The sequence below is a fragment of the Yunchengibacter salinarum genome, from assembly GCF_037658235.1.
Classification (GTDB): Bacteria; Pseudomonadota; Alphaproteobacteria; order Sphingomonadales; family Kordiimonadaceae; genus Yunchengibacter; species Yunchengibacter salinarum.
Genome location: NZ_JBBJLN010000004.1, coordinates 229411 through 287081, shown reverse-complemented (window position 1 = coordinate 287081; position 57671 = coordinate 229411). Strand labels below are relative to the sequence as shown.

The 57671-nt window shown below is 64.1% G+C and carries 45 protein-coding genes; 24 read left to right on the top strand and 21 right to left on the bottom strand.

What is annotated here, in order from left to right; translation table 11 throughout:
• Positions 1-41: 41 nt before the first annotated feature.
• On the bottom strand, positions 42-2849 hold the full coding sequence (locus tag WGH93_RS06290) for an Rne/Rng family ribonuclease (RefSeq protein WP_374764012.1): 2808 nt from the start codon (positions 2847-2849) through the stop codon (positions 42-44).
• Between the two features lie 733 nt (positions 2850-3582).
• On the opposite strand from WGH93_RS06290, the gene WGH93_RS06285 reads away from it, so the two are divergent.
• The 3 genes from WGH93_RS06285 (at position 3583) to prfB (ending at position 8696) form a co-directional block, all read left to right on the top strand.
• On the top strand, positions 3583-4821 hold the full coding sequence (locus tag WGH93_RS06285) for an N-acetylmuramoyl-L-alanine amidase (RefSeq protein WP_374764011.1): 1239 nt from the start codon (positions 3583-3585) through the stop codon (positions 4819-4821).
• 181 nt (positions 4822-5002) lie between these two features.
• The gene (locus tag WGH93_RS06280; protein WP_374764010.1) at positions 5003-7516 is read left to right on the top strand and encodes a penicillin-binding protein 1A; all 2514 of its coding nucleotides are present in this window, start codon (positions 5003-5005) and stop codon (positions 7514-7516) included.
• 45 nt (positions 7517-7561) lie between these two features.
• Positions 7562-8696 (top strand): peptide chain release factor 2 gene (gene prfB / locus WGH93_RS06275; RefSeq protein ID WP_374764009.1). Its coding sequence is split into 2 segments (ribosomal slippage): positions 7562-7627 and positions 7629-8696, totalling 1134 coding nucleotides; the frame shifts between segments, so codons are not numbered across the junction.
• A gap of 190 nt (positions 8697-8886) precedes the next feature.
• On the opposite strand, the gene WGH93_RS06270 is transcribed toward prfB, so the two are convergent.
• The 5 genes from WGH93_RS06270 to WGH93_RS06250 all read right to left on the bottom strand — a co-directional run bounded on the left by WGH93_RS06270 (position 8887) and on the right by WGH93_RS06250 (position 15338).
• Positions 8887-9369, bottom strand: coding sequence for a bactofilin family protein (locus WGH93_RS06270; RefSeq protein WP_374764008.1), 483 nt, complete (start codon positions 9367-9369; stop codon positions 8887-8889).
• Positions 9350-10888, bottom strand: a complete 1539-nt coding sequence (locus WGH93_RS06265) for a M23 family metallopeptidase (RefSeq protein WP_374764007.1) — start codon at positions 10886-10888, stop codon at positions 9350-9352. The genes WGH93_RS06270 and WGH93_RS06265 overlap by 20 nt, the downstream gene beginning before the upstream one ends.
• Before the next feature lie 200 nt (positions 10889-11088).
• Positions 11089-11937, bottom strand: coding sequence for a ferritin-like domain-containing protein (locus WGH93_RS06260; RefSeq protein WP_374764006.1), 849 nt, complete (start codon positions 11935-11937; stop codon positions 11089-11091).
• Positions 11934-12428, bottom strand: coding sequence for a peroxiredoxin (locus WGH93_RS06255; protein ID WP_374764005.1), 495 nt, complete (start codon positions 12426-12428; stop codon positions 11934-11936). The genes WGH93_RS06260 and WGH93_RS06255 overlap by 4 nt, the downstream gene beginning before the upstream one ends.
• Positions 12429-12464: 36 nt before the next feature.
• Entirely contained in the window at positions 12465-15338 is a 2874-nt protein-coding gene (locus WGH93_RS06250) for a bifunctional [glutamine synthetase] adenylyltransferase/[glutamine synthetase]-adenylyl-L-tyrosine phosphorylase (protein ID WP_374764004.1), read from the bottom strand.
• Positions 15339-15553: 215 nt separating this feature from the next.
• Between WGH93_RS06250 and WGH93_RS06245 the strand changes: the two genes are divergently transcribed.
• Positions 15554-18937, top strand: a complete 3384-nt coding sequence (locus WGH93_RS06245; protein WP_374764003.1) for a YhdP family protein — start codon at positions 15554-15556, stop codon at positions 18935-18937.
• Between the two features lie 62 nt (positions 18938-18999).
• Here WGH93_RS06245 and tyrS read toward each other — a convergent pair whose 3' ends face one another.
• Positions 19000-20250 (bottom strand): tyrosine--tRNA ligase, encoded by a 1251-nt coding sequence (tyrS, locus tag WGH93_RS06240; RefSeq protein WP_374764002.1) that lies wholly within the window; start codon positions 20248-20250, stop codon positions 19000-19002.
• Positions 20251-20430: 180 nt separating this feature from the next.
• Between tyrS and WGH93_RS06235 the strand changes: the two genes are divergently transcribed.
• The gene (locus tag WGH93_RS06235; protein ID WP_374764001.1) at positions 20431-21612 is read left to right on the top strand and encodes an anhydro-N-acetylmuramic acid kinase; all 1182 of its coding nucleotides are present in this window, start codon (positions 20431-20433) and stop codon (positions 21610-21612) included.
• A 33-nt stretch (positions 21613-21645) separates the two neighbouring features.
• Here WGH93_RS06235 and WGH93_RS06230 read toward each other — a convergent pair whose 3' ends face one another.
• Positions 21646-22290 carry an alpha/beta hydrolase gene (locus WGH93_RS06230; protein ID WP_374764000.1) on the bottom strand — a complete coding sequence of 215 codons (645 nt, stop codon included), beginning with the start codon at positions 22288-22290 and terminating at the stop codon, positions 21646-21648.
• Positions 22291-22434: 144 nt separating this feature from the next.
• Between WGH93_RS06230 and WGH93_RS06225 the strand changes: the two genes are divergently transcribed.
• From WGH93_RS06225 to WGH93_RS06215, 3 genes are read left to right on the top strand one after another with little or no spacing between them, the layout of a single operon-like run.
• On the top strand, positions 22435-23589 hold the full coding sequence (locus tag WGH93_RS06225; RefSeq protein WP_374763999.1) for a cysteine desulfurase family protein: 1155 nt from the start codon (positions 22435-22437) through the stop codon (positions 23587-23589).
• Complete coding sequence (locus WGH93_RS06220) at positions 23586-24740, top strand: cysteine desulfurase family protein (protein WP_374763998.1); 1155 nt, start codon at positions 23586-23588, stop codon at positions 24738-24740. Before WGH93_RS06225 ends, WGH93_RS06220 begins: the two co-directional genes overlap by 4 nt.
• Positions 24737-25078: a 2Fe-2S iron-sulfur cluster-binding protein gene (locus WGH93_RS06215; RefSeq protein WP_374763997.1), complete on the top strand. Its 342-nt coding sequence runs from the start codon at positions 24737-24739 to the stop codon at positions 25076-25078. Before WGH93_RS06220 ends, WGH93_RS06215 begins: the two co-directional genes overlap by 4 nt.
• A gap of 57 nt (positions 25079-25135) precedes the next feature.
• Here WGH93_RS06215 and WGH93_RS06210 read toward each other — a convergent pair whose 3' ends face one another.
• The 4 genes from WGH93_RS06210 to rpsF form a co-directional block, all read right to left on the bottom strand.
• Entirely contained in the window at positions 25136-26662 is a 1527-nt protein-coding gene (locus tag WGH93_RS06210; RefSeq protein ID WP_374763996.1) for a replicative DNA helicase, read from the bottom strand.
• Positions 26663-26883: 221 nt separating this feature from the next.
• Entirely contained in the window at positions 26884-27510 is a 627-nt protein-coding gene (gene rplI / locus WGH93_RS06205) for a 50S ribosomal protein L9 (protein WP_374763995.1), read from the bottom strand.
• 24 nt (positions 27511-27534) lie between these two features.
• A complete protein-coding gene (gene rpsR, locus WGH93_RS06200) occupies positions 27535-27762 on the bottom strand; it encodes a 30S ribosomal protein S18 (RefSeq protein ID WP_374763994.1) in 228 nt (75 codons plus the stop codon).
• Positions 27762-28127 (bottom strand): 30S ribosomal protein S6, encoded by a 366-nt coding sequence (rpsF, locus tag WGH93_RS06195; protein ID WP_374763993.1) that lies wholly within the window; start codon positions 28125-28127, stop codon positions 27762-27764. Before rpsF ends, rpsR begins: the two co-directional genes overlap by 1 nt.
• A gap of 373 nt (positions 28128-28500) precedes the next feature.
• Here rpsF and fabD point away from each other — a divergent pair, with 373 nt between their 5' ends.
• From fabD to gmk, 7 genes are all read left to right on the top strand, one after another.
• Positions 28501-29439 (top strand): ACP S-malonyltransferase, encoded by a 939-nt coding sequence (gene fabD, locus WGH93_RS06190; RefSeq protein WP_374763992.1) that lies wholly within the window; start codon positions 28501-28503, stop codon positions 29437-29439.
• Between the two features lie 48 nt (positions 29440-29487).
• Entirely contained in the window at positions 29488-30225 is a 738-nt protein-coding gene (fabG, locus tag WGH93_RS06185; RefSeq protein ID WP_374763991.1) for a 3-oxoacyl-[acyl-carrier-protein] reductase, read from the top strand.
• Between the two features lie 200 nt (positions 30226-30425).
• A complete protein-coding gene (locus tag WGH93_RS06180; protein WP_374763990.1) occupies positions 30426-30662 on the top strand; it encodes an acyl carrier protein in 237 nt (78 codons plus the stop codon).
• A 213-nt stretch (positions 30663-30875) separates the two neighbouring features.
• On the top strand, positions 30876-32144 hold the full coding sequence (fabF, locus tag WGH93_RS06175; protein ID WP_374763989.1) for a beta-ketoacyl-ACP synthase II: 1269 nt from the start codon (positions 30876-30878) through the stop codon (positions 32142-32144).
• 15 nt (positions 32145-32159) lie between these two features.
• Complete coding sequence (gene mltG / locus WGH93_RS06170) at positions 32160-33188, top strand: endolytic transglycosylase MltG (RefSeq protein WP_374763988.1); 1029 nt, start codon at positions 32160-32162, stop codon at positions 33186-33188.
• Between the two features lie 86 nt (positions 33189-33274).
• Positions 33275-34159: a YicC/YloC family endoribonuclease gene (locus tag WGH93_RS06165; RefSeq protein WP_374763987.1), complete on the top strand. Its 885-nt coding sequence runs from the start codon at positions 33275-33277 to the stop codon at positions 34157-34159.
• A gap of 39 nt (positions 34160-34198) precedes the next feature.
• A complete protein-coding gene (gene gmk / locus WGH93_RS06160) occupies positions 34199-34843 on the top strand; it encodes a guanylate kinase (RefSeq protein WP_374763986.1) in 645 nt (214 codons plus the stop codon).
• A 13-nt stretch (positions 34844-34856) separates the two neighbouring features.
• Here gmk and rsmA read toward each other — a convergent pair whose 3' ends face one another.
• The 4 genes from rsmA to WGH93_RS06140 all read right to left on the bottom strand — a co-directional run bounded on the left by rsmA (position 34857) and on the right by WGH93_RS06140 (position 40463).
• Positions 34857-35756 (bottom strand): 16S rRNA (adenine(1518)-N(6)/adenine(1519)-N(6))-dimethyltransferase RsmA, encoded by a 900-nt coding sequence (rsmA, locus tag WGH93_RS06155; RefSeq protein WP_374763985.1) that lies wholly within the window; start codon positions 35754-35756, stop codon positions 34857-34859.
• Positions 35753-36757, bottom strand: a complete 1005-nt coding sequence (gene pdxA / locus WGH93_RS06150) for a 4-hydroxythreonine-4-phosphate dehydrogenase PdxA (protein ID WP_374763984.1) — start codon at positions 36755-36757, stop codon at positions 35753-35755. The genes rsmA and pdxA overlap by 4 nt, the downstream gene beginning before the upstream one ends.
• 10 nt (positions 36758-36767) lie before the next feature.
• Positions 36768-38135 (bottom strand): peptidylprolyl isomerase, encoded by a 1368-nt coding sequence (locus WGH93_RS06145; RefSeq protein WP_374763983.1) that lies wholly within the window; start codon positions 38133-38135, stop codon positions 36768-36770.
• Positions 38136-38273: 138 nt separating this feature from the next.
• Positions 38274-40463, bottom strand: coding sequence for an LPS-assembly protein LptD (locus WGH93_RS06140; RefSeq protein WP_374763982.1), 2190 nt, complete (start codon positions 40461-40463; stop codon positions 38274-38276).
• Between the two features lie 311 nt (positions 40464-40774).
• Between WGH93_RS06140 and WGH93_RS06135 the strand changes: the two genes are divergently transcribed.
• On the top strand, positions 40775-42253 hold the full coding sequence (locus WGH93_RS06135) for a leucyl aminopeptidase (RefSeq protein WP_374763981.1): 1479 nt from the start codon (positions 40775-40777) through the stop codon (positions 42251-42253).
• A gap of 12 nt (positions 42254-42265) precedes the next feature.
• Positions 42266-42748, top strand: a complete 483-nt coding sequence (locus WGH93_RS06130; protein ID WP_374763980.1) for a DNA polymerase III subunit chi — start codon at positions 42266-42268, stop codon at positions 42746-42748.
• Positions 42749-42849: 101 nt separating this feature from the next.
• Here the strand turns inward: WGH93_RS06130 and WGH93_RS06125 are convergent, their stop codons facing one another.
• Positions 42850-43971: a DUF3179 domain-containing protein gene (locus WGH93_RS06125; RefSeq protein WP_374763979.1), complete on the bottom strand. Its 1122-nt coding sequence runs from the start codon at positions 43969-43971 to the stop codon at positions 42850-42852.
• Positions 43972-44136: 165 nt separating this feature from the next.
• Here WGH93_RS06125 and WGH93_RS06120 point away from each other — a divergent pair, with 165 nt between their 5' ends.
• Complete coding sequence (locus WGH93_RS06120; RefSeq protein ID WP_374763978.1) at positions 44137-44979, top strand: alpha/beta hydrolase; 843 nt, start codon at positions 44137-44139, stop codon at positions 44977-44979.
• 2 nt (positions 44980-44981) lie between these two features.
• Here WGH93_RS06120 and WGH93_RS06115 read toward each other — a convergent pair whose 3' ends face one another.
• Together WGH93_RS06115 and WGH93_RS06110 are read right to left on the bottom strand one after the other, a co-directional pair.
• Entirely contained in the window at positions 44982-45860 is an 879-nt protein-coding gene (locus WGH93_RS06115) for a peroxiredoxin family protein (protein ID WP_374763977.1), read from the bottom strand.
• 68 nt (positions 45861-45928) lie between these two features.
• Entirely contained in the window at positions 45929-47836 is a 1908-nt protein-coding gene (locus WGH93_RS06110; protein ID WP_374763976.1) for an ABC-F family ATP-binding cassette domain-containing protein, read from the bottom strand.
• Positions 47837-48011: 175 nt separating this feature from the next.
• Between WGH93_RS06110 and ndk the strand changes: the two genes are divergently transcribed.
• Positions 48012-48434, top strand: a complete 423-nt coding sequence (gene ndk, locus WGH93_RS06105; RefSeq protein ID WP_374763975.1) for a nucleoside-diphosphate kinase — start codon at positions 48012-48014, stop codon at positions 48432-48434.
• A 95-nt stretch (positions 48435-48529) separates the two neighbouring features.
• On the opposite strand, the gene purN is transcribed toward ndk, so the two are convergent.
• Together purN and purM are read right to left on the bottom strand one after the other, a co-directional pair.
• Positions 48530-49195: a phosphoribosylglycinamide formyltransferase gene (gene purN, locus WGH93_RS06100; protein WP_374763974.1), complete on the bottom strand. Its 666-nt coding sequence runs from the start codon at positions 49193-49195 to the stop codon at positions 48530-48532.
• Positions 49192-50295, bottom strand: coding sequence for a phosphoribosylformylglycinamidine cyclo-ligase (gene purM, locus WGH93_RS06095; RefSeq protein ID WP_374763973.1), 1104 nt, complete (start codon positions 50293-50295; stop codon positions 49192-49194). Before purM ends, purN begins: the two co-directional genes overlap by 4 nt.
• A gap of 145 nt (positions 50296-50440) precedes the next feature.
• Here purM and WGH93_RS06090 point away from each other — a divergent pair, with 145 nt between their 5' ends.
• The 5 genes from WGH93_RS06090 (at position 50441) to WGH93_RS06070 (ending at position 57626) form a co-directional block, all read left to right on the top strand.
• The gene (locus WGH93_RS06090; RefSeq protein WP_374763972.1) at positions 50441-51655 is read left to right on the top strand and encodes a DUF2066 domain-containing protein; all 1215 of its coding nucleotides are present in this window, start codon (positions 50441-50443) and stop codon (positions 51653-51655) included.
• Positions 51648-52808 (top strand): AI-2E family transporter, encoded by a 1161-nt coding sequence (locus WGH93_RS06085; protein ID WP_374763971.1) that lies wholly within the window; start codon positions 51648-51650, stop codon positions 52806-52808. Before WGH93_RS06090 ends, WGH93_RS06085 begins: the two co-directional genes overlap by 8 nt.
• Complete coding sequence (locus WGH93_RS06080; protein ID WP_374763970.1) at positions 52805-53488, top strand: HdaA/DnaA family protein; 684 nt, start codon at positions 52805-52807, stop codon at positions 53486-53488. The genes WGH93_RS06085 and WGH93_RS06080 overlap by 4 nt, the downstream gene beginning before the upstream one ends.
• Positions 53489-53746: 258 nt before the next feature.
• Positions 53747-55987, top strand: a complete 2241-nt coding sequence (locus WGH93_RS06075) for an RNA degradosome polyphosphate kinase (RefSeq protein WP_374764038.1) — start codon at positions 53747-53749, stop codon at positions 55985-55987.
• A 1-nt stretch (position 55988) separates the two neighbouring features.
• On the top strand, positions 55989-57626 hold the full coding sequence (locus WGH93_RS06070; protein WP_374763969.1) for a Ppx/GppA phosphatase family protein: 1638 nt from the start codon (positions 55989-55991) through the stop codon (positions 57624-57626).
• The last annotated feature ends 45 nt before the right edge of the window (positions 57627-57671 follow it).

The window sequence follows — 57671 nt, the reverse complement described above, 5'->3', positions numbered from 1 at the left end:
TTTCTGGTTTTCGTGCGGGGCGCATGGCCCCATTGTCGGGCTTAGCCGAAGGTGCGGCTCCACCAGCCCTTGCGCGGCTTGGGATTGTCACCGTCACTTTCAGGCTGATTGTCGGCTTTCGGGTTCCCGCCGTCGGTTCCTGTGTCGGCATCCTTCCGGGGTGCTGCCTGCTTCGGTGCCTGAGGCGCGGGCGTGTCCTGGGTTGCCACAGTTTTCAGGATATCTTCGGCAGGCACCTTGTTGTCGGGCTCCTCCGATTTTGGTGCGCTATCCGCCTTTGCCGCGTCTTTCGGTGCGGAGTGGGCTTCAGGCGCAGCTTCCGCCTTTTCAGCGGGCTTCTTGCGCGCCGGGCGCTTGCGGGCGGGCTTGGGCTTTTCCGCCGCTTCGGTTCCCTCGCTCTGGTCCTTCTCGGCCACGGCAGGGCTGTCTTCAGCCTTTTTGCGGGACCGGCGGCGCGGCTTGGGGGCCGGCGCATCGTCCCTGGTTTCGGAAGGCGCATCACCAGCCTGTGCATCCGAAGCCTCCGCTTCCGCCTTTTTGCGGGCAGGGCGCCGGCGCGCGGGCTTTTTCCGGGCGGGGCTGTTCGTGGTCTCGGCATCGGAGACGGCGGCAGGTGTGGCATCATCGGCCTGCTCAGGGGCGGGGGCGCTCACCTGGGCTCCTGCCTCCCCAGCCTTTTCAGGCGCAGAGGAGACGGCAGCCGGATTCTCAGCCGCATCGCCACGGGCCGCGGCCTCGGAGGGTTGTGCCCCGTCCGCCGCATGGTCACCGTCCGCCTGCGCGGTGGATGGCTGCTCCTGCACCTGTTGCTCCGGCTGTTGGTTTTCCGGGGACTTGCGCCGACGACGCCCGCCGCGCCGACCGCGCCTGCGTCGGGGCTTGGGTTTGTCTTCCCCGCCATCATCATTGGACCGCGAATCGTTATTTTCCGTCGATTCGGGCTTGTTCTCGCGCGGCTTGCGCGGGCGCCGGCGTTTCTGCTCTTCCGGTTGATCTTCTTTCGGGGCATCGTCTTTGGCGGGCGCCGTATCGTCAGCCGCGTCCTCCGCCGGGTCCGGCAGGGCGGATGGCGCCACGAGCCCATGCGGCGTGATCACATTATCCGCCACCGTGGCATCGCTGCGGTCATCCGGGTTGGTGGCCTGGTGGGCAAGATCGATGTCCGACGGGCCCAATTTGGGGTCGGGAATCAGGTCCACCGCCATGTTATAGGTGCGCTCCAGCTCCATCACGATGGCGCGCTTCTTGTTCAGAAGATAGATCGCCACATCCGGGTGGGCGCGCACCGTCACCAGCGCACTGCGGCCACGCAAGCCTTCTTCCTCCAGCTCGCGCAGTACCTTGAGCGCGGCGAAGTCCACGGAACGGACCACGCCCATGCCGTGGCAGCGCTCACAGGTCACCGTGCTGGCTTCCAGCAGGTTGGGGCGCAGCCGCTGACGGGACATTTCCAGAAGCCCGAAGCTGGAGATGCGGCCTACCTGAACCCGCGCCCTGTCGTTCTTAAGCACGTCCTTCAGGCGCTTTTCCACCGCCCGGTTGTTGCCGCGATCCTCCATGTCGATGAAGTCGATCACGATCAGGCCGGCCATGTCTCTCAGGCGGAGCTGACGTGCCACCTCCTCGGCTGCTTCCAGGTTGGTGTGCAGCGCCGTTTCCTCGATATTGTGTTCCTTGGTGGAGCGGCCGGAGTTCACGTCCACCGAGATCAGGGCCTCGGTGGGGTTGATGACGATATAGCCCCCCGCCTTGAGCTGCACCACGGGCTGATACATGCTCTCAAGCTGGCTTTCCACCTGATAGCGATGGAACAGGGGGATGCGGTTCCGATAATGCTGCACCTTCTTGGCGTGGCTGGGCATCAGCAGCTTCATGAAGTCCTTGGCGGTGCGATAGCCCTTTTCGCCTTCCACAAGGATTTCATCCACTTCGCGGGTATAGACATCGCGTATGGTGCGCTTGATCAGGTCGCCTTCCTCATACACAAGGGTCGGGGCGATGGACTTCAGCGTCAGTTCCCGGATGCCGTTCCACAACCTTACCAGATAATCGAAGTCCCGCTTGATCTCGGCCTTGGTGCGCTTGATCCCCGCCGTACGGATGATCAGCCCCATGTTTTCCGGCACTTCCAGATCGTGGATGATTTTCTTCAGGCGCTTGCGATCAATGGCCTGACTGATCTTCCGGCTGATGCCGCCGGCATGGGTGGAATTGGGCATCAGCACGCAATAGCGCCCGGCCAGCGACAGATAGGTGGTCAGCGCCGCGCCCTTGTTGCCGCGCTCTTCCTTGACCACCTGGATCAACAGCACCTGGCGCTTCTTGATCACTTCCTGAATCTTGTAGCGGCGCTTCAATTCCCGCTGTGCACGGCGCACAGCGGCGGCCTCTGCCACCTCGGCGTCTTTTTCGTCTTCCGCGCTTTCTTTTGCTATGGACCGGTCAACCGGCTCATCCTCATCGGAAGGGGCCTCGCCGTCCTCCGCGCTGAGGTCGGTGTCCGCCTCATCATCCGGGCCGTCGTCATCATCGTCATTGCCGCCCGGCCCTTCGGCACGAACGGCATCACGCTCCGCCTCAAGAAGGGCGTTCCGGTCTTCCACCGGGATCTGATAATAGTCGGGATGGATTTCGCTGAAGGCCAGAAAGCCGTGGCGATTGCCGCCATAATCCACAAAGGCCGCCTGAAGGCTCGGCTCCACCCGCATCACGCGGGCAAGATAGATATTGCCTTTCAACTGGCGGCGGGATTGGGACTCGTAGTCGAATTCCTCTACACGGTTTCCATCAACAATGGTTACGCGCGTTTCCTCGTCGTGACGCGCATCGATCAGCATACGTGTGGACATAGGTCTCTTCTCCGGACCTCGTCCCGCCTGGGTGGTGAGATGAATGGACAGGGTGCCCCGCCGACAGTGGCCGACGCGGCTCTTTGATCATTTCAAACGGGTTCGCGGGCGCGGGCTGCCGGTCAGTGCGTTCAAACCGGCCGCGCGGGCGAACCTGCCCCCCAGGGGACGGGCCCAATTGGTTAATGTGTGTCTGTGCGGTGTGGACAGCGGAACGGGGGCACATACAGGCCGACCCGACCGGGAAGCTGGCGCCTGCCCGAAAGCGTGGCCCGCAGGACGGAACCGATCCGGCCACCATGATCTGGCGGTCCCGTCCATCGCGCGGCGATGGTCTGAATCGGTTGTGGTCATGCGGGTTAGGGGTCACCGCTTCTTGTCCTTTTCGATTGGCCGGAAGGAACCGCGCCGACCCCGATCCGGCTACGCAATGCCGGTCTGTTCATTGCCCCGGCGCTTTGAAGAGCGCTTTGTCGGGGCGGATTGTCGGGGCCAATGGATTGCCAGAACCACCGGGCCGGCCCGGTACCGCCCATCAACGGATGGCGCCGGGCAAGAAACTCGCCCCGGCAGCCTAGGCGTTCGTGTTTCTGATTACAATGGAAAAACAGCCCGCCCGGTTCAACGCGCCGCCCGTGGGTCCGCGGCGCGCCATTTCTCTTGTCTGGCGGGCAAAAATCAATAGAATCAAGGCAAGTGGGAATTATCCATAGCTCGGGGAGTGTGGACGGTCATGGCCTTCAGGCTGGTATGCGTGCGCGATATGGTCACCAGGGCAGGGGGGCTGGCGATCGGGCTTGCCGCGCTGGCCCTTGCATGGCTTGACGGCGCGGCGCTGGCGGACCCGATCGCCGTCTCCGACATGCGTTTTGGCCGCCACGGGGACGTGACCCGCATTGTTCTCGAAACGTCCGAGCGGTTCGAGCCCAAACCCTTCCTGTTGACGGAGCCGCGCCGTGTGGTGGTGGACATGCCCGCCGCTGAATGGCTCGGCCCCCGGCGGATCGATGGCAAGGGCGCCGTGAAAGGGTATCGCCACGGCCTGTTCGCGCAAAATGTTTATCGCATGGTGTTCGACCTGGACCGCCCCGTGGTCGTTGATCGGGTTTTCCATCTGCCGCCGCGGGACGGGTCCGGCAAGCGGGTGGTGATCGATCTGCGGAACAGTTCGGCGGCGGCGTTTGAAAAGGCGGTGGCGGAAACCCGCAGCAATCAGCCCAGCCGCTCGGAGATCAGCCGCGCCAGCGTGCCGCAATCCACCCGCGAGCGTAAGCCCGGCGGGCGGCGCATCGTGGTGGTGGATGCCGGCCATGGCGGCGTGGACCCGGGCACGCTGGGCGCGCTTGGTGTGAATGAAAAGGTGGTGGTGCTGCGCATCGCCCGCGTGATCGAGGACCGGCTGGAGTCCACCGGGCGCTATGACGTGCGGTTGACGCGGGACCGGGATATCTTCCTGCCCTTGCGTAAGCGGATGCAGGTGGCCCGCCGCCATCAGGCGGACCTGTTCATCAGCGTTCATGCCGATGCGCTTGATAACCCCAATGTGCGCGGCGGTACCGTCTATACCCTGTCGGAAAGCGCGTCGGATCGGGAAGCCGCCCGGCTGGCGGCAAAGGAAAACCGCTCTGACCTGTTCGCCGGGCTCAGGCTGGACGTGGCCGATGATGACGTTTCCGGCATTCTGATCGATCTGGCCCAGCGGGAGACGATGAATTATTCCGCCCAGTTCGCCGAGATGCTGTTGCCGGAAATGCGGCAGCAGGTGAAGATGCACAGCCGCGGCCATCGCTTTGCCGGGTTCGTGGTGCTGAAATCGCCGGAAATTCCGTCCGTGCTTCTGGAAACGGGGTATCTGTCCAACCGTCAGGATGCCCGCATGTTGAACAGCGATAGCGGGCGCAAGCGGATCGCGCTGGCCGTGCGCCGGGCGGTGGATCGGTATTTTCAGCACATGACCGCGCTGGGTCGTTGACGAAGCAGGGTTGATTTCCGGTGCCGGGGCGCGCATATCCAGCCTGAAATGCCTTCCGGTCGCCATATTCACGCGCCATGAAATGGCGGTGAAGATGACCGAGGGAACAGGCGTGAATTGGCAGGCGTCACATTGCCGGTTGCCATGAAAATCCCGATAAACGATCAGGTCCCGGAACAGGATGACAGCCAGTAAGCAGAACACCACGCCCCCGCCAAACGGGAAGCAGCGCAAGCGCAGGCCGCTTTGGCGGCGCATGGTCGTGTGGGGCTTCTGGCTTGGCCTTCTGGGTATGCTGGCGGCGGCGGGCGTGGTGCTGTGGGCGATCATCCATTATGGCCGCGACCTGCCGGATTATCGCACGCTGGCCAATTACGAACCGGCTGTGGTGACCCGTATTCACGCCGGGGATGGCAGTCTGCTGAAGGAATATGCCCGGCAGGACCGGCTTTTCGTGCCGATCGAAGTGGTGCCGGAACCGCTGATCAAGGCGTTCCTGTCTGCGGAGGACAAGAATTTCTACGAGCATTCCGGGCTCGATTATATGGGCATATTGCGGGCCGCGGCCACCACGGCGGTCAATCTGGTGCGGGGTGGGCCGCTCAGGGGGGCATCCACCATTACGCAGCAGGTGGCGCGCAATTTCCTGTTGACGCTGGATCAGAAACTTGATCGCAAGATCAAGGAAATGATCCTGACCCTGCGGATCGAACGCGCCTATTCCAAGGACAGGATCCTTGAACTGTATCTGAACGAGATTTATTTCGGGAACCGGTCTTATGGCGTGGCGTCCGCCGCGCTTAATTATTTCGATAAATCCCTGAGCGAATTGACGGTGGCCCAGATGGCGTATCTGGCGGCCATCCCCAAGGGGCCGAACAATTATCATCCCGTGCGCAACCATGACCGTGCCGTGGCCCGGCGCAACTGGGTGCTGGGCCGTATGCTGGTGTTGGGTCATATAGACAGGGCCACCTATGACAAGGCGGTGGCCGAGCCGCTGGAAATGGCCACCACCCAGCGCACTGCCCGCTATGAGGCCAATTATTTCGCCGAGGAGGTGCGCCGGGAAGTGGCTGGCCGGTTCGGCACCAAGGCGCTTTATGAAGGGGGGCTGAGCGTGCGCACGTCGCTGGAGCCGCGCCTTCAGAGTATGGCGGAAAAGGTGCTGCGGGAAGGGCTGGTGGCCTATGATCGCCGCCATGGCTGGCGCGGCCCGCTGACCCGCCTGGATGATTTCAAGGACTGGCCGGACAGGCTGGCGGCGCTGGATATTCCCCTGGGCCTGTCGGACTGGCGCCTGGCGCTGGTGCACCGGGTGGCGAGCGATGGGGCCCTGATCGGGCTCGCGGATGGCCGATACGGGTTCGTGCCGTTCGAGACCATGCGCTGGGCGCGGCGCTATATTGAGGGCCAGCGTGTCGGCGCACGGCCAGAGGCGCCGTCGGACCTGCTCGAAGCCGGGGACGTGGTGCCCGTCGCCCCGCTTGAGGATGGCGGCATGGTGCAGATCGCGCTGCCGGGTGCGGATGATACCACCGGCGTGCCCCGGTTTGCCCTGAAGCAGGTGCCGGATGTGGAAGGGGCGCTGGTGGCGATGGACCCGCACACGGGCCGGGTCCATGCCATGGTTGGCGGTTTCGATTATCAGGAAAGCGAGTTCAACCGCGCCGTTCAGGCACAGCGGCAACCGGGCTCCGCCTTCAAGCCGGTTGTTTATGCCGCGGCGCTGGAAAACGGGTTTACACCAGCCAGCCTGGTGCTGGACGCGCCCTTTGTCATTGATCAGGGCGGCGGCCAGGGGAAATGGAAGCCGCGCAACAGTTCCAACAAATTCTATGGCCCGTCCACCCTTCGGCTGGGCATTGTGCGATCCCGCAACCTGATGACCGTCCGGTTGGCGCAGCATCTGGGCATGAATCGGGTGATGAATTACGCGCGCCGCCTTGGTGTGGCGAACAATATGACACCCACGCTCGCCGCCTCTCTCGGCGCGGGCGAAGTGCGGCTGATCGATCTGACCGCCGCTTATGGCATGATGGTCAATGGCGGCAAGGAAATCCGGCCAACGCTGATCGACCGGGTGCAGGATCGGCGCGGGCGCACCATTTACCGGGCGGATGACCGGCCTTGCCCCGGCTGTTCCGCGCCTTTCGATCCCGAAGTGCCCGAACCCACCATCCCCGACGATCGCAAGCAGGTGCTGGGGCGCCTGACCGCGTATCAACTGGTTTCCATGCTGGAAGGTGTGGTGCAGAACGGGACCGGGCGCAAGATACGGGTGCTCGGCAAGCCCCTTGCCGGCAAGACCGGCACCACCAATGATGCGCAGGATGGCTGGTTTGTGGGCTTTTCCGCCGATCTGGCGGTGGGGGTTTATGTGGGGTTCGATACGCCGCGCTCCCTCGGCCCCGGCGAAGAGGGGTCCAGCACCGCCGTGCCGATCTGGCGCGATTTCATGCGGGGGGCGTTGGAAGGGGACCCCGGCGTGCCGTTCCGTATGCCTGCCGGTATCCGCCTTGTACGGATCAATGCAAAGACCGGTCTGCCGGCCCGACCGGGAGATGAGCGCGTTATCGTGGAGGCTTTCAAGCCGGGTCACGAGCCGCGTTTCGGTGAACTTGCAGTGCTTGACGGCTCCGGCGCGCTGGGCCAAAAAGGCGGCGTTCGTGAAGGGACGGGCGGTATTTATTGACCGGTCTCCCGCGATATCCGTTTTCTCTAGCTGAACGAGGCATTCATGCGCGCTGAAGCACAGGCATTGGTCGATCAACTCCAGCAGTCGCTCGCACTGCTGAGGAGGCATCTTTGACTGGGATCAGGCTGTACTGAGACTGGACGAATTGAACGCCCTGGCGGAAGATCCCACCCTGTGGAACGATCCGACCCAGGCGCAGAAACTGATGAAGGAACGCACCCGGCTGGAGGATTCCGTATCCGCCGTGCGCAGTATCGAAAGCGACCTGGACGACACCCGGGACATTCTGGAACTGGCCGAGGCCGAAGGCGATGAAGACATGATCGCCGAAGCCCAGGACAATCTTCGGGCGCTGGCGGATCAGGCCCGTAAGACGGAACTGAAGGCCCTGCTGTCCGGCGAGGCGGACGGTAACGACACCTATGTGGAAATCCATGCAGGCGCGGGGGGTACCGAATCCCAGGATTGGGCCAACATGCTGCTGCGCATGTACACGCGCTGGGCCGAGTCCCAGAAGTACAAGGTGGAGCTTGTGCAGGTTTCCGACGGGGAGGAAGCGGGCATCAAGTCCGCCACGCTGCTGGTGAAGGGGGAAGACGCTTTCGGCTGGCTGAAGACCGAAAGCGGCGTGCACCGACTGGTGCGCATTTCGCCTTATGATTCCAGCGCTCGTCGCCACACCAGCTTTGCTTCCGTCTGGGTCTATCCGGTGATTGATGAATCCATTGAGGTGGACATCAATGACAGCGACCTGAAGGTGGATACCTACCGCGCCTCCGGGGCAGGCGGTCAGCACGTCAATACCACGGACAGCGCGGTGCGGATCACCCACCAGCCAAGCGGCATCGTGGTTCAGTGCCAGAGCGAGCGGTCTCAGCACAAGAACCGGGCAACGGCCATGAACATGCTGCGTGCCCGCCTGTATGAGGCGGAATTGCGCAAGCGGGAGGAAGAGGCCAACGCCGTCAATGCCACCAAGACCGAAATCGGCTGGGGGCATCAGATACGGTCTTATGTGTTGCAGCCCTATCAGATGGTGAAGGACTTGCGCACGGGGGAGGAATCGAGCCAGCCCCAGGCCGTACTGGATGGCAGGCTGGACAATTTCCTCGCCGCCGCACTGGCGGCTCGTGTCCACGGCGATCAGCCGGGTCAGGATACGGCGGAAGAAGGCTGATCCTCCTCTGTTTCCGCAAGAACCGGCCATGAAAAAAGGGGCGCCGCCGATCCGGTGGGCGCCCCTTTTGTGGGGTCATGTATTCTGGTGCCGCAATACAAGACTGCCGTGGGCCGGGCCGGAAAGGGCCGGATCACGCAGGCCGCCACCAGGCAAATTCGGCCCCTGCACTGTCAGCCGTGGCGGAGTATCAACCCTGGCCGCCGGGCTGGGTGTCATCACCACCATTGCCGGATTCCGGGGGTGGCGTGGGCGCGGACGGCGGCGGTGGTGGTGCAGACGGTGCAGCACCATGGCCGCGGCCCACATCATTGCCCTGCGCCAGCTTGCCGGTCAGGCGTGCGCCTGCCTGCACGGTAAGGGTTTCGTGGTAAATGTCACCGTCCACCACGGCGGATTTTTCCAGACTGACGGAGCCAGCGCGGATTTCCCCGTTCACCTTGCCGCGAACGGTGACACTTTCCGCGGTGATCATGCCTTCGATGGAGGCGGTTTCCCCCATGACAAGGCCACCGCAGTCGATGTCGCCCTTGATGCTGCCGTCCAGTTGAAGCTCGCCCGCAGTGCGAACATTCCCGTCAATCTGAACATCCGAGCCGATGATAGCCGGCGTCGGGGACCCTACGCCGCCGGTTGGGGGCGTGGGCGCTTCCTTAGTCGGTATTTTGGTCATGTCGTCCTGACTTGGTTTTGATTTCGAGAACATCGTTTGCCGCTTTCAAGAATGGTTGGGGATCACGCACATCGCCATCGAACCACACTTCATAATGTAGATGGGTGCCGGTGGCGCGCCCCGATTTGCCCATATCTCCGATGCGGTGACCGAGCTTCACCCGATCCCCCTCTTTTACCCGGATTCGTCGCATGTGACCATAGCGGGTATGAAAGCCATTGCCATGGTCGATTTCCACCATTCGGCCATAAGGGCCATACCAAGCGGCATGAATCACCTTACCGGGTGCCGTGGCGCGAATGGCGGTGCCGGGCCAGCCGGCCATGTCCAGTCCTGAATGTGAAGCCCAGGACCGGCGAACGGGGTCTCGCCGCCGTCCGAAGTCACTTGAAACATAATAACGATCCGCGGGTTTCCCCACGGGAATGCTGTCCAGTGCGATCAGCGCCTTTTCCAGCCGCTCCCAGTCATTGAAAAGGCGGTATAGCGCGGTGCGCGCGCCGTCGTCCCCCCTGAGGGCGGCAAAGTCCGGCACGCCTCGCCCCGGCGCGATCAACGGCCCGCCGCGCCCGCCGGCGCCAGGCACATTGCCGGTCCAGCGGGTCAGCAGATGATTAACGCTGAGTGTGGTGGGCGCAAGCGCCGCATCCACTGCTTCCAGCCGTGACAGAACGGCCTTGCGAAGCGCGCCCGCAAGCGCTTCCTGCCGCCGGTCCAGCTGGCCAAGGCGGGTGGCGATACGGGCATAGGGATCATCCGGCGCGGGTGGGGGCTGCGCCGTGTCGTCACCGGCGGCGGCGGCGAAACTGGTTGTGCCCGCGCCGAACAGCCGGTCCATCAGTCCTGTGGGCGCGGCGGCGTCAGCGCCGGTCGCCGCATCACGCGGGCTGGCCGACTGCTTGCCTTCCCCGTCGCCCGGCAGCGGTGCTTCCGGTGCGCCCTGGGTATCCTCGGCCATATCGCTGGCATTATCCGTATCCACAGCCTGCGCGGCGCCCGATTGTGGCACGGTCATGCGTTCCGGTATGGTCACACCCTCGTCCGGGACGATCTGTCTATCATCGGCGGCGCGCACCAGATCTTCCAGCAGTGCCTGTCGCTTTTCCAGTGTCCGGGCGCGATCCGCCAGAGTCTGCTGCAAGGTGGAAAAATCGCGGGCCAGCGTGTCATACCGGGCGGAAATGCTGGAAATGGTGCGGTCCTTGGCGGCCACGCGCGCGTCCCGCGTCAGATAGGTATAGGTGGTCACGCCCGCCCAGGCGGTGCCCCCAACCAGAGAGGCCACGATCATCATTTGCAAATAACTGCCCAGTGTGAAGAAGCGGACGCGTCCTTCACTGCGCAGGAAAATCTGCCGTTCCGGGAAGTGGGACAGGCGCCATTTCTGCACCGCAGCGCGGCGAACGGCCATGTCGCTTCGGATCATGCGCCATCGCACCTGCCAGCGCTGCACAGCCGGGGGCACCCGGCGCAGGCGCCGTATGCGCTTGCGCAGCCCCAGGCTGATCCGCAGTTTCATTCGACCGAGCAAATGCAAAGTGCCCTCACTGATCCGCTTTCACTTGCGCAAATCCGCGGCATTGTGGCCGTTACAATGCCCGACTATCCGCAAAATTGGCGCCATTCCCAGCCCTTTTTCGGGCCGCTCCGGTCCCGCCTGATCTTATCAGGGGTACCCTTGTGCGCAACTGTTTGTTTCCAAGTGTCTTTTTCAGGGGCTCAAATGCCATGCTCCAGCATAGCAGCCAAGGGTTCATAAAACGTAACCGGAAGTCGCGCCTCATCGCGGGCCGGTCGGTTGAAAGGTGGCTTCAGCGTGCCGTTGAAACAGGCCCGCACCTTGGCCTGAAAGGTGGCTTCCGGGTCAAGGTCGCGCTCGGCGCAGAGATGGTGAAACCAGTCGCTGCCCGCCGCCACATGGCTTTTTTCATCCTCATAGATGATGCCCAGCAGCCGGGCGGTTTCATGGTCCTCGTGGCCATGGAGCCGCTTCACCATGTCCGGGGTCACGTCAAGCCCGCGCGCTTCAAGCACCATGGGCACCACGGCCAGCCGGGCCAGCACGTCCCCCGCCGTGGCTTCGCTGGATTGCCACAATCCGTCATGGGCGGGCAGGGCGCCGTAATGGCTGTCAAAGGCGGCGAGACGGTTATCCAGCATCAGGAAATGCCGCGCTTCGTCGTCTCCGACCCGAACCCAGTCATCGCTGAAGGCGCGGGGAAACAGATGGCCGAACCTGGCCACAATATCAAAGGCCAGATCGATGGCGTTGAGTTCGATATGGGCCACCGCATGAATCAGCGCGACCCGGCTGGCCGGGGTGCCCGCCTTGCGCCGTTTTGGCATTTCGCCCGGCGCCCGCAATTCGGGATGCGCTGGCCGGGCCGGGCGTTGGCCGGGCAGGCAGTCGAATCGCCAGTCCAGCCGCCCGGCGGCCCAATCCGCCGCGACGGCGCGGGCGCGGGCGGCCTTCTGGCGGGCCGGGGCGGTCTTCAGTACGCCGCAGGCCGCGCTTGCCAGGCTGGCCTGTTCCGGTGGTGCACCGTTCTGTGCCGATGGGGTGGTCATGCCTGATTTGCGAGGCCGCGCACGGCTTCCAGCACGGCGGCGGCATGGTCTTTTACCTTCACCTTGCGCCAGACCCCGGCCAGCGACCCATCCGGCGCCACAAGGAAGGTGGATCGCTCAATGCCAAAGGACTTTTTGCCATACATGGTCTTTTCCACCCATACGCCGTAAGCCGCGCACACCGTGCCGCCCTCATCGGCGGCCAGCGGGATGGCAAGGCCCTGTTTTTCGGTGAAATTGTGGTGCTTGCGCAGGCTGTCCCGGCTGATGCCGATGACAGTGGCGCCCAGCGCGTCGAAATCCGCCTTCAGGCGCGTGAAATCCTGCGCCTCGGTGGTGCAGCCGGGCGTGTTGTCGCGGGGGTAGAAATAAACCACCACAGGCCCGGCGGACAGCCGCTCGGCCAGGCTGATTTCGCCGCTGTCCGTGGTGGCGGGCAGGGTGAAGTGGGGGGCGGTGTCGCCTTCCACCGGGCGGGTGCTGTCACTCATGGCGGGTCTCCTCAAACTGTGGGGTCGTAACCGTGTTCAGGGTTGTTCCAACCGTTCGCTGGCGCGCTCGGCGGGCGTTTCGATGAGATTGCGCGCGATCGCATGGACCATTTCCTGCGTGCGTACCAGCCGCTCCTTCAGGGTGGCAAAGTCCTCCATGCCCGTGGCGCGGCACAACACATCCCGCAGAGCCGGGGGAATGCGGTCATCCGTGTTTGGTGCCGTGCCAAGGCTGAGCCGCAGAACGGCCTGTACATTCTGTTGCAGCCAGTGGGCCGAGTTGAGCGTGTCGGCGGCGCCGTCCATCAGAACGTCCAGCCAGCTAAGGCGCCGGATACAGTCGCTGATTTCGGCGGTGAAGATTTCCGGCTCCCGGTGGCCCGTTTTCAGCATCAGATACTGGCAGATGAACTCGATATCCACCAGACCGCCGCGCACATGCTTGACCGACCAGGGATTGTCCGTGCCAAATTCGCTGAACAGACGGGCGCGCATATTGGCCACATCCACCACCAGCCTGTCCGCGTCGCGCGGGGCGGTCAAGACCCGGCGCAGGCTGTCTTTCAGCGGTGCCCGCATGGTATCTGGCACCAGTACGGGTCGGGCGCGGGTCAGCGCCATATGCTCCCAGGTCCAGGCGCTGCTGGTGTAATAGTCCTCGAAGGTTTTGAGCGTGACCACCAGCGGCCCTTGTGCGCCACTGGGACGCAGGCGTGTATCCACCTCGAACAGCGGCCCTTCCGGCGTCAGCGCCGTCAGCGCGGTAAGGATGTTCTGGCCCAGCCGGGAAAAATACTGGCTGGGGCTGAGGGGCCGGTCGCCGTCGGACTGGGCGGCGCCATCGGCCACCTGATAGAGAAAGACGATATCCAGATCAGACGTGTGGGTCAGTTCCCCGCCGCCATATTTGCCCATGGCCAGAACCGCGATCCCGCCGCCGGGAAACCGGCCATGACGGCGCTCGAAATCCCGTTCCGTTTCCGGGATCAGCGCGGTCAGGGCCGCATCCGCCACCCGTGTCATGCTGGCGCAGCATTGCCGCACATCCGCCAGGCTTTCCAGCATGTGAACGCCGATGCGGAACTTGTGCTCGTGAACCCACTGCCGGGTGATATCCAGGCTGTCCTGATAATCCCGCGCGTGGGACAGGGCCTCCACCAGCTCGGCATGAAGGGTTTCGCCGTCCGGTATCGGGCTGAAGAAGTCCGGGTCCAGCACATGGTCCCAAAGCGTGGGCTTGCGCGCCAGACGATCCGCCAGCGCGGGCGCCAGCCCCATGACACGGGCCAGCAGGCGGAACAGGCCGGGATTGGCTTGCAATAATGAAAAAAGCTGAACACCGGCAGGAAGCTGGCTTAGGAACTTGTCAAACCGGCTCAAGGCGTCATCCGGTGATGCCGTCTCTCCCATGGCGGCGAGCAGATCGGGCAGGATTTCATTCAGCAGCCGCCGGGCCCGTTCGGTGCGCACCGCCCGGTACCGCCCCCGCCGCCAGCCTTCGATCAGTTCCGCGGCCTTGTCCGGCGCCGTGAAGCCGTGTTCCGTCAGCAGGCCCGGCAGGTCCGGCCCCGCGGTGGCGCGGTTGCCGTCACTGTCCGGCAGCAGATCCTGATAATGGGCGTGCACGGTGCGCGTATGGTCGCCCAGCGTCTTGCGCAGGCTGTCTTCATCCGGCAGGGCCAGCAGATGCACCAGCCGTCCGCGGGCGTCGGCGCTTTCCGGGATGCTGTGGGTCTGGGCATCGTCGATCATCTGCAAGCGGTGCTCGATTCGCCGAAGCGCCTCATAGGCGGCCACCAACTGATCCCGTACGCGGGCTTCCAGCCGGTCGGCGGCCACCAGCCGGTCCAGCACAAGGCAGGTGGGTTTTTCCTGCAAGCTGGGCTCCCGCCCCCCGAACAGAAGCTGGTTGATCTGGGCGAAGAATTCCACTTCCCGAATGCCGCCACGGCCGAGTTTTACGTCAAAGCCTTCAAAGCTCGTGTCCTTCTGGCCGTAATGGCTCAGAAGCTGGGTCTTGATGCTGGCGATATCGTCCAGCGTGGAGAAATCCATGGAGCGCCGCCAGACCCAGCCGGACAGCATGTCCAGATAGGTTGTGGCGGCGGTGATGTCGCCCGCTATGGGGCGCGCCTTGATCATGGCCGCCCGTTCCCAACTGGCCGCCAGGCTGTGATAATAGCTTTCCGCCGCATCCACGCTCAGGGCCACCGGGGTGGCGCCGGGGTCCGGGCGCAGGCGCAGATCGGTGCGGAACACATAGCCGTCGCCGGTGCGGCGCTCCAGCATGTCCACCATGTCGCGGGTGATGCGGATCATGCAATCGGACAGGGTTTTACGCCCCTGATAATGGCTGCGCTCCGGGTCGAACAGCACGATCAGGTCGATGTCGGAACTGTAATTCAATTCCCCGCCGCCCAGCTTGCCAAGGGCCAGCACGAACAGGCCGCAGTTTCGCCCCAGGGCCGGGCTGACAGCTTCCGGGGTGCCATCGGGCCAGGGCAGGTCGCCCCGCGTCATGCGCTGGGCCAGCAGGTGGCCGAGCACGGACCCCACCGCCGCATCGGCGAACCGGCTGAGCGCCGCTGTCACATGCTCCAGTGGCCATTCATCCGCCACATCCATGGCGGCCACCAGCAGCGCCAGGTGATTGCGCGCCTGGCGCAGGGCGGCCATCAGGCTGTCCTTGCTTTCGCCATCGGGGCGGGCGTTTTCGAACGGCGCGATAATGGCATTCAGCGCCCCGTCGCCGTCGGCCTCGCCGGTGGCGGCGGCGAGTGCACGGGCAGCCGCCGCCGGGCTGCGCGATGCGAGTCGCGCCAGAAAGGGGCTGTTTCCGAACAGGCGATCCGCCAATGGCCTTGCCGCCGCCGGTGGGGGTGGGCCTGCCTCGTCGTTCAGGTCGCTCAACTCGGCCCAAATTTCGCCCGCTTTGGCGGGATCATGGCATGGTGACTGTGGACGCGTCGTGTTCGACATGCTCTAACACCTGTGCTGAAGACGGGCATGGATGCCCGGTTCGGATGCCTTGATCCGGGCCGGGTTGGCCGGGCCGCCAAATCGGGCGGCACCGACTCTTGTCTCCCGCCGCGTCGAAATCAAGCATTGCGTAGCAGGACCATAGCGTGACACGGGCGAGTACAGGGTGGGCAAAAGGCGTTGTCGCCAGGGTCGGTCAGGTCCTGTTGTGGCTGCTGACCGCCATGGTTCTTGTCGTGCTGGCGCTGGCCGCCCGTATCATGGTGGCGCCGCTGGAACTGGGGCCGGTTCGGCAGGCGGCGCTGGATGCGGTGTCGGATCGGCTGCCCGGCTGGACCGTGCAGGTGGACCAGGCCACCCTGGCCTGGGACTGGCGCGCGGTGCGGCCCCGACTGGCGTTGGAGCAGGTGCGCCTGATCGCCCCGGAAGGTCGGGTGGATGCCCGTATTCCCGCCATTGCGCTGGGCATCACGGCGGGCCGCCGCTTTCCCGGATTTGATCTGGCCACGCTGGGCGTGATGGATGCCCGTATCAGCCTGCGCCGTTCCGCCGATCATGTGAATGGGGCCGATGCGGTGCCCGCGCCGGCTCTCGCCACCGATACGGCCTCAATTCAGAAATCCCTGCCGCCGGGCCTGAAGGCGTTGGCGGATACTTTTGCAAAAGGCCAGATGCCCGTGGCGCGGGCGTTTCGACCCGTGGCCACATTCTATCGGGCCATGGATCGCCGACTGGCCGACCTGATGCCGGATCTGGACTCGGTGCGCCTGAACAATCTTATGCTGACCCTTGAAGGGAACTGGCGATCCGCGGGCGTGCCGGACGGGATGCGGCGGCTGACGGTGCCGGAAATCGTGTTTGATCGATCCGGCGGGCGGCTGGACTTTCGCACCCGGCTGGACCTGCCACTGGGCGCTCAGGGGGTCACGCTGAGCGTGTCCGCCACCGGGCGGCCCGATGCGGGGGCATTGGCCATGAATATCACCCTGGACAGGGTGGTGCCCGCTGACCTTGCCGGAATCATGGGCGTTCCGGTGGCCGCCGCCATGGTGCAGGTGCCGGTGACCGCCACGCTGGATATGGCGCTGGACCGATCCAGTGGCCTGACCGAAGCGGCGCTTTATATGGACCTGGGGCAGGGGCATTTGCGCCACCCGCGCACCTTCCCTATGGGGGCGCCGATCCGCTATGGCACGATCAATCTGTCTTTTGATCCCCTTGAGCGGGTGGCGCATCTGCAGGATCTGGACCTGGGGCTGGCGCCCGGATCGATGCGCGGTAGCGGGATCATCTATTTCCACGAAAAGGGCCGTAATCCGGGGATCGATGGCATGTTCAGCCTGTCGCGGGCGTCGGTGCAGGACATTCTGCACTATTGGCCCGCCCGTTATCATCCCGACGGGTCGGAGCGCGGGGGGCGTGCCTGGATGCGGGAAAACATGCATGAAGGCACGGTCAGCGATATTACGCTGGAGGTGGACTGGCGGCCCGATGGCAGCGGCGGGCTGGCGGGCGGCACCCCTTTTCTCGTTACCTTTGACGTTAGCGGCGTGGCCACCCGCTATGTGAAACACATGCCGGACCTGACCGGCGCCAATGGATCAGGCACCCTGACCCATCAGGCGCTGGACATCCGTTTGAACGGCGCCGAAACGGGCGGTGTGCCCTTGTCCGAGGGACGGGTCTATCTGGACAATATCATGGCGGAGACCGGCAAGACCGGCACGTTCGACCTGCGTATGAAGGACGATCTCGGCCCCATTCTGGAGCTGTTGTCCAACAGGCCGGTGGACCTGGACCGGCGCCTGAACATCGCGCTGGACCGGCTCGGCGGTCAGGCGGTGGTGGATGGCCGCATCCGAATTCCGATGGACAGCCCGGATATCCCCCGCGACCAGATCCGTTACGACGCCAGCGCCCGGATCACCGCCGCGCGGGTGGATGATCTGCTGGACGGCGAGGGCCTGCGCGATGGTGCGCTTGATCTGACTGTGACCAACGAGGCCCTGACCGTTGCCGGGTCGGGAAGGGTCAATGGTGTGCCGCTGGACCTGCGCTGGCGGGAAGACCTGACGGGCGGCGACGACCCGGATGCGAAAACCAGCCTTCTGGTGGCGTCCGGCACGGTGGACGAGGATGAATTGCAGGCACTTGGCGTGGATGTCACCCAATGGATTCGGGGTCCGGTGCGGGCGGAGGCGGCCTTTCGCGGTCGGGCGCTCAAGTTCACCGATGGCAATTTTTCCGCGGACCTGAGCCGCGCCGCCGTCTATTTCGAGCAGATGAGCTGGCGCAAGCCCGAAGGCGTGGCCGCCACCGCCACCGGTACCCTGTTGATGCATGACGGGTGGAACCAGTTGGCACCGCTGACACTGAGCGGGGAGCATCTGGATGCCACGCTCAATCTGGACTGGTCGGATGGCGGCGGCGTGGTGGAGATGGCCTATTTCGATGCCGGTATGGATATCCGCGAAATGGGGGAAAACCGCCTGCAATTCGAAGCCCGGCAACGGGGTGACGGCGCCGTGCAGGTGACCGTGGATGCCCGGCGCTTCGATGCCCGCCCCTTTTTGAACCAGCCCGCAGATCGCCAGGGCATGGAGCCCATGGGCGTGGCACTGGAAATGGACGTGACCGCCGATGAACTGCTGCTGCTGGGCGAGGAGGGGTTGCGGGATGTGTCCCTTGAAACGCGGTTCAGTGACAATGCCCCGGAATGGGCCAACCTGACTGGTAAACTGATGGCCGATGATGCGTTTGTGGATCTGTCCATCCGCCATGTGCGGGATGGCCCCAATGCGGTGATCATCCAGTCCGACAATGGCGGTGCGGTGCTGCGCGGCCTGGGGGTGTTCGCCCATCTGGAAGGCGGGGCCATGACGCTGGAAGGCCATACGCGCGGCTGGGATCAGGACTTGTGGATGGAAGGCACGCTCAAGGTCACGGATACCCGTATCCTGACCCAGGCGGACCTGAACCCCGCCGTGGAGGAAGGGGTGGTCAGCGGCTTGTCCGATCTGGTGGATGAAGGCGGGGATCGGCTGGGGCTGGTTTCCGTGCCTTTTGTCTATGACAGGGGGCTGATGGATTTCGAGGGTGTTCAGGCCAATGGCCCGCGTTTCGGCATGACGCTGGAGGGGCAGCTTCATGTGTATGAGAACAAGATCAATGTGAACGGCGTTTATGTGCCTGCTTATGGCCTGAATTCGCTGGTGGGCAATATTCCCCTGATCGGGGGATTGCTGACCGGCGGAGAAGGCAAGGGGCTGATCGGCTTTTCCTATCGGGTCAAGGGGGCCATGAGCGCGCCGGACGTGACCGTCAGCGCGGTTTCGGGGCTGGCCCCCGGCTTTCTGCGCGGCCTGTTCGAGCGCGGCAAGGGCCAGGTGGCGGACGTGGACATTCCCGACGCGGCGGAAAAGGATGAAGACGGCGATACCCCGGATGGCAATGATCCGGGCACAGAGGAGGACGCCGGGGACGGCGATGGCGACGAGGCCCCCCGCGGGGACGATGGCCGCCACCCGTGAGAGCACGCGGCCTGTTGGCGAGCTTATACAGCCTGTTGGCTCCGCCGGGACGGATGACAGGATCAGGCGGGTTTCACCAGCGCATGGCGTTTCTTGCCTGCGGAAAGCTGGGCCGCGCCATCTTTGAAATCATCCTCGCGCAGGCAGGATTCCGGGTCTGAAATGGCGGTGCCATTGAGTTTGGCGCCGCCCTGTTTCATCAGGCGGCGGGCTTCGCCCTTGGATTTGGCCAGCCCCGTCTCCACGAACAGGTCCAGCAGCCCGGCCCCCTGCAACAGGCGCGCCGCGCCCACATGCACGGTGGGCAGGTCTTCCCCCGCGCCTCCTTTTTCAAAGGTTTCAACAGCCGTCTTCCTGGCTTTTTCCGCCGCATCCCGGCCACGACAGAGCGCTGTGGCCGCGTCCGCCAGGCGGATTTTCGCCTCGTTGATTTCCCGGCCTTCCAGGGCTTCCAGCCGCGCGATTTCGTCAAGCGGGAGCTCGGTAAACAGGCGCAGGAAGCGGCCCACATCCGCATCCTGCGTGTTGCGCCAGAACTGCCAGTAATCATAATCGCTGCACATGTCGCTATTGAGCCAGATGGCGCCGCTCGCGGTTTTGCCCATCTTGCCGCCATCGGCGGTGGTGATCAGCGGTGTGGTCAGGCCGAATACTTCCTGCCCGGTCATGCGGCGGGTCAGTTCGATCCCGTTGACAATGTTGCCCCATTGGTCGGAGCCGCCCATCTGTAGGCGCACGCCGTCCCGCTCCGCCAGCTTCATGAAGTCATAGGCCTGAAGGATCATATAGTTGAATTCCAGGAAGGTGAGCGGCTGTTCCCGGTCCAGCCGAAGCTTCACGCTGTCAAAGGTGAGCATCCGGTTGATGGTGAAATGGCGCCCCACCTCCCGCAGGAAGGGGATATATTCCAGACCGTCCAGCCAATCCGCATTGTCCACTTCCAGCGCCGGGGGCGTGCTGTTTTCAAAATTCAGAAAGCGGGCGAAGACCTGGCCGATGCCCGCCTTGTTCCTGGCGATCTGGGCATCGGTCAGCATCTGGCGCTGTGTATCCTTGCCGCTGGGGTCGCCAATGCGGGTGGTGCCGCCGCCCAGCAGAACAACAGGCTGGTGGCCGCATTTCTGCATCCAGCGCAGCACCATGATGGATACCAGGCTGCCCACATGCAGGGATGGCCCGGTACAGTCAAAGCCGATATAGCCCTTTACGGACTGCGTGTTCAGCAGGCTGTCCAGCCCGTCAAGGTCGGTGGCCTGATGAATGAAGCCCCGCTCTAACAGGATATTCAGAAGGTCGGATTTGAACGCGGTCATGATCTTCGTCCCGGCGCTGTCGGATATTGAGGGAAGGTCGGCTTTCAACCGACAGGGGGTTAGCACAGGCGCCCGCCGGGGAAAAGGACTTGATGCAGGGCGCCGGGCGGACCACTTTGCCGGAAAGCCTGTTTTTGATCATTCGCCCTGCCCGGCGATGCCAGAAGGACCCTGTTGTTCATGACCACGCACAGCCCGGCCCCGGATTTCGGCGCCCCTGACACCGCCCGCATCGCCATCGGGCTGATGAGTGGTACATCCATGGACGGCATAGACGCCGCCCTGATGCATACGGACGGCGTGACCGTGACACGGCTGGGGCCTTCCACCACGCTGGCCTACCCTGACAGCCTGCGCGACCGGCTTCGCGCCGCCATGGAAAACGCCGCCAGCCTTGTCGAACCGGATAAGGATAGCGCGGATGTGCGCGTACTGGAACGGGACCTGACCGATGCGCATGAGGCAGCGGTGCGGCAGTTGCTGAAGAACAGCGGATATGCGCCAACCGATATCGATGTGGTGGGGTTTCACGGGCAGACGCTGGTGCACCGTCCCGATCGGGGCTGGACCTGGCAGATCGGCGATGGCGGGCGGCTGGCCGGGCGGCTTTCCATGCCGGTGATCAATGATTTCCGCGCCGCCGATGTGGCTGGTGGCGGGCAGGGCGCGCCGCTGGTGCCCGTCTATCATGCGGCCCTTGCCGCGCGCGGCGGGCGCCACCGTCGCCTGGCAGTGGTCAATATTGGCGGCGTGGCCAATGTGACCTGGATCGATCTGACCGCGGGCGCGGAAGAACCGGCGCTGGTGGCGTTCGATACGGGGCCGGGCAATGCCGTGGTGGATGACTGGGTGCGCCACCACAGCGGCGCGGCCTATGATGCGGATGGGGCCATGGCTTCCAGCGGCATGACCCATTCGGATGTACTTCTGAACCTTATGGACTCGTCATATTTCGCCGATTCACCGCCGAAATCACTGGATCGGGCCGACTTCACCATGCAGGCGGTGCGCGGCCTCGGTGCGGCGGACGGGGCCTCCACACTGACCGATTTCGTGGTGGAGGGTATCGTCGCCGCGCAGGAGCATTTCCCGGCGCCGGTGGATGAATGGTATATCTGCGGTGGCGGGCGCCACAATACCACCTTGATGAAGCGCCTGCGCCGCCGCCTGCCGGTGATGGTGGAACCGGTGGAGGCGCTGGGCTGGCGCGGCGATGCGCTGGAGGCGGAGGCATTCGCCTTTCTTGCGGTACGTCGCCTTCGCGGTCTGCCGCTGACCTATCCGGGGACGACCGGTTGCGCCCGGCCTGTGGTGGGCGGCGTGCTGCATCTGCCGCACGGCGTGCAGCCGGGGCCGGCCTGACGGCGGGAACGGCAATGCGGCGCGGATCGCGTTCTAGATCCCCGCGAGTCGCTGGTTCAGATAGCTGTTCACCGAGCCCATGAGCTCGCTCAGATGGTTTTCGAAAAAGTGGTTGGCGCCCTTGATGCTGTCATGATTGATGGTGATGGATTTCTGCGCCTTCAGCTTTTCCACCAGCTTGACCACCGAAATCGGCGTGATGATTTCGTCGTCTTCCGCCTGAATGATCAGCCCGGAAGACGGGCAGGGGGCAAGAAAGGTGAAATCATGACGGTTGGCGGGCGGGGCCACTGAAATGAAGCCTTGAATTTCAGGCCGCCGCATCAGCAATTGCATGGAAATCCAGGCGCCGAAGGAAAAGCCCGCTACCCAGGTGCCGGTGGAATTGCTGTTCATGCTTTGCAGCCAGTCCAGCGCGCTGGCGGCATCGGACAATTCCCCCGCGCCATTGTCGAATTCCCCCTGGCTGCGCCCCACGCCGCGGAAATTGAACCGCAATGTGGCGAAGCCGCGATGGGAAAAGGCATGAAACAGATAATAGGGGACCTTGTTGTCCATATTGCCACCATATTGCGGGTGGGCATGGAGGATCAGCGCAACAGGGGCGGTGTCTGTCTTGCCCGGTTGGTAGCGGCCTTGAAGGCGCCCGGCGGGGCCGTTGAATATCACTTCTGGCATAATGTGCCTTTGCGGGTTGGCGCCATTTACGGCGCATCTGGACAACGCGATCCCTGCATATATCGGACCTTGGGCCAATCCCGCAAGGTTTGCAGGCATCCGGCTTGCAAAATTCGTCTGTAAAATTCAATTGAACTTGGGCGCATGGCCGCTTATCTCCAGCCCATGAGCAATGCGCGCGGCATTTATCTGGATCACAACGCCACGGCCCCGGTGCGCCCCGCCGTGGTGGACACCATGAGCGAAACCCTTCGCCTGGTGGGCAATCCGTCGTCGGTGCATCAGGCGGGCCGCGAAGCCCGCCGCCGGGTGGAGGAGGCCCGCGCGCAGATCGCCGCGCTCACCGGCGCGCGGGCGCGGGACATTGTCTTCACATCCGGCGGGACGGAGGCGAACAATGCCGCGCTTCGCGCCACCGGTGCGCGGCGGCTGTTCGTGTCGGAGGTGGAGCACGACAGCGTTCTGGCCGCCGCACGGGCAAGCGCGCTTGAGGTGATCCCGGTGCCCGCGCCGAATGGCATGGTCACACCGGATGCGCTGGCGGCCCTTTTGGGCGCGGATGCATCGGATGCGCTCGTTTCCATTCAGATGGCCAATAATGAAACCGGCACGGTGCAGGATATCGCGGCGCTGGTGGCGGTGACCCATGCCGCCGGAGCGCGCTTCCATACGGATGCGGTGCAGGCGGCGGGGAAACTGGCGCTGGATGTGAACGCGCTGGGCGCGGATTATCTTACGTTGTCCGCTCACAAGATCGGCGGCCCGCAAGGGGTGGGGGCGCTGATTGTGGGGCCGACGGCGCCGCTCAGTGCGCTGGTGGCGGGGGGCGGTCAGGAACTGGGCCGGCGCAGCGGCACGGAAAATGTCGCCGGGATCGCCGGTTTCGGTGTGGCGGCGGTGGAGGCCCTGGCGGGTCTGTCGGATTTCGCCGCGCTGGCGGCTGTGCGCGACCATATGGAAGCGGCTATTCTGGCCCATGCGCCGGATGCCCGTATTGTTGGCCGCGATACGCCGCGGCTGGCCAATACAAGCTGCATTGTCATGCCCGGCGTGAAGGGCGAAACTCAGGTGATGCATTTCGATCTGAACGGGCTTTATGTGTCCAGCGGATCGGCCTGTTCCAGCGGCAAGGTGAAGGTGAGCCATGTGCTGTCGGCGCTGGGCCTGAGCGCGGAGGCTGCGGCGTCCAGCGTGCGGATATCCTTGGGGCATGGCAGTGAACAGGCCCATGCGGATACGCTGGTGGCAAGCTGGAAGGCATTGTATGACCGCACGCATGGAAAGGCGCGTGGCGCATGATCACGCCGCCGGTATATCTGGATTATCAGGCCACCACGCCGGTGGATGAGCGCGTCGTGTCCGCCATGGAGCCCTATTGGCGGCAGCGCTTCGGCAACCCGCACAGCAGCACGCACCGTTTCGGCTGGGAAGGCGAGGCGGCGTTGGACATGGCGCGCGAAACCATTGCGGAGGGTCTGGGCGGCGTGCCGGAAGGGGTGGTTTTCACGTCCGGCGCGACGGAAGCGAACAATCTGGCGCTGAAGGGTGTGATGCAGGCGCTGGGCCACGCGCGGCCCCACCTTGTCACCGTGGTCAGCGAGCACAAATGCGTGCTTGAGGCCGCCCGCCATCTGGAGCGGGACGGTCATGAGTTGACCCTGCTGGGCGTGGATGAGAACGGCCTGGTTGACCCGGCGGACCTCAAGGCGGCGGTCAGCGAGCGGACGGCGCTGGTGTCCGTCATGGCGGTGAACAACGAGATTGGCGTGATCCAGCCGCTGAAGGCGCTTGCAGCCATTGCCCATGGGGCGGGCGCGCTGTTCCATACGGATGCGGCGCAGGCGTTCGGCAAGATCCCGCTGGATGTGGCGGATGGGCTGGATCTGGTATCGCTGTCCGCCCACAAGCTGTACGGGCCGAAGGGTGTGGGCGCGCTGTATGTGCGCCAAAGGCCGCCGTTGAAGCTGGTGCCGCAGATGGATGGCGGCGGGCAGGAGGGGGGTATCCGCAGCGGTACCCAGTCTCCCGCGCTGGTGGCGGGCTTTGCCAGGGCGGCGCGGATCAGCCTGGATGAGCGGGCGGCGGAAACGGCCCATATCGCCGCTTTGGCGGAACGGCTGAAGAGTCGCCTGTTCGCCGAACTGCCGGGGCTGATGCTGAACGGCCACGAAACCAGGCGCTGGCCCGGCAATCTGAACCTGTCCTTTCCGGGGCTGGATGGCGACCTGTTGCTGGCGGAATTGCGCGATCTGGCGCTGTCCAGCGGGGCGGCCTGTGCTTCCGCCGTGGCGGGGCCGTCTTATGTGCTGAAGGCCATTGGCCGCACTGAAGCCGAAACCCGCGCCGCACTGCGGATCGGCATTGGCCGCATGACCACCACTGAGGAAATCGATTTTGCCGCCGAAACGCTGATCGGCGCTGTTACCAGTTTGGGGGGCCTGAGGCCATGAGCACCATTAGCGTTACCTTTATCCAGCCCGATGGCACGGTGGTGGAAGGCCGCGCCGAGCCGGGTACCACCGTGCTGCAACTGGCGCAGGAACTGGGGCTGGACATGGAAGGCACCTGCGAGGGGCATATGGCCTGTTCCACCTGTCATGTGATCGTGGATGATGCGGATTTTGACCGCCTGCCCGAGTCCTGCGAGGAGGAAGAGGAAATGCTGGACCTGGCCGCCGGTGTGACCGCCACGTCGCGGCTCGGCTGCCAGATCGTGCTGAGCCCCGCCATGGACGGCCTGCGCCTGACCCTGCCCAGGGTCAGCCGCAACATGATGGGTGCCCTGTAAGGTTTTTGCGGGATTTCCGGTTCGGGGAATGGCTTTGCCGCCCGCCCCAGAAAGCGGTTAAAACTGTTCCGGCAGGTGGTCTTCGTCGGCCAGGTCGGAAAAGCGGGTGGTTTCCTTTTCGAAGCGCAACTTCACCGTACCCACCGGGCCGTGGCGCTGTTTGGAAATGATCACTTCCGCCTTGCCGTACAGGTTTTCCATGTCCTGCTTCCAGGCGGCGTGTTTTTCCGTCTCGCTTTCGGACGGCATTTCCTTTTCCTTGTAATATTCTTCCCGGAAAATGAACATCACCATGTCCGCGTCCTGCTCGATGGAGCCGGACTCGCGCAGGTCCGACAGCATGGGGCGCTTGTTTTCCCGGCTTTCCACAGACCGGCTTAGCTGTGACAGCGCCATGACCGGCACATGCAGTTCCTTGGCCAGCGCCTTCAGCCCGCGCGTGATTTCCGAGATTTCCTGCACCCGGCTTTCGCCCGCCGTGCCGCGACCGGTGCCGCGCAGAAGCTGCAAATAGTCGATTACCACCATGCCAAGCCCGTACTGGCGCTTCAGCCGCCGCGCGCGCGTCCTCAGCGCGGAGATGGACAGGCTGGGCGTGTCATCGATGAAAAGCGGCAGGTCTTCCAGCTCCATGGCGGCGCGGGAAATGGCGTTGAACTGCTCCTGATCCAGCTTGCCCTGGCGCATGGCATGGCTCTGGATCGCGTTCGCGCCGTCATAATGCAGGTTCGCGCGATCCGACAATATCCGCGCGGCCAACTGATCCGCTGACATCTCCAGGCTGAAGAACGCCACCACGGCACCCTTGCTGTCCGCCGGTTCGCCGCCCGCCTGGATGTCTTCCTGATAGCGCCTGGCCGCATTGAAGGCGATATTGGTGGCAAGCGCCGTTTTGCCCATGGCCGGGCGCCCGGCCAGAATGGTCAGGTCCGACTTGTGCATACCGCCGATCATGCCGTTCAGGCTTTCCAGCCCGGTGGTGATCCCGGCCAGACTCGACGGGTCCTTGTAGGCGCTTTCGATATTGGTGAGCGCGGTGCCGAGCGCCCGGCCAAAAGCCTGCGCGCCGCTGTCTATCTGGCCTTGCTCGGCCAGTTCGAACAGGCGGGCTTCCGCTTCCGTGATCTGGTCGGTGGCCTCCTCGGCCACAGCCGCTTCATAGGCATCCAGCACCATGCGCTCGCCAATGGTGATCAGGTCACGGCGGATCGCCATGTCATAGATGGTGCGGCCATAGTCTTCCGCATTGATGATGGTGGCGGCGCTGCCCGCCAGCCGCACCAGATATTGCGCGCCGCCCACGTCTTGCAGTGCGTCGTCCGACTCGAAATAGGGCTTCAGCTTGACCGGATCGGCCACCTGGCCCTTGTCCATCAGTTTCAGGGCGGCCTTGTAAATGCGGCCATGGACGGGTTCGAAGAAATGCTCATCGCGCAGAAAATCCTGCACCTTCTGCGCCGCTTCGTTATTGACCAGAATGGCGCCGAGCAGGGCCTGCTCCGCCTCCAGATTATGGGGTGCCTGGCGGTATTGCGGTGTGTCCGCACCCTCGGTCTCAGGCGGGGTTTCCAGTGGCAGGGTCATGGGGGCGATCCTTCATGTGCGCTTCACCTTTCTGGATAAAGCAGAACGGGCGCGCGGGGAAGGGCTGCGCCCGATCAGTCCACAACCATCTGCCCGGTCTGTGGATAAGCTGGGGATAAATGGTCGGGCAGGTGGAGGGCGGAAGGCCGGGCGCGGGTCACAAAAAACGCCCCCGGCCCGAAGGCCGGAGGCGCGGATCATGTGAGGCCGGACGGTGACGGTCAGGCGTTTGCCGCGTCTTCGTCCTCGTCCGCGGAGTCCGCGGTGGCTTCCTCGATCTCTTCCAGCAGTTCTTCGTCCACCGGCTCGATAACACCGTCTTCGGCGTCCTGCTCGTCATACGGGGTGTCGGGCTCGTCGCCGCGCACCACATTGCCGGTCTTGAACTGGGTTTCGGCCTCGTCTTCGCTGCGCGCCACATTGATGGTGACGGTCACATAGACTTCGGGGTGGAGCTTGATGTCCACCGCGTGCAGGCCGAGAGACTTGATGCCCTTGTCCAGGATCACCTGGCCGCGACGGATGGTGACCCCCTGTTCGCGCACGGCGGCGGCGATATCGCGGCTGGCGACGGAGCCATAAAGCTGGCCGCTGTCGCCAGCGGCGCGCACCAGAACCACTTTCAGGCCGCGAATGCGATCGGCGACCGCTTCGGCTTCCTGGCGGCGTTTCAGGTTTTCCGCTTCCAGGCGCTCCCGCTCCGCTTCGAAATAGGCGCGGTTGGCGTCGGTGGCACGCAGGGCCTTGCCCTGGGGCAGCAGGAAATTGCGGGCATAACCGTCCTTGACCGTGACGGTATCGCCCATCTGGCCGAGATTATCGACCCGTTCCATAAGGATGATGTTCATCAACCTTCTCCTTGGGTTTGGGCGTTACTTCACGATGAACGGCAGCAGCGCGATATTCCGCGACCGCTTGATCGCCTTGGCCAGCTCACGCTGTTTCTTGGCGGAAACGGCGGTGATGCGGCTGGGAACGATCTTGCCACGTTCGGACACATAGCGCTGAAGCAGCTTCACGTCCTTGTAATCGATGGTGGGTGCGTTATCGCCGGAAAACGGGCATGTCTTGCGACGACGGAAAAACGGACGACGTGCCATTACCGGGCCTCCTTCCTGGGGCCGCGACGGTCACCCTTGTCGGATTTGTTGCGCATGAAGGCGCTGGGGCCTTCTTCCAGTTCCTCGACGCGCACGGTCATGAAGCGAATCACATCGTCGTTCAGGCGCGCCTTGCGCTCCATCTCCGCCACGGCGGCATGGGGGGCATCAATGTTCATCAGAACATAGTGGCCCTTGCGGTTCTTCTTGATCTTGTAGGCCAGGTTTTTCAGGCCCCAATATTCGTTCTTGGTGACCTTGCCGCCGAGACCTTCAATGATCCCGGTGAACTCCTGGGTGATGTTTTCAGCCTGGCTGGCGCTCACGTCCTGCCGGGCAATGAAAACATGCTCGTAATAAGCCATGTTTTTCTCCTTTGTGCTGATCGCTCATCCGCCGCGATGACGGATGCCTCCAGCTCTCCGTGAAACCGCCGCAGCGGGATGGCGGCGGGATTGCCCGACCGGGTCCGAAGCGGCAGAAGGCGCCTCTATAACGCCACCGTCTCCCCCGCGCAAGGGGGCAAGGGCGCGAATGCACCACAAAGCTATGAAAACGGCGCCAGCGCGGTGAATTTCTGGACCGGCAAGTTCCCGCAAAAAGGCTTGCCAGGCGGAATGCGCCTGTGCCAAGAGCCGTTGGCAGAGGGATGCGTCGCCCGGAAATGCGGGGCGGGGCGCGCCCGGTTTTACAGCAATCGGTGCAAATAGGCATCAATCGTTTCAGGGGGCGGGGATCTTGGTACGCGCATGTGTTTTTCCGGGCCAGGGCAGCCAGTTCGTTGGCATGGGCAAGGAACTGGCGGAGGCGGACAGCGCCGCCCGCGACGTATTCGCGGAAGTGGACGACGCGCTGTCGCAGAACCTGTTCCGCCTGATGGTGGAAGGCCCCGAAGAAGACCTGAAGCTGACGGAAAACACCCAGCCCGCCTTGATGGCCACATCCATGGCGATCATGCGCGTGCTGGAAAAGAGCGGCGTTCACATGTCCCATATGGCTGCTTTCGTGGCGGGGCATTCGCTTGGCGAATATACTGCGCTTGCCGCGGCGGGCAGTCTTGATCTGGCCACCACGGCGCGGCTTTTGAAGCGGCGCGGGCAGGCCATGCAGAAGGCCGTGCCGGTGGGTGAGGGCGCCATGGCCGCCATTCTGGGGCTCGAACTCGGCATAGTGGAAGAAGTGTGCGAAACCGTTCAGGGCCGGGGCGTGTGCGTTGCCGCCAACGATAATGCGCCGGGGCAGGTGGTGATTTCCGGTCACCGCGATGCGGTGGCCGCCGCCATTGATGCCCTGAAGGAACGGGGTACCAAGCGGGCCATGATGCTGCCGGTTTCCGCGCCTTTTCATTGCCCGCTGATGCAGCCCGCCGCCGAAGAGATGAAAGCCGCCCTTGATGCGGTGGCGCTCAAGGCCCCGGTGGTGCCGGTCATCACCAATGTGACGGCGGCCCCTGAATCAGAGCCGGAGCGGCTGAAGGCCCTTCTGGTGGAGCAGGTTACGGCCCGCGTGCGCTGGCGCGAAAGCGTGGCGGCCATGCCTTCGCACAATGTGGATACGGTGGTGGAAATCGGTGCCGGCAAGGTGCTGTCCGGCATGACCCGCCGGATCGACCGGGCTCTCACGCCCGTCAGCGTACAAACGCCGGACGATATCGATGCCTTCATCGCCGGACTTTGAGGCCCTGGCGGATTTGTTTCGGGGCATATGCCAATCGGAGGAAAATCCATGTTCGAACTGAACGGCAAACGCGCGCTCGTGACCGGGGCCACCGGCGGCATCGGGGATGCCATTGCGCGCATGTTGCACGGCGCCGGTGCCCATGTGGCGATCAGCGGCACCCGCCGGGAAAAGCTGGAGGCGCTGGCCGACGACCTGGGCGAGCGGGTGCAGGTGGCGCCGGTGGACCTGTCCGACCGGGACGGGCTGGACGGCTTCATGAAGGACACCACGGGCGCGCTCGGCGGGCTGGATATTCTGGTGAACAATGCCGGGCTGACGCGGGACACATTGGCCATGCGCATGAAAGACGCGGACTGGGACGCGGTCATGCGGGTCAATCTGGATGCGGCCTTTTCCCTGTCCCGCGCGGCGATCCGGCCCATGATGAAGGGGCGCTTCGGGCGGATCATCAATATCTCGTCCGTGGTGGGGGTCACCGGCAATCCGGGGCAGGCCAATTACTGCGCCGCCAAGGCGGGCATGATCGGCATGTCAAAGGCGCTGGCGCAGGAGGTGGCGAGCCGGGGGATCACGGTGAACTGCGTGGCGCCCGGTTTCATAGAGACCGCCATGACCGATGCGCTGGACGATGAGCAGAAAGCCCGCATTACCGGGAACATTCCCGCCGGGACACTGGGCACCGGGGATGACATCGCCGCCGCGGTTCTGTATCTGGCAAGCCCCGCGGCGGGCTATGTGACCGGCCAGACCTTGCATGTGAACGGCGGGCTGGCCATGATCTAGCGGGATCGCGCGGTGGTGCTAGCGGATTGCCGCGCGAACACGGCGTATCCCGGCTTTGCTTGCCAGGCAAACTGTGATAGAGCCGAGGACGAATTTTGACCGATCGGGTGACTGGCACCTTGGTGCGGCACCCATGATAGCGTTCGGGGGAAGGCAGTGCGCCGAACCACCACCGCACCAACCAATGAGGGATATTGAAAATGAGTGAAACCGCCGAAAAGGTTAAGAAGATCGTTGTTGAGCATCTGGGCGTTGACGCCGAGAAAGTGACCGAAACCGCCAGCTTCATTGACGATCTGGGCGCTGACAGCCTGGATACGGTTGAACTGGTCATGGCGTTCGAGGAAGAGTTCGAGATAGAGATCCCGGACGAGGATGCCGAAACCATTCAGACCGTGAAAGACGCCATCGGCTATATTGAAAAGGCCAAGGGCTGACACTGGCTGGCGATCCTTCCGGCTCCGCACGGGGCAGGCGGGATCGGCGGGCTCTGAATGAGACAAGTGGCAGTCGCCGTTCAAGGGTGGCTGCCCTTTTTGCATAGGGTGCGGCGCACGGGTAAAGTGATGCCCGGTCGTTCGAGGCCCGGCAACCGGTTCTGCGGCGAAATCGCGCCGAACCGACGCCATTGGACCATGAAGGGGGACGGCATGAGACGTGTTGTGGTGACCGGCAAGGGGATGGTGTCCCCGCTTGGAAAAGACAGTGAGACCTCATGGTCGCGCCTGGTGAACGGGGAAAGCGGCGCCGGGCCGATCACCCTGTTCGATGCCACCGGTATGCCCTGCACCATTGCCTGCGAAGTGCCGCGCGGCGACGGCAGCGGCGGTACTTTCAACCCCGATGAGGTGATGACCGCGCGGGAGCGGCGCCGGGTGGATGACTTCATCCTGTATGGCATGGGCGCGGCGGACGAAGCGATCCGGGATGCCGGCTGGGGTGACCCCGGCGAGGAAGAGTGCCTGCGCACGGGCGTTTCCATCGGTGCCGGTATCGGCGGCCTGAGCTGGATCGCCGACAGCGCCGTGACCCTGAAAGAGCGTGGTCACCGCCGGATCAGTCCGCACTTTATCGCCGGGTCCATCATCAATCTGGTCTCCGGCAATGTGTCCATCCGCTATGGCTACAAGGGCCCCAACCATGCCGTGGTCACTGCCTGTGCCACCGGCACCCATGCCATCGGCGATTCCGCACGCATGATCATGCTCGGCGATGCGGACGTGATGATCTGCGGCGGTGCCGAGGCGTCGATCTGCGGCATCGGGCTTGCCGGGTTCGCGCAGGCCAAGGCGCTGTCCACCAAATATAACGACACGCCGGAAAAAGCGTCCCGACCCTGGGATTCGGGGCGTGACGGCTTCGTCATGGGCGAAGGCGCCGGGGTGCTGGTGCTGGAAGAACTGGAGCACGCCAAGGCACGCGGCGCCAACATCCTGGCGGAAGTGGTGGGATATGGCATGTCCGGCGATGCCTATCATGTGACCGCGCCCGCGCCCGATGGCAGCGGCGGCTATCGGGCCATGCAGGCGGCGGTGCGCAATGCCGGGATCGACCCTGCCGAGATTGATTATATCAATGCCCACGGCACATCCACGCCGCTTGGCGACGAACTGGAGCTGTCGGCGGTCACCCAACTGCTGGGCAGTGGCGCGAAGAATGCCGCCATGTCGTCCACCAAGTCCAGCATCGGCCACCTGCTGGGGGCCGCCGGTGCGGTGGAGGCGCTGTTCTCCATCCTCGCCATTCGGGACGGAGTGGTGCCACCCACGCTCAATCTGGATGACCCCGTGGAGGGGGCGAGGAATATCGATCTGGTGCCGCATACCGCACAGGAACGGAAGGTCACGACGGCGCTGTCCAACTCCTTCGGTTTCGGTGGAACCAATGCCAGCATCCTGTTCCGCGCCTTTGATGGCTAGACCCGGACGGGGCAGATGACCGCCGGTCGCGTCTGGCCGGGCAGGCGCCATGTGCCCGCCCTGATTCTGGCGGCCCTGGCTGGCGCCGTCTTGTTGGCGGCACTGGCCTTGGGCGTGATCCGCGCCGCCCTGGATCGTCCGCTGCCGCTGTCCACGCCGCGTCTGGTGGTGGTGGAACAGGGGCAGTCGCTTGGTGCCGTGGCGCGGGCTGGAAGCCGGGCGGGCTGGTTGCCGCCCCACTGGCAGGTGCGCGCGGCGGCGCGGATGACGGGTGTGTCGCGGGATATGCATGTGGGTGAATATCGCCTCGCCCCCGGCCTGACCCTGCGGGCGTTTCTGCAAAAACTGGCGCGCGGTGACGTGTATCTGCGGGCTGTGAGCCTGCCGGAAGGACTGACCAGCCGGGCCGTGAGCGCCCGCCTGAAAGCCGCCGAGGCGCTGATCCATGATCTGGACGCGCCGCCCGCCGAAGGAACCCTGCTGCCGGAGACCTATGCCTATACCCGTGGCGACCGGGCCAGCGCGCTGGTGGCCCGGATGCAGGCGGCCCAGGCAACATTGCTGGACCGGCTATGGCCGGCGCGGCAGGCGGGCCTGCCATTGGACAGCAGGCGGGAGGCCGTGATTCTCGCCTCCATCGTGGAGCGGGAAACGGCGGTGCCGGAAGAACGGGCCAAGGTGGCGGCGGTATTCATCAACCGGCTGAACCGGGGTATGCGGCTGCAAAGCGATCCCACCGTGCGCTATGGCCTGTCCGACGGTGCCGGGCTGGACCGCCCCCTCAGCCGCGCCGACCTGAGGCGCACGACCCCCTATAACACGTACCGGGTGAACGGTCTGCCGCCCACACCCATCGCCAATCCGGGCCGGGCGGCCTTGCACGCGGTGCTGCATCCGGCGGATGTGCCCTATCTGTATTTTGTGGCGGACGGCAGCGGCGGCCATGCCTTTGCCACCACCCTGCGTGATCATAATCGCAATGTGGCCCGCTGGCGCGCCATCGAGAATGCGCGGGATGGCCAGCGTGAAGGCGGGAAACCCTGACACCCTTCCATTTGGCGCCGCCTTGGCTATAGTGCCGCCCCGACACCATCAAATCCGAACGATCAATTCCGGGGAACCGAGCGGCCATGACCGTTACCAGCATGACCGGCTATTTCGAAACCAGCGGCACCGTGGGCGATCGCGGCTGGACTCTGGCGGTGAAGTCCGTCAATGGCCGGGGGCTGGATGTGCGCGTGCGGGTGCCTGCCGCGCTGGACGGGCTGGACCTGGCCATCAAGCGCCGGGTGGCTGAAAAACTGGCCCGTGGCAGTGTATCGGTCACGCTTGGCCTGGAAAGCGGCGCCACCGGCACCTTGCGGATCAATGATGCCATGCTGGAGGCGGTGCGCGCGGCCGCGGATACCATGGTGCGAAAAGGGCAGGCGGCCCCGGCGCGCGCCGATGGCCTGCTGGCGCTGCCCGGCGTGATGACGGACTGCGATCCCGGCCTGGACGGGGATGCCCGTGCGGTGCTGGAAGCGGCGGTGCTGGATGGCCTTGATGATGTGTTGCAGGGTCTTGTTCAGGCGCGGCGGGATGAGGGCGCCCGCCTTACCCCCGTGCTGACCGGGCTGGTGGATGAACTGGCCGCCACGGTGGATGCCGCCGCGCAGCGGGCCGGTGACAGGGAAGCCGCCGCGCGTAGCCGTATGGAGCAGGCGCTGACCCGTCTCACCGGGCTGGATTCGGCGGTGCCGGAAGACAGGCTGGCCCAGGAATTGGCGCTGATAGCGGTCAAGGCCGACGTCTTCGAGGAGATCGACCGCCTGCGGGCGCATCTGGATGAGGCCCGCAGCCTTTTGAATCAGGCGGCCCCCAAGGGGCGCCGGCTGGATTTCCTGTCCCAGGAACTGAACCGGGAAGCCAATACGCTGTGCGCTAAATCCGGGGATGTGGCCTTGACGCGCCTGGGCATGACGTTGAAAAGCCTGATTGATCGACTGCGAGAGCAGGCGCTGAATGTGGAATGATCCGGCGCCCGTGCGCCAAAGCAAGAAACGGAAGGGTTTATGACAACCACCTCTCCCGATGACCGTCGCGGCCTGATGCTGGTGATTTCCTCACCTTCCGGCGCTGGCAAGACCACTCTGACCCGGCGCCTGCTGGCGGACGACAGCGATATGGTGATGAGCGTTTCCGCCACCACCCGCGCCCCCCGGCCCGGCGAAGTGGATGGGAAGGATTATTATTTTGTCAGCCATGACCGCTTTCGGGACATGGTGGAGTCGGATGAACTGCTGGAACATGCCGTGGTGTTCGACAATCGCTATGGCACGCCGCGCGGCCCGGTGCTGGAGGCGCTCAGGTCCGGCAAGGATGTGATTTTCGATATTGACTGGCAGGGCACCCAGCAACTCACCAACAAGCAGCCCAGCGATCTGGTGCGGATCTTCATTCTGCCGCCCAGCCTGAAGGAACTGGAAAACCGTCTGCGCAAGCGCGCCCAGGATAGCGACGAGGTGGTGCGCAAGCGCATGGCCAAGGCGCGGGACGAGATCAGCCGCTGGGACGGCTATGACTATGTGCTGATCAATGACGATCTGGATACCACATTCGAGCGGTTGAAGACCATTGTGGCGGCGGAACGGCTTGCGCTGCGGCGCCGTCCGGGCATTTCCGATTTTGCCAGCAAACTGGTGAGTGAAGAAACCTGAACCGGCGCGCCGATCAGCCTTCCATCAGGCGGTCATAGGCCGCGCCCAGGGCACAGAAATCGGCGATATCCAATGCTTCCGCGCGCAGGGTAGGGTCGATCCCCGCCTTTTCAAGCAGCAGACTGGCGGGCACATCCAGCCCTTTCAGGCTGGCGCGCAGCATCTTTCGCCTTTGCAGAAAGGCGGTGGCCACCACCTTTTCAAGGCTCCGGGGTGATACGTCATCCCGCAGCGGTGCGCCCGGTTCATAGACGATCACGGCGCTGGACACTTTGGGGGGCGGGGTGAAGGCGGCGGGGGGCACACCCAGTCCCAGCCGCACCGTGCCGCGCCACTGCGCCAGCACGCTCAGGCGGCCATACGCCTTGCTGCCGGGCTGCGCCACCAGCCGTTCGGCCACTTCCCGCTGAAACATCAATGTCAGGCTCTTGTAAAATGGCGGCCAGGGGGCGGTGAGCCATTTCACCAGCAACCGCGTGCCCACATTATAGGGCAGGTTGGCGGCGATCCGCACCGGCCTGTCAGGGGGCAGAAGGGCGGCTTCGTCCACCTTGAGGGCGTCGCCTTCCACCACGGTAAGGCGCCCCGGATAACGGGCCGCCACATCACTGAGCGCGGAGACACAGCGCGGGTCCATTTCCACCGCCACCACCCGATCGGCCCCCTGGCTCAGCAGGGCGCGGGTCAGACCACCGGGGCCGGGGCCAATCTCATAGACGGTGTGCCCTTCAAGCGGCCCGGCCAGACGGGCGATCTTGGCGGTCAGGTTCAGGTCCAGCAGGAAGTTCTGACCCAGCGACTTGCGGGCTTTCAGGTCAAAGGTGCGGATCACATCCCGCAGGGGGGGAAGGCCGTCCCCACCAGGTGCGGACGTGCCGGGATCGGCAGGGGCCGACGGGGGGCGGCCGGTCATGACCGGCCCGCGCTTCGCACCGCCATCATATGGGCGGCCCGGATGGCGGCCAGCAGGCTTTCCGGCCTGGCCGCGCTGCTGCCGGCCAGATTCAGGGCCGTGCCATGATCCGGCGAGGTGCGGATGACGGGCAGGCCCAGCGTCACATTCACACCGCCCCAGAAATCGATTGTCTTGACCGGAATCAGCGCCTGATCGTGATACATGCACAGGGCGGCATCGTATTGTGTTCGCGCTTCGGGATGAAACAGGGTGTCGGCACTTTGCGGGTCGGTGATGTCCACGCCTTGGCCACGCAGCCTGGCCACCGCGGGGGCGAGAAGGCGGGATTCCTCCTCGCCGATGCCACCGCCTTCGCCCGCATGGGGGTTCAGCCCGGCCAGCGCCAGCCGCGGCGCGGCAAGCGCGAATCGGTGCTTCAGATCCCGGTGCAGCACGCGACCGGCATGGACGATGCCATCTACGGTCAGCCGGTCGGCCACGTCTTTCAGCGGTATGTGGATGGTGACCGGGACCACTTTCAGGTCAGCGGCCATCAGCATCATGATGCTGGCTTCGTCCGCCATGCCGCACAGGCGGGCCAGATATTCCGTATGCCCCGGTGCATCGAAACCGGTGTCATAGAGTGCCTTCTTGTGAATCGGCGCGGTGACCACGCCGCTGACCCGCCCGGCCCGGCAATCCGCCACGGCGCGATCAATGGCGGCGATCACGCCGGGGCCGTTGAGCGGGTTCAACTGCCCCGGCACCACGGGCGCGCCGAGTGGCAACGGCATGACCGGCAAGGCCCGGTCGAATACGGTTGTCGCTTCTTCAGGGGTCGCGACATGGAGGACGGGCAGGTCCGGGTCCACCGCATGAAGGGCGGCGGAATCACCATAAAAGCAGAATTCCGGCAGGCTGTGATGGCGCCGGTCCCGCCAGAGCCGGGCCGCGAGAGTGGGGCCCACACCCGCCGGTTCCCCCATGGTCAAGGCAAGTGGCGGCACGGGATCGGTCATGGCCGGTATCCTAGCGGTAATCGATGATGGCGTCCCGCCTGAGATCGCGCAGATAGCGGCGGCCCATCATGGAAAGGCGTTGCTGTTCAAGCTGATTGTAAATCTGGTCATATTCCGGTTCGCGGATTTCCGGCTCGGTGGTGCCGCAGACCACCAGTACATGCAGGCCGTCATCCAGCGCGATGATGTCGGTGGCCTGACCGTCTTCAAGGTCCTGCACGGCTTTACGGATGCTGCCCTGAAGATCCCGCAGGCGCAACTGGCCCAGGTCCAGCCGGCCATTGGCGCCCGCCTTTTCGGCCACGCTTTCCAACTGGCCGCACCGCTCCCCTTCCGGCGGCATGTTTTCGATGGTGTTGCGGAAGCGGGTTTCAGCATCTTCCAGATCGGGGGTGTCCGCTTTCAGGTGAAGCTGGCGCAGGTCAAGCTGCTTGTCCAGCGGGTCCGCAGTGAGAATCCGGCGACGGTCCCGAACGGCGATGATCACATAGCCGCCGGGCGTGCGGATGGGGTCCGCCACATCGCCTATATTGATCGTATTGACCGCTTTTTCCTGTGCCGCGCTCAGGTCGTCGCTGGTGACCCAGCCCAGGTCACCGCCCACAGCCGCGGTTGGCGAGGCGGAAAGCTGCTGTGCCAGTTGCGGAAAGGGTGCGCCGTCCCGGATGCGTTCGACGATCTCTTCCGCATTGGCCTTGATCGCTTCATTCTGGGCGCTGCTTTCCGTCAGCAGCACGATTTCCGACAGGCGGTATTCGAACTTGCCCTTATTGTCATAGATGCGCTGAATGAAGGCGTTCACTTCCTCGTCGGAAACACTGACAAAGGCGCCCATGCGGCCCTGCACCAGGCGCGACCAGACCAGCTCTGCCCGCATCTGGTTGACCATGGTTTCACGCCCCGCGCCGATCTGTTCCAGCGCCCGTTCGAACTGTTCCGGGGACTGGCCGGTGCCTTCCGCGCGGCGGGCGAAAAAGCGTTCCAGCTCCTCGTCCTGCACGGTCAGATCATTTTCCGCCGCTTCCTGAATCTGGAGTTTCTCGTCCACCAGGGCTTTGATTACCTGTTCGCGCAATTGCATGAATTCCTCTTCGGAGGATACCCCGCCCGAAACCGCGATCACCAGTCTGAGACGACGGTTGATGTCGAAACTGGTGATCGGTTCGTCATTGACCAGCACTTCGATGCTGTTGATGGGAGTGGCGTCGGAACGATCGCCCGACTGTCCCATGGCGGGTATGGCCAGCAGAATCAGCAGCCCGGCCAGCGCGGAACCGCGCCCGGCGGCGGCGCGCAGGTGCTGTGCGCCGTGGGTCATCAGGGTGCCCGCCATCGTCAGCACTGCACGGATGGGGGTTTTTGTGGCACCTGACGTCATGTTCTCTCCTATGGACGACTGTGTCCTCTGGTCCGGGGCGGTCATTGGAAGGGCCACCCCGGCCTGCGGTATCCAGCCCCGCGTTTTAGACATTTTAACGCCCACAGGCCACCCCAAAATCAGGGTGGCCTTCGGGGATCAGCCCAGATTGGCCAGCTTGATGCGGAACAGGACCGACGTGCCGGGATCGAAGTCCCGGTCGAAGGTGAAGCTTTCGCGCACTTCCAATTGCAGTTGTATGCAGTCATTGTGATAAGCGATGGCGCCGCCATATTCCACACCGTCCGATCCGTTCGTCAGATCCTGAATGCCGAATCCGGTAAGCCGCCATGTGTTGGAAATGTCCCAGCGCGCATCGGCCCGCAGCTCTTCCCGGTCTTCCCGGTCAATCCGGCCCGTTTCGGCCAGGTTCCGGTTCAGCTTGTGATAGCCGAAACTGATTCCCACCGCCTTGCCGGAGAGGCCGAGAATCGCCTCGTTCCGGCGTATGGCCAGAGTGCTTTCATCCAGCCGCAAATCATGATCCAGGGTCAGCCAGTTCCCCCAGTCCATCTGAAGGCTGGTCACGATATCCGAATTGGTGCCGCTCAGCCCGGTGCCCGGCGCAAAGCCCTGATTGCTGCCGGTGAAACGGACGCTGTGGCCCACCAGAAGGCGACTGTTCAGCCGCTGGCCTTCATAGCGCCATTTCAGGCCCAGCGTGGCGCGGCTGCCTTCTTCCCAGATGTCGTAACCGGACGCCCGATCCGCCGAGAACAGGTTGAGCGGCGACAGTTCGAAAGCGCGGCTGTCCTCGTTCACCAGCCTGTCCGGCGCGCCCGTATCCGGCGACAGGGTAAGCTGAAGCAGGGGTTCCAGCGTATGCGTGGCGCCCCCTTCAAGGGTTTTGACCAGGGGCAGGGAAAGTGTGCCGGTAAACCGGGTGAGGGCGCGAAACTCGGTGACCTCCTCCGCCTCGAAGGTGACGCCGAAGGCATCCTGCGCGTCTTCCACATTATAGAAATCCATTCGGGAAAAGGCCGACAGGTCCAGAACCATGCCGCCGCCCGATATCCAGCGGCGCTCCCATTCGGCGGCGGCGCTGGCGCGCTGGGTGTCAGTGCCGCCGGTGCGTGACAGCGCCAAAGCATTGCCGGTCAGAGTCAGCGTGCCGCCCAGCCCGTCCGGCGTGGTAACGAACTGGCCGGTGAGAAGGGGCAGGGCGAAGGGAGTCTCGCCGGCGATGTCCTCCTGCCGCAGGCCCTGAAAGGCCAGCGTGCGCGCCGACAGATAGGACCGGCCATAAAAGCCTTCCAGCGTATAGTCGTTGATCAGCGTGTCCGCTTCGGAAAAGCCGTAGCGGCGCAGAAAGGTGTCGTCCGATGCCCAGTTCACCTGATAGCGGGATTGCCAGTGGCTGCCATGATGAAAGCGCCCGTCGCTGGCGATGTGGCCGCGAAACTGGCGCCCCGGCAGCGGTGTGTTGTCGTCTGTGCGGCGTGTGGGCCGTGTGATGGACCCCGCCACGCGGAACTGGCCAGCCTGTAGCCGTTTCCTGACCTCCGCCGCCAGCACCGGCCCTTCGCGGGTGGTGATGGTGGGGGACAGGGTCAGGTCCGCGCTGCGGGACAGCACCTGATAATAAGGCAGAGTGGCGGTCAGCCCCAGTTCATTGCGGGAATTGAGCTTGAGCGGCAGAAAGCCGCTGGCCCGGTCCACCGTTGGGTCCGGGTGGGAGAAATAGGGCGTCCACAATACGGGCACGGAAAACATTTCAAGCTGCGCGTTCTTGTAAGTGATGCGCTGCTTGTCCCGGTCATGGGTGACCTTTTTCGCCTTGATCGCCCAGGTGGGGGCTGAGTCGGGGTCGCCCTCGCACACCTTGCAGGGGCTATAGACCGCCTGGTCCAGCACCGTGATTCCGGTTTCGTTGTCGTGGTTCGCGGACAGCGCCGCCACCTGGCTGCCGTCTTCCAGCAAAAGCCGCACGCTGTCCACCAGCGCTTTGCGCAGTCTGTCGGTCAATTCGATCCGCGGGGCGATCAGGCGCTGGCCATCGGGCGTGGTCAGTTCCACGGCGCCCTTGGCGGTGGCTTCGCCGGTGCGGTCATTATAGCGCACTTCGCCTGCTTCCAGCGTGTAGCCGTCCCGGCGCAGCATCACCCGGCCACGCGCCAGAACATCGCCGGTGTCCGGGTCGTAGATCAGCCGGTCGGCGGCCAGATCCACGCTGTCCTCCGACACCGAGCCGGGCGCGACCTGACGGCCCTCGTCGATCAGGATGCGGTCACCGTCCAGCCTGACGGGATCGGCGGCCAGCGCCGACGGGTGCGTCGAAGTTGCCGTCAATGCGCACAGCCAGAACGCCGCCAGTGGTATTCTGCGCGAACGGGGCGCAGTCTGCTTGTGGAAAGGGTGGGGCACGAAGGGTATCCCTTTTGAAGGTTCGAGCCTTTTGTTAGCCGGGATGGGCCCCCGCTTGCAATGGTTAGCACATTCACGGAGCCTTTCAGGTCGCCGCACATTGGTGCGTTGCGCCGTGCGGGCGGAAAAATCGGCGGCAGAACCCTTGTGATTGATCCGCACATCGCTAGGGTCTGTGCCATGTTACAGGCACGGCCCGTTTGGCCGGGCCAACCATTATCGAGGGAGCGAGAGCAATGAAACTGGACTTCACGGGCGATCATCTACCCGAAGCGGGCGCTGTTGCCGTTTTCATGGCGCAAGGACAGGCCCTGTCCGGCAAGGCCGCCGAGATGGACAAGGCCACGGGCGGTGCCTTGACCCGCGCGGCGAACCGGGCCGGGTTCACTGGCGAGCGCGCGCAGGTGCTGGATGTGCTCGCCCCTGATGAGAAGCTGGACCGGGTGTTTCTGGTCGGCCTTGGCGGCAGCGCGGACAGTAAGGGCCGGGAGCTGGACAGCCTTCATGCCGGGGCGGCGCTGGTGGCCAGGGCGGAATATGCCGGTTCGGCGCATGTGACGCTGATGGCCGATATTGACTCGCTCGACCCGGCCATGGTGGCGGAAGGCGCGGCGCTGCGTTTCTACCGTTTCGATAAATACCGCACCCGTGAAGGGGCGGACAAGAAGCCCAGCCTGAAGCACCTCAGCCTGGCGGTGGCGGACCCGAAAGCCGCCGAGGCGGCCTATGCCCCGCGCGCCGCGGTGGTGGACGCGGTTCATTATACCCGCGACCTGATTTCCGAGCCCGCCAACCATCTCAACCCCGAAAGCTTCGCCGACCGGGTGGCGGAAATGACATCCCTGGGCCTTGAGATCGATGTGCTGGGGGAAGCCGAAATGAAGGAACTCGGCATGGGTTCCCTGCTGTCGGTGGGCGATGGTTCGGTGCGCGAATCCAAGCTGGTGGTGATGCGCTGGAATGGCGGCAAGGCCGGGGACAAGCCCGCCGCCTTTGTGGGCAAGGGGGTCACCTTTGACACCGGCGGCATTTCGCTCAAGCCCGCCGACAATATGGGCATGATGAAATGGGACATGGGCGGCGCCGGTATCGTGGCGGGCCTGATGCGGGCGCTGGCCGGGCGGAAGGCGCCGGTCAACGCCGTGGGTGTTCTGGGCCTGGTGGAAAACATGCCGGATGGCAGGGCCACCCGGCCAGGGGATGTGGTCACCAGCATGTCCGGCCAGACCATCGAAGTCCTCAATACCGATGCGGAAGGCCGTCTCGTCCTCGCCGATGCCATGTGGTACACGCAGCAGCGCTTCGCGCCGGACGTGATGATCGACCTGGCCACGCTGACCGGCGCCATCATCGTTACGCTGGGTCATGAATATGCCGGCATATTCACCGACCGGGACGATCTGGCCGAGCAGCTTTCCAGCGCCGGCAGCGCCAGCGGTGACCGGGTCTGGCGCCTGCCGCTGGACGATGCCTATGACCGCATGATCAACACCCCCACCGCCGATATGAAGAATGTGGGCGGCAAGGAAGCGGGCTCCATCACGGCGGCCCAGTTCCTCAAGCGGTTCACCAATGATGTGCCCTGGTGCCATATCGATGTGGCGGGCATGGTATGGTCCGACAAGGGCTCGATCCTGGCCGAAAAGGGCGGCACCGGCTTTGGTGTGCGCTTGCTGGACCGCTTCGTCCGGGATCGTTATGAGGGCGGCGAATAAGGGCATTCCGTCATGAGCCGCGAGGTCCGCTTTTATCATCTGGAGCGACAGCCCAGCCATCAGGCCCTTGTGGGCCTGATGAAGCAGGTGCTGAAAGCGGGCCATCGCGCGCTGGTGCGCTGCCCGGACCCGGACAGCATGGCCCGACTGGATGAGGCGCTATGGGTGCAGGAGCCGGACAGCTTCCTGCCCCATGGTCGCGCGGACGGGGCCGAGCCGCACCGGCAACCCATTCTGCTGACTCTGGGCACGGAAAACCCGGCGGGCGCGGATATCCTCACGCTGGTGGACGGTGCCGCCCCCCCGGATGATGTGTCGGACTTTCAGCGCCTGCTGGTGCTGTTCGACGGGCGGAACGATGCGGTGCGGGACAGTGCCCGCGGCCAGTGGCGCCATTTCCGGGATCTGGGATTTCACCTGAGCTATTGGCGCCAGCCCGAATCCGGCGGTTGGGTGCGGGAACGGGAACACCAGCCGGACGGACAGGGCGCCTGATCGCGCCATATAACGGCACCATCAACGGACAAGATCATTCGGTCATGCGGCGCCGGGGCCTTCAGCTTCCCCGGCGTCGCTGCGTCGTGGTGTGAACGGGGTCAGATTTCCCGGTCTGGCACATGAACTTCGCCGTCCGGGTAGAACGCTTTAAACGCAAAGGCAAAATCCACGCTATAGGGCACATCCTGCCAGTTGCCGTCAATTTCCCGCTGCACGGTGACGGTGCCCACGTCCTGGCTTTCGCTGATCACCCGCCGATCCAGCGCGGATGCCTGGCCTTCCTGCCAGGTCAGTCGCAAACCGTTGCCCGTTTCGATGGAGCCCATGCGCCTTATGGAATCCAGCAGCCATGCTTCATCATCAACCCGGACCACGCGGGCCATGGGCGCCACCTTGCCCTCATATTGGCCGCGATAGAGGAAGGGGTCGTTCTTGCTGTCATATCCCACATAGGGGTTGCTGCCATAGGGGCGCTGATTGCCCGGCGGCACCATCACCTGCCCATCCGGGAAGCGGGATTTGAAATCCTCGAAGCTTTCCAGCCGGTTGGGCAGTCGCTCCAGCACGTTTCCGGCATATTTTCCGACGATCCCGTCGCCGGTGAACTGTTGCCACCAGGTCTGGCTCTGGCGATCATACATTACCAGATCCGAGTGGCGCAGATGGCCGCTGACGCCGAATTCCAGCACCCGGTCATCATGGCGGCGATCAAACACCGCGGCGGCATTGCACAGCGGGCAATAGGTGACCGCCACCGGCCTGCCATCAAGGGAATCATTGACGATTTCATGCCAGATCAGGATTTCCAGCGGATATGCCTTGGCGACCCCGTCGGAATGGATGGAAATGACGGGCGCATTGGCGGAAAGGTCGTAATTCGCCGCCGGTTGGAACCGGGGGGATGAGACCGCCGGAATGGCATCTTTCGGTACCACGCCGAAAACGAACCCGTCCGAATCCACGGTGGCGCGGGAAAAATCCGTTTTGCGCCACTGGTTTTTCAACCCTTCCGGTACATCAAGGGGCTGTAGGGAGCCAGCTGATGCCGCCGCCGCCGTGAAAGGTTCATGGGCCTGTGCGCCACCGTCAACCATCGGCAGGCCGGTTGCCAGTGCGGCCAGCATGGCGGCAACCGCCCCGGTGGCGCGCCGCTTTCCGCGCCGCCGTGAAAAGGTGGACGGGCCGGTCGCTGAGGGGCCGGAAAAGGACGGACTGGACATGGAAAAGCCTCCGAAAATGCTGTCGATCGCACAGCGTACTGCGGTACAGGAATGGTGTTTCGTGCAACCGTGCCGGTCAAGGTCCGTTTGCTGCCACTTGTGAGTTTAGAGCCTGGCTCGTAAACAAGGTGTAAAGACACAACACGAAATCAGGAGCAGGGCGGGATGCTGAAAAAGTTGGTCAGGCGGTTGGCATGGTCGGGCGGGGCGGCGCTGGCGGTATATGCAATGTTGCTGATCTATATCTTTTTCGGTCAGGAGCAGATGATCTTTCACAAGGCCCCCGTGGCGCAGGACCATGACTATGGCTTTGGCGCACAGGTCAGCCACCATTTTCTGAACCGGCCTGACGGGGCCCGCCTGCACGGTGTGATCCACCCGGCCAGGGGGGAGCGCCGGGGCGTGGTGGTCTATTACAAGGGCAATGCGGGCAATGTGGGCAATGGTCGCCGCATGGCCGATACCTTCACCGGCATGGGCTTCGATGTGGTGGCCATGGACCATCGCGGTTATGGCAAAAGCCGCGGCGACCTGAGCGAGTCCGCGTTTCTCGGTGACGGGCTGGCCTGGTACGACTGGGCCCGGTCGCGCTATCCGGGGGAAGATGTGCGCGTGGTGGGATATTCGCTGGGCACCACCCTTGCGGCCCATGTGGTGCACAAGAGAGACCCCGGCAATGTGATTTTGTTCGCGCCGATGCGCTCCGTGCTGCATCTGGGCAAGGCGCGGTATCCGTTCGTGCCGGATTTCATCAGTCGCTTTCCGCTGCGCAGCGATCTGCGCCTGTCAGAAAACAACGATAGCATATTGATTTATCACGGCAATCAGGACCGGATCATTCCACCATCATCGGCTTTGGCGCTGAAGCCGGTTCTGGATGATAGCGACCATTTCATGATGGTGGCGGGGGCCACTCATGCGTCTATCCCGTGGGAGAAGGCCGTGCTTCGGGATATTCATCGCCGCTGGGGCCGCACAACGGAAATGGCGATCGCCATAAGTGACTGATTTCAGGTGGTTGAGGCGTTTTCTTTATCAAGAATATCAATCATGACATCCGGTTCCGGCCTGACGGTGTAATCGTCCGTCTGGTCGGCGAAGCGGATCACGCCGCCACGATCCACCAGAACCAGTGTGGGCAGGACGGTGGACGCGCCGTAGCGGCCCCGCATGGGGGCGGGGACGCCTTCCGGGTGGCTCAGGCCAAGGCGTTCAGCGGCCTTCAGGTCCGGGTCGGTGAGGATGGTGAAATCCACACCATATTTGCGGCCCAGCGCGGCGCTTTCATGTTCCGGCTGCGGACTGACCAGCGCCACGCGCGCGCCACGTTCCGCCAGCGCCTGATAGTGCGCCGCCACCGCGCCGATCTGTGCCAGGCAGAGCGGGCACCAGTTGCCCCGGAAAAACAGATAGAAGGTGGGCTTGTCGGTAAGATCGGCGGGCCGAACCGGCTCGCCATCAAGGGTGTGAAAGGTCACATCCGGCATGGGCTCGCCCACCTTGAGCCGGGCGGTTCGGCCCGGCAGTCTGGGAAACCAGACCAGAAAGGCCCCGCTGTTCACGATCAGCAACAGCAAAAAGGCAAGGCCCGCCGCATCAGGCCCGACAATCGGCGCGGATGCCAGCCCCGCAATAGCCGCCAGAAACAAAAATGCCAGTGTGCCCGGCTTGCCGCCCAGCGTTACGATCCTGCCAAAGCCCAGCGCCGCGATCTGCTTGACCGCGATGGGGAGGCTGGCCAGCAGCCAGCCCAGCGGCAGCAGGGCGGCCATGAGCGACGGTGCCGTCGCCAGGTCCACGGCGCCGCGCCCGACCCCGGCAAAGGCCAGTATGATGGCGGGCAGAACCAGTATGGCTTTCAGGCGTGACATGCGGGCGGCTCGGTTCATGGAAAATCTCCGTAGCGGGCGAATGCGTCATGACAGCAGGACCGGGGATGGGTCGGGTGCGCTCGCGCTCAGGCGGATGCCTGATCGTCCCCGGCGGCTTCAAGCGCCCCTTCCAGGGCTTCCTGCGCATCAAGCCAGTCCTCTTCGGCTTTGGCAAGGGCCTGCTCCACCTGGCGCGCCGCATCGGTGAACCGGGCCAGCCGCGCTTGCGCACCAGCATCATAAAGGGCCGGGTCGGCCAGTCGCTGGCGCACTTTTTCCTGTTTCTCGCTCAGGTCCTGAATACGCGCCTCGGCGGCGCTCACCGCCTTGCGATAGGGTTCCAGCCGTTTGCGGACGGCTGCTTTGTCCTGCCGGGCGCTGCGGCGGGGGTCATCGGCTTTTGGTCCCCGGCTGGCGGCGCGCGCCTCGGCCCGGCGGGCCAGCAGATGATCCCTGTAACCGTCCAGATCGCCCTCGAATCGGGTGACATCGCCGTCTTCCACGATCCAGAGCCGGTCGGCGCAGGCCCCCACCAGATGGCGATCATGGCTGATCAGAACCACGGCGCCGTCATAGCCGTTTATGGCATGGGCCAGGGCTTCACGGCTGTCCACGTCCAGATGGTTGGTGGGCTCGTCCATGATCAGGATCTGCGGCTTTTCGAAGGTGGCGAGCGCGAACATCAGGCGCGCCTTTTCCCCGCCCGACAGGGTTTCCACCGGCCTGTCCGCCTTGTCCGCCGAGAAGCCGAAGCTGCCAAGCCGGGTGCGCACGCGGGTTTCCGGCGCTTCACCCATGAGCTTCCACAGATGATCCAGCGGTGTGGCGGCGGGGTTCAGCTCTTCAAGCTGATGCTGGGCGAAATAGCCCACCGTCAGCGCGCGGGGCTTGCGCACACGGCCCGTCAGAGGCTTCAAGCGACCCGCCAGCAGCCTGGCGAAGGTGGACTTGCCATTGCCATTGGCGCCCAGAAGGGCGATCCGGTCATCCATGTCCAGCCGGGCATTGATTCCTTTCAATACCGGCGTGTCAGGGTCATAGCCAATGTCCGCATCCTCCACCAGAACCAGCGGGGAGGACAGCGGCTCCGGCTTTGGAAAGTCGAAGGGAATGGTCTGGCTTGCCACCATGGTGGCGATGGGCTGCATCTTTTCCAGCATCTTTACCCGGCTCTGCGCCTGGGCGGCCTTGTTGGGCTTGGCGCGGAAACGGTCCACAAAGGATTGAATCCGGCGCCGCTCCGCTTCCTGACGGGATTTCAGCGCCATCTGCCGTTCGATCCACTGGCGGCGCAGTTCCTCGAAGCGGTCATAGCCGCCCGTGTAAAGATTGAGCTTGCCGTTTTCCAAATGCGCGATGTGGCCCACGGCATTGTTCAGCAGATCCCGGTCATGGCTGACGATCACCACCGTATAGGGATAGGTCCGCAGGAAGTTTTCCAGCCAGATCACCCCTTCCAGATCCAGATAGTTGGTGGGTTCGTCCAGCAAAAGCAGGTCGGGCGCGTTGAACAGAACCGAGGCCAGTGCCACCCGCATTCGCCAGCCGCCGGAAAAGGTGCGCGTGGGGCGGGTCTGGGCGTCTTCGTCAAAGCCCAGCCCCTTGAGGATGCTGGCCGCGCGGGCTTCGGCCTTGTGGGCCTCGATGTCGGCGAGACGGGTGTGAATGGCCGCGATGCGCTCCGGGTCCGTGGCGGTTTCCGCCTCCCGTGTGAGGGCGGCCAGTTCCGCGTTGGAGTCCAGCACCGTTTCGATCAGCGAGCGGTCGTCCGCCGGGGCTTCCTGCGCCACATGGCCGATCCGCGCGGTGGGCCGCACGAAAATCTGGCCGGATTCCGGGCTTGTCTCCCCCAGGATCATGCGGATCAGGGTGGATTTTCCGGTACCATTGCGCCCCACCAGCCCCACCTTGTGCCCGGCGGGAATGCCGAGCGTGGCGTGGTCGAACAACAGGCGGTCGCCAATGCGATAGGTCAGGTCGGTGATGTGCAGCATGGATCGGCCTATAGCAGACCCACCCACCCTCGGCAATCCGCCTGCTTCGCCCCGGTGCGCGCCAAGGGTTGCCGCCGCCGGACTTAGCGACTATAAGGCCGCCGACCACATTCTGGCCCGACATGGTCGGGCACCCGGAACCCATATCAGATCAGACACAAGGACGGACCCGATCATGGCTCTTCAGCGCACTTTCTCGATCATCAAGCCCGACGCCACCGAACGCAACCTGACCGGCAAGGTCAACGCCATGCTGGAAGACGCGGGCCTGCGTATCGTGGCACAGAAGCGCATCCGCATGACTCGCGATCAGGCGGAAACCTTTTATGCCGTTCACAGCGAGCGCCCGTTTTTCGGCGAACTGGTGGACTTCATGACATCCGGCCCGGTGGTGGTGCAGGTTCTTGAAGGCGAGGACGCCATCAAGAAAAACCGCGACGTGATGGGCGCCACCAATCCCGAGGACGCCGACGAGGGCACCATCCGCAAGGCTTTTGGCCGCAATGTGGGTGAGAACACCGTGCACGGCTCCGATTCCCCGGAAAATGCCGACAAGGAAATCCGCCAGTTCTTCGCCGATAACGAGATTGTCGGCTAAGGCTGGTATTCAGCTTTCAGGCATGAAGCCCCGGTCCTTGCATGGGCCGGGGCTTTTTTGCGGTCGGGTTTTTATATGACCGGCTCAGGGCTGGGTCAGGCGTTTTCGGTCACGGGCGGTACCGGGCTCAGCAGCGCCTTTTCCGGCCAATCCAGCGAATCAAAGGCCACCCGATTGCCGGACACGCGCACTTTGCCCTGTGCGATCAGGCGCACGGCATGGGGTAGCAGGCGGTGCTCCTCTTGCAGGACACGGGCGGCCAGATCGGCGGCGCTGTCATTGGGGTGAACCGGCACGGCGGCCTGTGCGATGATCGGGCCATTATCCATTTCGGCGCGCACATAATGAATGGTGCAGCCGGAAAAGCGCACGCCGTCCTCCAGCGCCCGTTCATGGGTGTGCAGGCCCTTGTAGGCGGGCAGCAATGAAGGGTGTATATTGATCATGCGGTCTTTCCAGGCGCGCACGAAATCCGCCGAAAGCAGCCGCATGAAGCCCGCCAGCACCACCAGCCCCGGCTTGTGGGTGGTCAATCCTTCCTGAAGCGCCTGTTCAAAGCCTTCCCGGTCATCAAAGCCCTTGTGGTCCACCACCAGGGTTTCAAGCCCGGCTTTTGCCGCGGTTTCCAGCCCCGCCGCGTCTGGTTTGTTGGCGATGACCACGGCGATTTCAGCGGGAAAATCAGCGCCGTTGCAGGCGTGAATCAGCGCTTCCAGATTGCTGCCGCGCCCGGAAATCAGAACAGCCAGTTTCAGGCTCATGCGCCGTCTCCGGTCTGGATCGTCCAGTCCCCGATGGCGCCCCAGTCCCCGTCGCGGCCATGGATGCGGCAGACCGGGTCGCCTTCATGGGCGTCTATGCGCCCCAGGGTGGCCACATGGGATTCGCCAGCGTCTTTCAGCGCGGTGATCACGGCCTCAGCGTCCGCTTCCGCCACCACCAGCACCATGCCTATGCCGCAATTGAAGGTGCGGGCCATGTGCGCCGGGCTCAGCGCCCCGACCAATCGCAGCCAGTCGAACACGGGGGGCAGCGGAATTCGGCCCGCGTCCATATCCGCGCGGCATCCCTTTGGCAGAACGCGGGGCAGATTGTCCAAAAGGCCGCCACCGGTGATATGGGCAAGCGCCTTTACGGCCCCGGTGCCAAGGGCGGCACGAATCTGGGTGCGATAGATGCGGGTTGGGGTGAGCAGCGCTTCCGCAAGGGACTTGCCATCGTCGAACGGGGCGGGGGCGGTCCAGTCCAGCCCTTCCGTCGCCACCAGCCGGCGCACCAGGGAAAAGCCATTGGCATGAACGCCAGAGGAGGGCAGGGCGATCAGCACATCACCGGGGGCGACCCCTTGCCCGTCCAGCAGCGCCCCTCGCTCGGCGGCGCCCACGGCAAAGCCCGCCAGGTCGTAATCGTCGCCCTGATACATGCCCGGCATTTCCGCCGTTTCCCCGCCCAGCAGGGCGCAACCCGCCTGTCGGCAGCCATCGGCGATACCCTGTGCCACGCTGGCCATGCGATCCACGTTCAGGGCACCGGTGGCCATATAGTCCAGGAAGAACAGTGGCTCGGCCCCTTGCACCAGCAGGTCATTGACGCACATGGCCACCAGATCAATGCCCACCGCCTGGTGGTGATCCGCTTCCAGCGCCACCTTCAGCTTGGTGCCCACCCCGTCCGTGGCAGCCACCAGGATCGGGTCCGAAAAGCCCGCGGCTTTCAGGTCGAACAGGCCGCCAAAGCCGCCCAGTGTGCCATCGCCGCCGGGGCGGGCCGTGCTCCTCGCCAAGGGTTTGAGTCGCTCGACCAGTGCCTCACCCGCTTCAATGTTCACGCCCGCGGCGCGATAGCTGTGTTCCCCGCTCATGCCGGTCTCCCCCCGTCATGGGCCACGGCGCTGGCCGAAGCCCATCCGGTCTGCTGGTAATATTTGCACGGATCTGCCATCCCTGACTGTGGCAAACCCGGCGCCTCACGTTATAGTGCCGAGGCAATCAAGGGAACTGATGCCTGTGAAACGCACCAAGATCAAGCAAGACTATGAACCGGCGGTGGCGCACATCGGACGGGGCGGTGTGCGCATGGCGCTTGCGGGGGCCTTTGTGGCACTGGCCGCGGTGCTGGCGGGCGCTTCGCCGATTCTGGCGCAGAATGACGATGGGGAAGGGGCCGTTGTGGGGGCGACCAGCGGTGCCGCTCTGGATCGGCTGTTCACCGTTCAGCGGGTGCAGGTGGATGAAACCGCCGCCAACGCCCGAAAGGCGCGGGACACCGCTTTTGAAAAGGCGGAACGTATCGCCTGGGAAACCCTGTTGGCCAAGCTGACGGACCCGGAGGACCGCGCCGGGCTGGAGTCGCTCTCGCGCGAGGGGCGCCGCTCGCTTCTCGGCGGCATCGAAGTGGTGCGGGAACAGTCCAGCAGTCGGCGTTATCGCGCCACGCTGAATGTGCGTTTCGAACCGCGCCTGGTCAGCGCCTTTCTCGGCGAGCAGGGGGTTCCCCACGTGCTGTCGGCTGGGCGACCCCTGCTGGTGCTGCACGGCCACGAACGGGCGGGCAATACCTATCTGTGGCAATCGGACCCGGTGGTGGAACAGGCCCGCGCCGCGGTGGACTGGCGCAATCGGGTGCGGCAATACCGCTTTCCCGAAGGTGATCTGGCGGATCGCATGGCGCTTGGCATGGCCGAACTGGTGCGCATGAACGATGGCCCGGCGCTGGACATGGCCCGCCGTTATGGGCAGGAAGCCGCGCTTATTCTGCTGACCCGCCGCACGGCGGAGGGAATCGCCTATCGTTACCGGGTCACGGGCACGTCCCTGGTGGGGGAAGGGGCGGTTCCCATTGGCCCCGATGGGCCGGCCACGGCCATGGCGAATGCCTTTGAGACCGTGCTGGACCGGCTGGACCGGCGCTGGCGGCAGCGCCTGATGGTGGATACCGGCACGGGCGGCACGGTAACCGCTATCGTGACCACCGACCGGGTGGAGGATTTCGCCGCCATCATGCAAGCCATCAAGGGGGTCAGCCTGGTGCGCGGCCACCGGCTGGCGGCGCTCAGCCTGCCGGAAAGCCGGGTTATGCTGGATTATACCGGGCGGCGGGAGCAGCTTTTGCTGGCCTTGCGCCATGCGGGTATCCTTGTCACGGATGAGGATGCGGGCCTGCGGCTGAGACTGGCCGGCGCAGGTGCGGGCAATCAGGCGCCGGAGCAGAGCGATGAGTGACGAGCCGGACATGACGGAAGGCGGCGCCGGGGGAATGGCACCGCAGCAGGGCCTGGACCCCCGGTTGCCCTGGTGGGTCTGGGGCATCGTTGCGCTGGTGCTGCTGGTCTTCATCTATGTCACGCGTGCTGTTCTGCTGCCGTTCATTGCCGGACTGGCTGTGGCCTATCTGCTGGACCCGCTCACCGACAGGCTGGAAGCGCGCGGGGTGCCGCGTGGCGGTGCCGCCGGTCTGGTGATCGCCTTCTTTTTCCTGCTGTTGACGGGGCTTGTGCTGGCTTTCTGGCCCATTCTGGAAGGGCAGTTGGCGGCGGTGTCTCGAACCCTGCCGGAGACGCTCGCGGGGTTGCGGCACTGGCTTGACGGTGTCCTTGCCGCCCTGTCGGAACAGACCGGAATGGCCGTGACCCAGAATGTGGAAAGCCTGCTTCAGGAATTTTCCAGTACCCTGCTGGAACGGGTGCGCGGTGCGCTGGGTAGCCTGCTGCAAAGCGGTTTTGCCATATTCAACCTGCTGACCCTGCTGCTGATCACGCCGGTGGTGGCGTTTTATCTGCTCAGGGACTGGGACCGGCTGGTGGCCCGGCTCAATGGCTGGCTGCCGCCCCGCCATGCACATACGCTCCGGCGGCTGGCGAGCAATATGGACATGGTGCTGTCCGGCTTTGTGCGCGGCCAGATACTGGTCAGCCTGATCATGGGCGTGCTTTACGGTGTTGGCTGGACGCTGGTGGGGCTGGAGTTCGGCGCGGTCCTTGGGCTGCTGGCGGGCATCATGGCCTTCGTGCCTTTTGTTGGCGCGCTGTTCGCCGCGCTGATCGCCGTGGCCATGGCGTTTGGTCAATGGGGTATGGACCCGATGAATCTGGCGCTCGTCATCGGCGTTTATGTGGTGGTGCAGGCATTGGAAGGCAGTGTTCTTACTCCCCGGCTGGTGGGGAGCCGTGTGGGGCTGCACCCGGTCTGGGTTCTGTTTGCCGTTTTTGCCGGTGGCGAGGTGATGGGCTTCGTGGGCGTTCTGGTGGCGGTGCCCGTGGCGGCGGCCATCGCCGTATTGGTGCGCCATGCCATTGACCGCTATCTGGATCATCTCAATATCCGGCAACTGCCTGAAGAGGCTCGCCGCCCAAATGACGGGGAGGGGCAATCATGACCGCGGAGCGGGCCCAGTTGCCATTGGCCCTTACGCCGCGCCCCAGTTTGTCGCTCAAGGATTTCGTCGTCTCCGAGAGCAACCGGGACGCCTTTGCGCTGGTGAATGGCTGGCCCCACTGGCCGAGCCATGGCGTGGCGTTGGTGGGGCCGCCGGACAGCGGCAAGACCCATCTGGGCGAAGGATGGCGGGCGCGCAGTGACGGGCGCGCATTCGGGCCGGACGACGATCCCGCCACCATCGCGCCGGGGGAGGCCCTGTTGCTGGAGGATGTGGACCGGCGCCCCTATGCCGCGGATCAGCTTTTTCATCTTTTCAACTGGTCGCGGGAAACCGGCGGCAGCCTGTTGATGACGGGCCGCCTGCCGCCAAGCCAGTGGCCGTACAGCCTGCCGGATCTCACATCCCGCCTGGCCACGCTGAGTGTGGGAACGATTCACGACCCGGATGACCAACTGATGATGGTGCTGTTGCTGAAACTGTTTTCTGACAGGCAGTTACAGGTTGATCTTCGGGTGATAAATTACATCATCCCAAGGGTGGAGCGGTCATTTCATGCGGCCAACCGGCTGGTGGCGCAGCTTGATCGCATGGCGCTGGCGGAAAAGCGCGGTGTGACCATCGCCCTAGCGCGTGCCTGCCTGGCGGCAGGGGCGGATGCGACTGGGGTGAGCGGGTAACGGGGCCGCCAAACCGCTGTCATGTTCGTGCGGTAGACCGCATTCATATGCAGGTGAATGCGCGCGGCGGCGCGCTTCGGGAAACGGACTGGTCAGGAAGGGTGTCATTTCATGGCGGATTCAGCGAAAACATCGACCACATCTCCCGCTAGGGGGCAGCAGGCCGGGCGCACCCCCGCTGGCCGTGCCGGGCGCAGCCGGGCGGATGGCCAGGTGGCGCCGCGCGCCACCACCGGGGTACGCGCCGGGGCCCTTATGCTGGAGGAGGAACAGCCCCCCGCCCGCAAGCAGGATCAGTCCGCGGCGGACTATATCAAGGCCCTGTCGGTCCAGCACAAATATCTGAACCGGGAACTGAGCTGGCTGAATTTCAATATGCGCGTGCTGGAGGAGGCGGACAACAGCCGCCACCCCCTGTTGGAACGACTGCGCTTCCTGTCCATTTCCGGGGCCAATCTGGATGAATTTTACATGGTCCGGGTGGCGGGCCTGAAAGGGCAGGTGGATCTGGGGGTGAAGGCCCTGTCCGAGGATGGCTTCACACCGAAAGAGCAGCTTGCGCGGGTGAATGACCTGGCGGAACAGTTGATGGATCGTCAGCAGGCCATATGGGCCAAGCTTACCGCGGAAATGCGTGAGAACGGCATGGCCGTGATCCGCCCGGAAGAGGTGCAGGCGGAAGAGCGCCACTGGGTGGAATCCTATTTCCACGAAAACATCCTGCCGATGCTGACCCCCATCGCCGTGGACCCGGCCCACCCCTTTCCCTTCATTCCCAATCTGGGGTTCACCATTGCCCTGCAACTGTCGCGCCGTTCAGACCGGCAGGATACGGTTGCGTTGCTGCCGGTACCCCAGCATGTGGAGCGGTTCATTCGCCTGCCCGGCCAGGAAGTGCGCTTCATTTCGCTGGAACACACGCTGGGTCTGTTCCTGGACCAGCTCTTTCCCGGCTATGAAGTGAAGGGCAGTGGCGTGTTCCGTGTCGTCCGGGACAGCGATATCGAGATCGAGGAAGAGGCCGAAGACCTTGTGCGCGTGTTTGAGAGCGCGCTGCGTCGCCGTCGCCGTGGCCGTGTGATCCGGTTGAAGATCGATGCGGACATGCCGGAAGGTCTGCGCAATCTGGTTATCAGCAAGCTGGATGCTGATGCGGACAATGTGGTGCTGGTGGATGGCATTCTCGGCATCAACGAGACCAAGCAGCTCATCATCGATGACTTTCCCAAGCTGATCTACAAGCCCTACAATCCCCGCTATCCAGAGCGGGTGAAGGATTTCGGCGGCGATATCTTCAAGGCCATCGCGGCCAAGGATTTTGTGGTTCACCACCCCTATGAATCCTTTGACGTGGTGCACCAGTTCCTGCGCCAGGCGGCGGGCGACCCGGATGTGGTGGCGATCAAGCAAACGCTGTACCGCGCCGGGTCCCAGTCCAGGATCATTCAGGCGCTGATGGAAGCCGCGGAAGCGGGCAAGGCCGTTACGGCGGTGGTGGAACTGAAGGCCCGCTTCGACGAGGAGCAGAACATCAAATGGGCCCGCGATCTGGAACGGGCGGGCGTGCATGTGGTGTTCGGTTTTATCAATCTGAAAACCCATTCCAAGGTGACCATGATCGTCCGCCGGGAAGGCGGACGCCTGCGCAGCTATCTGCATTTCGGCACCGGCAATTATCACCCCGTCACGGCGCGCATCTATACCGACCTGTCCTTTTTCACGGCGGACAAGGCGCTGGCCCGTGACGCCAACAAGATGTTCAATTATCTGACCGGCTATGTGACCCCGGCGGGGCTGGAAAAACTGGTTCTCAGCCCCTTCATGATGCGGGACTTTCTGATCAGGCAGATCGACCGGGAAATCAGCCACGCACAGAAAGGCCGCCCCGGTGCCATATGGGCGAAACTGAACAGCCTTCTGGACAGCAAGGTGATCGACAAGCTCTATGAGGCATCCATGGCGGGTGTGAAGGTGGAATTGATGGTGCGTGGAATCTGCACCATACGCCCCGGCATAAAGGGCCTGTCCGAAAACATCCGGGTCACCTCCATCATCGGGCGCTTTCTTGAACATGCCCGCATTTGCGCGTTTGGCAATGGCCATGGCCTTCCCAGCCGTCAGGGGCGGGTCTATATCTCCTCCGCTGACTGGATGCCGCGCAATTTCGATCGGCGGGTGGAACAGATGGTGCCGATCGACAACCCCACGGTTCACGAGCAGATCATGGGGCAGGTGCTGGCGGCCAATCTGAAAGATAATGGCCAGAGCTGGGTCATGAACAATGACGGCTCTTACAGCCGCCGAGAGAGAAAGCCCGGCGAGTCCCCCTTCATCGCGCATCATTATTTCATGACCAACCCGTCCATGTCGGGTCGGGGCAGGGCGCTGATGCGCGACAAGCCGGTGGAGCCGCTGATCGACTATGACGAGGCCGGAATTGACGACGATGAGGACGTGGACGGGGCCGATGCGTCCGAACAAGTGCAGGGGAAGAACTGATATGAGCGGTGGTACTGCACGGGGTGATATCGCGCCCATGCTGGAATCGGCCAGCCTGTCGGGCCGATCGGGGGAGCAACTGCCGCAGTCCGCGGCGATCCTGGCCGCCAGCCGATCAGAGCCTTATTGGGCGATCGTGGATATTGGCTCCAACTCGGTGCGGCTGGTGGTTTATTCCGGCCTGAAGCGTGTGCCGGAGACGGTCTTCAACGAAAAGATCCTGTGTGGCCTTGGCGGGGCCGTGGGCACCACGGGCCGGATGGATGACAGGGCCATCGCCTCCGCGATTTCAACGCTCAAGCGGTATCGCGCGCTTTGCGATCAGATGGATGTGCACAAGATTGATGCGGTAGCCACGGCAGCCGTTCGGGATGCGGAAAACGGCGCCGAGTTCTGTGCGCTGGTGGAGCGGGAGTGCGGCATTACCGTGCGGGTGATCTCCGGGCCGGAAGAGGGGCGCTATTCCGCGCTTGGCGTGCTGTCGGGGGAGCCAAGGGCCAGGGGGATTGTGGGCGATCTGGGCGGCGGATCGCTGGAACTGGCGCGGGTCAGGAAAGGCGGCGTGGATGGCACGGTCAGCCTGCCGATCGGCCCGTTCCGGCTGATGAGCCGGTTCGGTGACGATCATAAGGCCATGCGGGCGTTCCTGAAGGAAACGTTCGCGGACATTCCCTTTATGGATCAGGCGCGCGGGGAAGACCTCTACATGGTGGGGGGCGCCTGGCGCAACATCATGAAAATCCTGATGTGGCAACAGGCGAGCGCCCTGCCCATCCTGCACGGCGCGCGCATGAAGGCGAAGCCGCTGGCATCATACGCAAAGCGCCTGTCCAAGACCGCCCCGACGGACCTGCCTTATGGCGGCTGGCTGTCTTCCCGTCGGCGGGAGGTGATACCGGTCGCGGCGCTGATCCTGCGGGAACTGCTCAAGGCCATGAAGGCGAAACGGGGTGTGGTGTCCAGCTATGGCCTCAGGGAAGGGCTTATTTTCGATGAACTGGACCAGGATTCGGCGGCGCAAGATCCCTTTCTGTATAGCTGCCGCCTGCTGGCGGCGGAACGATGCCGTTTTTCCGAACATGCGGGGGTGATCTATGACTGGACCCGGCCCCTGTTCGACCACGGCGCCGCCACGGGGTCGCGCACGCGGCACCGGCTGCACATGGCCGTCGCCTTGCTGAGCGATATCGCCTGGCGGGGACACCCGGATTTCCGGGCCGAAAAAGCCGTGGAAGCGGTGTTGCACGGCAATTTTGTGGGCATTGGCCATATGGAGCGGGCCTTTCTGGCCGTGGCTCTGAACCAGGCTTATGGCGCCCCGCTGGACGCGGAGCCCGTGGCGCGCGTGCTTACCCTGCTGACGGTCAATGAAATGCTGGAAGCGCGCCTGATGGGGGCCGCGCTACGATTGGCGCAGCGGCTGTCCGGCGGCGCCGCGGAGGCCCTGTTGATGACCCGTCTGCACCTGTCGCCCGACACGCTTCATCTGGATGTGAGCGCTGAAAGCGGCGATCTGGTCAATGAAGTGGTGGAAAAGCGCCTGCGCCATCTGGGCCAGATCATCGCCCGGCAGACCGATGTGCGCCTGGTTCCGCTGGCGGATATTCAGGCGGGCCACGCGGCGCGAAAGGACGACTGAACGGGGCTTCTCATGGGCACGGATTCCCATGAGCACGGGGGCGTA

Bases quoted from the DNA above. Each gene is read 5' to 3' on its own strand.
- WGH93_RS06080 (WP_374763970.1), top strand. From the start codon at position 52,805: ATGACCGCGGAGCGGGCCCAGTTGCCATTGGCCCTTACGCCGCGCCCC.
- WGH93_RS06165 (WP_374763987.1), top strand. From the start codon at position 33,275: ATGACCGTTACCAGCATGACCGGCTATTTCGAAACCAGCGGCACCGTG.
- tyrS (WP_374764002.1), bottom strand. From the start codon at position 20,250: ATGACCGCGTTCAAATCCGACCTTCTGAATATCCTGTTAGAGCGGGGC.
- WGH93_RS06085 (WP_374763971.1), top strand. From the start codon at position 51,648: ATGAGTGACGAGCCGGACATGACGGAAGGCGGCGCCGGGGGAATGGCA.
- WGH93_RS06130 (WP_374763980.1), top strand. From the start codon at position 42,266: ATGAGCCGCGAGGTCCGCTTTTATCATCTGGAGCGACAGCCCAGCCAT.
- mltG (WP_374763988.1), top strand. From the start codon at position 32,160: ATGACCGCCGGTCGCGTCTGGCCGGGCAGGCGCCATGTGCCCGCCCTG.
- WGH93_RS06125 (WP_374763979.1), bottom strand. From the start codon at position 43,971: ATGTCCAGTCCGTCCTTTTCCGGCCCCTCAGCGACCGGCCCGTCCACC.
- gmk (WP_374763986.1), top strand. From the start codon at position 34,199: ATGACAACCACCTCTCCCGATGACCGTCGCGGCCTGATGCTGGTGATT.
- WGH93_RS06230 (WP_374764000.1), bottom strand. From the start codon at position 22,290: ATGCCAGAAGTGATATTCAACGGCCCCGCCGGGCGCCTTCAAGGCCGC.
- WGH93_RS06285 (WP_374764011.1), top strand. From the start codon at position 3,583: ATGGCCTTCAGGCTGGTATGCGTGCGCGATATGGTCACCAGGGCAGGG.
- WGH93_RS06270 (WP_374764008.1), bottom strand. From the start codon at position 9,369: ATGACCAAAATACCGACTAAGGAAGCGCCCACGCCCCCAACCGGCGGC.
- WGH93_RS06290 (WP_374764012.1), bottom strand. From the start codon at position 2,849: ATGTCCACACGTATGCTGATCGATGCGCGTCACGACGAGGAAACGCGC.
- WGH93_RS06210 (WP_374763996.1), bottom strand. From the start codon at position 26,662: ATGACCCTGCCACTGGAAACCCCGCCTGAGACCGAGGGTGCGGACACA.
- WGH93_RS06220 (WP_374763998.1), top strand. From the start codon at position 23,586: ATGATCACGCCGCCGGTATATCTGGATTATCAGGCCACCACGCCGGTG.
- WGH93_RS06255 (WP_374764005.1), bottom strand. From the start codon at position 12,428: ATGAGTGACAGCACCCGCCCGGTGGAAGGCGACACCGCCCCCCACTTC.
- WGH93_RS06135 (WP_374763981.1), top strand. From the start codon at position 40,775: ATGAAACTGGACTTCACGGGCGATCATCTACCCGAAGCGGGCGCTGTT.
- WGH93_RS06120 (WP_374763978.1), top strand. From the start codon at position 44,137: ATGCTGAAAAAGTTGGTCAGGCGGTTGGCATGGTCGGGCGGGGCGGCG.
- WGH93_RS06110 (WP_374763976.1), bottom strand. From the start codon at position 47,836: ATGCTGCACATCACCGACCTGACCTATCGCATTGGCGACCGCCTGTTG.
- WGH93_RS06070 (WP_374763969.1), top strand. From the start codon at position 55,989: ATGAGCGGTGGTACTGCACGGGGTGATATCGCGCCCATGCTGGAATCG.
- WGH93_RS06235 (WP_374764001.1), top strand. From the start codon at position 20,431: ATGACCACGCACAGCCCGGCCCCGGATTTCGGCGCCCCTGACACCGCC.
- WGH93_RS06265 (WP_374764007.1), bottom strand. From the start codon at position 10,888: ATGAAACTGCGGATCAGCCTGGGGCTGCGCAAGCGCATACGGCGCCTG.
- purM (WP_374763973.1), bottom strand. From the start codon at position 50,295: ATGAGCGGGGAACACAGCTATCGCGCCGCGGGCGTGAACATTGAAGCG.
- WGH93_RS06180 (WP_374763990.1), top strand. From the start codon at position 30,426: ATGAGTGAAACCGCCGAAAAGGTTAAGAAGATCGTTGTTGAGCATCTG.
- ndk (WP_374763975.1), top strand. From the start codon at position 48,012: ATGGCTCTTCAGCGCACTTTCTCGATCATCAAGCCCGACGCCACCGAA.
- WGH93_RS06145 (WP_374763983.1), bottom strand. From the start codon at position 38,135: ATGACGTCAGGTGCCACAAAAACCCCCATCCGTGCAGTGCTGACGATG.
- WGH93_RS06280 (WP_374764010.1), top strand. From the start codon at position 5,003: ATGACAGCCAGTAAGCAGAACACCACGCCCCCGCCAAACGGGAAGCAG.
- rpsF (WP_374763993.1), bottom strand. From the start codon at position 28,127: ATGGCTTATTACGAGCATGTTTTCATTGCCCGGCAGGACGTGAGCGCC.
- purN (WP_374763974.1), bottom strand. From the start codon at position 49,195: ATGAGCCTGAAACTGGCTGTTCTGATTTCCGGGCGCGGCAGCAATCTG.
- pdxA (WP_374763984.1), bottom strand. From the start codon at position 36,757: ATGACCGATCCCGTGCCGCCACTTGCCTTGACCATGGGGGAACCGGCG.
- rsmA (WP_374763985.1), bottom strand. From the start codon at position 35,756: ATGACCGGCCGCCCCCCGTCGGCCCCTGCCGATCCCGGCACGTCCGCA.
- fabF (WP_374763989.1), top strand. From the start codon at position 30,876: ATGAGACGTGTTGTGGTGACCGGCAAGGGGATGGTGTCCCCGCTTGGA.
- WGH93_RS06225 (WP_374763999.1), top strand. From the start codon at position 22,435: ATGGCCGCTTATCTCCAGCCCATGAGCAATGCGCGCGGCATTTATCTG.
- WGH93_RS06260 (WP_374764006.1), bottom strand. From the start codon at position 11,937: ATGACCACCCCATCGGCACAGAACGGTGCACCACCGGAACAGGCCAGC.
- WGH93_RS06115 (WP_374763977.1), bottom strand. From the start codon at position 45,860: ATGAACCGAGCCGCCCGCATGTCACGCCTGAAAGCCATACTGGTTCTG.
- fabG (WP_374763991.1), top strand. From the start codon at position 29,488: ATGTTCGAACTGAACGGCAAACGCGCGCTCGTGACCGGGGCCACCGGC.
- rpsR (WP_374763994.1), bottom strand. From the start codon at position 27,762: ATGGCACGTCGTCCGTTTTTCCGTCGTCGCAAGACATGCCCGTTTTCC.
- rplI (WP_374763995.1), bottom strand. From the start codon at position 27,510: ATGAACATCATCCTTATGGAACGGGTCGATAATCTCGGCCAGATGGGC.
- WGH93_RS06215 (WP_374763997.1), top strand. From the start codon at position 24,737: ATGAGCACCATTAGCGTTACCTTTATCCAGCCCGATGGCACGGTGGTG.